General features: G+C 42.1%; 44 protein-coding genes, 11 tRNA genes, 2 riboswitches and 1 other annotated feature. Of the genes, 10 read left to right on the top strand and 45 right to left on the bottom strand.

The window, feature by feature from the left end; all coding sequences use genetic code 11:
• Positions 1 to 67 precede the first annotated feature (67 nt).
• The 12 genes from CUU66_RS20935 to CUU66_RS20990 form a co-directional block, all read right to left on the bottom strand.
• Positions 68 to 141 (bottom strand) — tRNA-Gly (locus CUU66_RS20935).
• 26 nt (positions 142 to 167) lie between these two features.
• A tRNA-Pro gene (locus CUU66_RS20940) sits at positions 168 to 244 on the bottom strand.
• Between the two features lie 9 nt (positions 245 to 253).
• Positions 254 to 330, bottom strand: a tRNA-Arg gene (locus CUU66_RS20945).
• A gap of 23 nt (positions 331 to 353) precedes the next feature.
• A tRNA-Leu gene (locus CUU66_RS20950) sits at positions 354 to 439 on the bottom strand.
• Positions 440 to 493: 54 nt separating this feature from the next.
• Positions 494 to 578, bottom strand: a tRNA-Leu gene (locus CUU66_RS20955).
• 30 nt (positions 579 to 608) lie between these two features.
• Positions 609 to 684 (bottom strand) — tRNA-Lys (locus CUU66_RS20960).
• A gap of 2 nt (positions 685 to 686) precedes the next feature.
• Positions 687 to 761, bottom strand: a tRNA-Gln gene (locus CUU66_RS20965).
• Between the two features lie 8 nt (positions 762 to 769).
• Positions 770 to 845: transfer RNA gene (locus CUU66_RS20970), tRNA-Asp, on the bottom strand.
• A 37-nt stretch (positions 846 to 882) separates the two neighbouring features.
• Positions 883 to 954: transfer RNA gene (locus tag CUU66_RS20975), tRNA-Glu, on the bottom strand.
• Positions 955 to 971: 17 nt separating this feature from the next.
• A tRNA-Ser gene (locus tag CUU66_RS20980) sits at positions 972 to 1,062 on the bottom strand.
• 9 nt (positions 1,063 to 1,071) lie between these two features.
• Positions 1,072 to 1,146 (bottom strand) — tRNA-Asn (locus CUU66_RS20985).
• A 186-nt stretch (positions 1,147 to 1,332) separates the two neighbouring features.
• Positions 1,333 to 1,806, bottom strand: coding sequence for a SprT family protein (locus CUU66_RS20990; RefSeq protein ID WP_101645344.1), 474 nt, complete (start codon positions 1,804 to 1,806; stop codon positions 1,333 to 1,335).
• Between the two features lie 96 nt (positions 1,807 to 1,902).
• On the opposite strand from CUU66_RS20990, the gene cmpA reads away from it, so the two are divergent.
• Positions 1,903 to 2,028 carry a cortex morphogenetic protein CmpA gene (cmpA, locus tag CUU66_RS20995; protein ID WP_101645345.1) on the top strand — a complete coding sequence of 42 codons (126 nt, stop codon included), beginning with the start codon at positions 1,903 to 1,905 and terminating at the stop codon, positions 2,026 to 2,028.
• A gap of 23 nt (positions 2,029 to 2,051) precedes the next feature.
• Here the strand turns inward: cmpA and CUU66_RS21000 are convergent, their stop codons facing one another.
• The 15 genes from CUU66_RS21000 to acpS form a co-directional block, all read right to left on the bottom strand.
• Positions 2,052 to 4,220 carry a Tex family protein gene (locus tag CUU66_RS21000; RefSeq protein ID WP_101645346.1) on the bottom strand — a complete coding sequence of 723 codons (2,169 nt, stop codon included), beginning with the start codon at positions 4,218 to 4,220 and terminating at the stop codon, positions 2,052 to 2,054.
• An 828-nt stretch (positions 4,221 to 5,048) separates the two neighbouring features.
• Positions 5,049 to 5,582: a peptide-methionine (S)-S-oxide reductase MsrA gene (msrA, locus tag CUU66_RS21005; RefSeq protein WP_101645347.1), complete on the bottom strand. Its 534-nt coding sequence runs from the start codon at positions 5,580 to 5,582 to the stop codon at positions 5,049 to 5,051.
• Positions 5,583 to 5,678: 96 nt separating this feature from the next.
• Positions 5,679 to 6,281 (bottom strand): PP2C family serine/threonine-protein phosphatase, encoded by a 603-nt coding sequence (locus CUU66_RS21010; RefSeq protein WP_101645348.1) that lies wholly within the window; start codon positions 6,279 to 6,281, stop codon positions 5,679 to 5,681.
• The gene (gene sigB / locus CUU66_RS21015) at positions 6,278 to 7,069 is read right to left on the bottom strand and encodes an RNA polymerase sigma factor SigB (protein WP_101645349.1); all 792 of its coding nucleotides are present in this window, start codon (positions 7,067 to 7,069) and stop codon (positions 6,278 to 6,280) included. Before sigB ends, CUU66_RS21010 begins: the two co-directional genes overlap by 4 nt.
• A complete protein-coding gene (gene rsbW, locus CUU66_RS21020) occupies positions 7,047 to 7,520 on the bottom strand; it encodes an anti-sigma B factor RsbW (RefSeq protein ID WP_101645350.1) in 474 nt (157 codons plus the stop codon). Before rsbW ends, sigB begins: the two co-directional genes overlap by 23 nt.
• Positions 7,517 to 7,849 (bottom strand): anti-sigma factor antagonist, encoded by a 333-nt coding sequence (locus tag CUU66_RS21025; RefSeq protein ID WP_101645351.1) that lies wholly within the window; start codon positions 7,847 to 7,849, stop codon positions 7,517 to 7,519. Before CUU66_RS21025 ends, rsbW begins: the two co-directional genes overlap by 4 nt.
• Positions 7,850 to 7,911: 62 nt before the next feature.
• Positions 7,912 to 8,922: a PP2C family protein-serine/threonine phosphatase gene (locus tag CUU66_RS21030; RefSeq protein ID WP_101645352.1), complete on the bottom strand. Its 1,011-nt coding sequence runs from the start codon at positions 8,920 to 8,922 to the stop codon at positions 7,912 to 7,914.
• Between the two features lie 11 nt (positions 8,923 to 8,933).
• Positions 8,934 to 9,335 carry an anti-sigma regulatory factor gene (locus CUU66_RS21035; protein WP_101645353.1) on the bottom strand — a complete coding sequence of 134 codons (402 nt, stop codon included), beginning with the start codon at positions 9,333 to 9,335 and terminating at the stop codon, positions 8,934 to 8,936.
• A gap of 4 nt (positions 9,336 to 9,339) precedes the next feature.
• Positions 9,340 to 9,696 (bottom strand): STAS domain-containing protein, encoded by a 357-nt coding sequence (locus CUU66_RS21040; RefSeq protein ID WP_101645354.1) that lies wholly within the window; start codon positions 9,694 to 9,696, stop codon positions 9,340 to 9,342.
• Positions 9,693 to 10,529, bottom strand: coding sequence for an RsbT co-antagonist protein RsbRA (locus CUU66_RS21045; protein WP_101645355.1), 837 nt, complete (start codon positions 10,527 to 10,529; stop codon positions 9,693 to 9,695). Before CUU66_RS21045 ends, CUU66_RS21040 begins: the two co-directional genes overlap by 4 nt.
• Positions 10,530 to 10,941: 412 nt before the next feature.
• A complete protein-coding gene (locus tag CUU66_RS21050; protein ID WP_101645387.1) occupies positions 10,942 to 11,292 on the bottom strand; it encodes a type II toxin-antitoxin system PemK/MazF family toxin in 351 nt (116 codons plus the stop codon).
• Positions 11,293 to 11,299: 7 nt separating this feature from the next.
• The gene (locus tag CUU66_RS21055) at positions 11,300 to 11,581 is read right to left on the bottom strand and encodes a CopG family ribbon-helix-helix protein (RefSeq protein ID WP_026692981.1); all 282 of its coding nucleotides are present in this window, start codon (positions 11,579 to 11,581) and stop codon (positions 11,300 to 11,302) included.
• Positions 11,582 to 11,762: 181 nt separating this feature from the next.
• A complete protein-coding gene (gene alr / locus CUU66_RS21060; protein ID WP_101645356.1) occupies positions 11,763 to 12,914 on the bottom strand; it encodes an alanine racemase in 1,152 nt (383 codons plus the stop codon).
• Positions 12,915 to 13,188: 274 nt separating this feature from the next.
• Entirely contained in the window at positions 13,189 to 14,196 is a 1,008-nt protein-coding gene (locus CUU66_RS21065) for a LolA family protein (protein WP_101645357.1), read from the bottom strand.
• A gap of 272 nt (positions 14,197 to 14,468) precedes the next feature.
• Positions 14,469 to 14,822 (bottom strand): holo-ACP synthase, encoded by a 354-nt coding sequence (acpS, locus tag CUU66_RS21070; RefSeq protein ID WP_101645358.1) that lies wholly within the window; start codon positions 14,820 to 14,822, stop codon positions 14,469 to 14,471.
• Between the two features lie 93 nt (positions 14,823 to 14,915).
• Between acpS and CUU66_RS21075 the strand changes: the two genes are divergently transcribed.
• Positions 14,916 to 15,506, top strand: a complete 591-nt coding sequence (locus tag CUU66_RS21075; RefSeq protein ID WP_101645359.1) for a rhomboid family intramembrane serine protease — start codon at positions 14,916 to 14,918, stop codon at positions 15,504 to 15,506.
• Between the two features lie 614 nt (positions 15,507 to 16,120).
• Here the strand turns inward: CUU66_RS21075 and CUU66_RS21085 are convergent.
• From CUU66_RS21085 to CUU66_RS21130, 10 genes are all read right to left on the bottom strand, one after another.
• A complete protein-coding gene (locus CUU66_RS21085; RefSeq protein WP_180955382.1) occupies positions 16,121 to 17,542 on the bottom strand; it encodes a PH domain-containing protein in 1,422 nt (473 codons plus the stop codon).
• Entirely contained in the window at positions 17,535 to 18,008 is a 474-nt protein-coding gene (locus CUU66_RS21090) for a PH domain-containing protein (RefSeq protein WP_101645362.1), read from the bottom strand. The genes CUU66_RS21085 and CUU66_RS21090 overlap by 8 nt, the downstream gene beginning before the upstream one ends.
• Before the next feature lie 213 nt (positions 18,009 to 18,221).
• On the bottom strand, positions 18,222 to 19,193 hold the full coding sequence (uvsE, locus tag CUU66_RS21095) for a UV DNA damage repair endonuclease UvsE (protein ID WP_101645363.1): 972 nt from the start codon (positions 19,191 to 19,193) through the stop codon (positions 18,222 to 18,224).
• Between the two features lie 154 nt (positions 19,194 to 19,347).
• On the bottom strand, positions 19,348 to 20,829 hold the full coding sequence (locus CUU66_RS21100; RefSeq protein ID WP_101645364.1) for a DEAD/DEAH box helicase: 1,482 nt from the start codon (positions 20,827 to 20,829) through the stop codon (positions 19,348 to 19,350).
• A gap of 590 nt (positions 20,830 to 21,419) precedes the next feature.
• A complete protein-coding gene (locus CUU66_RS21105; protein WP_101645365.1) occupies positions 21,420 to 22,127 on the bottom strand; it encodes an alpha/beta hydrolase in 708 nt (235 codons plus the stop codon).
• A 107-nt stretch (positions 22,128 to 22,234) separates the two neighbouring features.
• On the bottom strand, positions 22,235 to 22,894 hold the full coding sequence (locus tag CUU66_RS21110) for a YdeI/OmpD-associated family protein (protein WP_101645366.1): 660 nt from the start codon (positions 22,892 to 22,894) through the stop codon (positions 22,235 to 22,237).
• 27 nt (positions 22,895 to 22,921) lie between these two features.
• A complete protein-coding gene (locus tag CUU66_RS21115) occupies positions 22,922 to 24,301 on the bottom strand; it encodes a UDP-N-acetylmuramoyl-tripeptide--D-alanyl-D-alanine ligase (protein WP_101645367.1) in 1,380 nt (459 codons plus the stop codon).
• 117 nt (positions 24,302 to 24,418) lie between these two features.
• Positions 24,419 to 25,492 (bottom strand): D-alanine--D-alanine ligase, encoded by a 1,074-nt coding sequence (locus tag CUU66_RS21120; protein WP_101645368.1) that lies wholly within the window; start codon positions 25,490 to 25,492, stop codon positions 24,419 to 24,421.
• 269 nt (positions 25,493 to 25,761) lie between these two features.
• Positions 25,762 to 26,082 carry a DMT family transporter gene (locus tag CUU66_RS21125; RefSeq protein ID WP_101645369.1) on the bottom strand — a complete coding sequence of 107 codons (321 nt, stop codon included), beginning with the start codon at positions 26,080 to 26,082 and terminating at the stop codon, positions 25,762 to 25,764.
• On the bottom strand, positions 26,079 to 26,423 hold the full coding sequence (locus CUU66_RS21130) for a DMT family transporter (protein WP_101645370.1): 345 nt from the start codon (positions 26,421 to 26,423) through the stop codon (positions 26,079 to 26,081). Before CUU66_RS21130 ends, CUU66_RS21125 begins: the two co-directional genes overlap by 4 nt.
• Before the next feature lie 353 nt (positions 26,424 to 26,776).
• Between CUU66_RS21130 and CUU66_RS21135 the strand changes: the two genes are divergently transcribed.
• Entirely contained in the window at positions 26,777 to 27,688 is a 912-nt protein-coding gene (locus tag CUU66_RS21135) for a cation diffusion facilitator family transporter (protein WP_101645371.1), read from the top strand.
• Positions 27,689 to 28,727: 1,039 nt separating this feature from the next.
• Here CUU66_RS21135 and CUU66_RS21145 read toward each other — a convergent pair.
• Complete coding sequence (locus CUU66_RS21145; RefSeq protein ID WP_101645373.1) at positions 28,728 to 29,498, bottom strand: hypothetical protein; 771 nt, start codon at positions 29,496 to 29,498, stop codon at positions 28,728 to 28,730.
• 712 nt (positions 29,499 to 30,210) lie between these two features.
• On the opposite strand from CUU66_RS21145, the gene CUU66_RS21150 reads away from it, so the two are divergent.
• Positions 30,211 to 30,822, top strand: coding sequence for a histidine phosphatase family protein (locus CUU66_RS21150; RefSeq protein ID WP_180955383.1), 612 nt, complete (start codon positions 30,211 to 30,213; stop codon positions 30,820 to 30,822).
• A 973-nt stretch (positions 30,823 to 31,795) separates the two neighbouring features.
• On the opposite strand, the gene CUU66_RS21155 is transcribed toward CUU66_RS21150, so the two are convergent.
• Positions 31,796 to 32,881: a citrate synthase/methylcitrate synthase gene (locus tag CUU66_RS21155; RefSeq protein ID WP_101645375.1), complete on the bottom strand. Its 1,086-nt coding sequence runs from the start codon at positions 32,879 to 32,881 to the stop codon at positions 31,796 to 31,798.
• 107 nt (positions 32,882 to 32,988) lie between these two features.
• Between CUU66_RS21155 and CUU66_RS21160 the strand changes: the two genes are divergently transcribed.
• Positions 32,989 to 33,867: a LysR family transcriptional regulator gene (locus tag CUU66_RS21160; RefSeq protein WP_101645376.1), complete on the top strand. Its 879-nt coding sequence runs from the start codon at positions 32,989 to 32,991 to the stop codon at positions 33,865 to 33,867.
• Between the two features lie 29 nt (positions 33,868 to 33,896).
• Here CUU66_RS21160 and CUU66_RS21165 read toward each other — a convergent pair whose 3' ends face one another.
• The 4 genes from CUU66_RS21165 to CUU66_RS21180 all read right to left on the bottom strand — a co-directional run bounded on the left by CUU66_RS21165 (position 33,897) and on the right by CUU66_RS21180 (position 38,338).
• On the bottom strand, positions 33,897 to 34,778 hold the full coding sequence (locus tag CUU66_RS21165) for a sulfite exporter TauE/SafE family protein (RefSeq protein ID WP_101645388.1): 882 nt from the start codon (positions 34,776 to 34,778) through the stop codon (positions 33,897 to 33,899).
• 293 nt (positions 34,779 to 35,071) lie between these two features.
• Complete coding sequence (locus CUU66_RS21170; RefSeq protein WP_101645377.1) at positions 35,072 to 36,319, bottom strand: cation:dicarboxylate symporter family transporter; 1,248 nt, start codon at positions 36,317 to 36,319, stop codon at positions 35,072 to 35,074.
• A 97-nt stretch (positions 36,320 to 36,416) separates the two neighbouring features.
• Positions 36,417 to 36,565, bottom strand: a riboswitch (cyclic di-AMP (ydaO/yuaA leader).
• A 135-nt stretch (positions 36,566 to 36,700) separates the two neighbouring features.
• Positions 36,701 to 37,603: a diacylglycerol/lipid kinase family protein gene (locus tag CUU66_RS21175; protein ID WP_101645378.1), complete on the bottom strand. Its 903-nt coding sequence runs from the start codon at positions 37,601 to 37,603 to the stop codon at positions 36,701 to 36,703.
• A 150-nt stretch (positions 37,604 to 37,753) separates the two neighbouring features.
• Positions 37,754 to 38,338, bottom strand: coding sequence for a GNAT family N-acetyltransferase (locus tag CUU66_RS21180; protein ID WP_101645379.1), 585 nt, complete (start codon positions 38,336 to 38,338; stop codon positions 37,754 to 37,756).
• Positions 38,339 to 38,513: 175 nt separating this feature from the next.
• On the opposite strand from CUU66_RS21180, the gene CUU66_RS21185 reads away from it, so the two are divergent.
• The 5 genes from CUU66_RS21185 to CUU66_RS21205 all read left to right on the top strand — a co-directional run bounded on the left by CUU66_RS21185 (position 38,514) and on the right by CUU66_RS21205 (position 42,792).
• Positions 38,514 to 39,239, top strand: coding sequence for a ZIP family metal transporter (locus CUU66_RS21185; protein ID WP_101645380.1), 726 nt, complete (start codon positions 38,514 to 38,516; stop codon positions 39,237 to 39,239).
• A gap of 79 nt (positions 39,240 to 39,318) precedes the next feature.
• Positions 39,319 to 39,568: a binding site (T-box leader), on the top strand.
• A gap of 53 nt (positions 39,569 to 39,621) precedes the next feature.
• Positions 39,622 to 40,617 (top strand): tryptophan--tRNA ligase, encoded by a 996-nt coding sequence (locus tag CUU66_RS21190; protein WP_101645381.1) that lies wholly within the window; start codon positions 39,622 to 39,624, stop codon positions 40,615 to 40,617.
• 150 nt (positions 40,618 to 40,767) lie between these two features.
• Complete coding sequence (locus CUU66_RS21195; RefSeq protein WP_101645382.1) at positions 40,768 to 41,535, top strand: DeoR/GlpR family DNA-binding transcription regulator; 768 nt, start codon at positions 40,768 to 40,770, stop codon at positions 41,533 to 41,535.
• 114 nt (positions 41,536 to 41,649) lie between these two features.
• The gene (locus CUU66_RS21200; protein ID WP_257968093.1) at positions 41,650 to 41,952 is read left to right on the top strand and encodes a DUF3817 domain-containing protein; all 303 of its coding nucleotides are present in this window, start codon (positions 41,650 to 41,652) and stop codon (positions 41,950 to 41,952) included.
• A gap of 276 nt (positions 41,953 to 42,228) precedes the next feature.
• Positions 42,229 to 42,792: a hypothetical protein gene (locus CUU66_RS21205; protein ID WP_101645384.1), complete on the top strand. Its 564-nt coding sequence runs from the start codon at positions 42,229 to 42,231 to the stop codon at positions 42,790 to 42,792.
• Between the two features lie 1,115 nt (positions 42,793 to 43,907).
• Here CUU66_RS21205 and CUU66_RS21210 read toward each other — a convergent pair.
• Together CUU66_RS21210 and CUU66_RS21215 are read right to left on the bottom strand one after the other, a co-directional pair.
• Positions 43,908 to 44,954 carry a ribonucleotide-diphosphate reductase subunit beta gene (locus CUU66_RS21210; RefSeq protein WP_101645385.1) on the bottom strand — a complete coding sequence of 349 codons (1,047 nt, stop codon included), beginning with the start codon at positions 44,952 to 44,954 and terminating at the stop codon, positions 43,908 to 43,910.
• A gap of 15 nt (positions 44,955 to 44,969) precedes the next feature.
• Entirely contained in the window at positions 44,970 to 47,177 is a 2,208-nt protein-coding gene (locus CUU66_RS21215; protein ID WP_101645386.1) for a ribonucleoside-diphosphate reductase subunit alpha, read from the bottom strand.
• Between the two features lie 171 nt (positions 47,178 to 47,348).
• Positions 47,349 to 47,545: riboswitch (cobalamin riboswitch) on the bottom strand.
• Positions 47,546 to 47,802: the final 257 nt, after the last annotated feature.

Consider the following 47,802-nt stretch of genomic DNA (forward strand, 5'->3'; position numbering starts at 1 on the left):
TTTTGTTATTTTCTCAGAAAGAAAATATCTGGCGTCTTGTTTCGTTCAGTTTTCAAAGAACAAGTAATGGAGCGGGTGATGAGAATCGAACTCACGACATCAGCTTGGAAGGCTGAGGTTTTACCATTAAACTACACCCGCGAAATTAAGTTGTAAAGAATTACAGCTGGTCGGGAAGACAGGATTCGAACCTGCGACCCCTTGGTCCCAAACCAAGTGCTCTACCAAGCTGAGCTACTTCCCGTAATAAAAATGGCGCGCCCGAAAGGAGTCGAACCCATAACCTTCTGATCCGTAGTCAGACGCTCTATCCAATTGAGCTACGGGCGCGTATATCTAAGATGCAAAAACATTGGTGCGGCCGAGAGGACTTGAACCTCCACGGGGTTTCCCCCACTAGGCCCTCAACCTAGCGCGTCTGCCATTCCGCCACGACCGCGAAGCGACATATAATAATATATCAAATTCGACTTCTAATAACAATGGTAATTATTGGTGCGGGTGAAGGGAGTCGAACCCCCACGCCGTAAGGCGCCAGATCCTAAGTCTGGTGCGTCTGCCAATTCCGCCACACCCGCAATAAATATCTGTTTTTTCGAAATCGATAATGGTGAGCCATGAAGGATTCGAACCTTCGACCCTCTGATTAAAAGTCAGATGCTCTACCGGCTGAGCTAATGGCTCATTGGCTGGGCTAGCTGGATTCGAACCAACGCATGACGGAGTCAAAGTCCGTTGCCTTACCGCTTGGCTATAGCCCAATAATAAATGGCGGTCCCGACGGGAATCGAACCCGCGATCTCCTGCGTGACAGGCAGGCATGTTAACCGCTACACCACGGGACCAGATAATAGTTAGATTAAAGTATGAACTTTAAAATAATGACCCCTACGGGATTCGAACCCGTGTTACCGCCGTGAAAGGGCGGTGTCTTAACCGCTTGACCAAGGGGCCGTGCAATAGAATTTTTATGGCGGAGAAGGAGGGATTTGAACCCTCGCGCCGCTTACGCGACCTACACCCTTAGCAGGGGCGCCTCTTCAGCCTCTTGAGTACTTCCCCACAAAAAAATGGCTCCGCAGGTAGGACTCGAACCTACGACCGTTCGGTTAACAGCCGAATGCTCTACCACTGAGCTACTGCGGAATAATGAGATTGAATAATAGTGAAGTTATTCTCTCGAAGTAATTCAAGTTGCCGTGTTGTTATCGACTCTTATGAGTATAACGACTTGTTTCGATATAGTCAAGAGTTTTTTTTAAACTTTTTTCTTACTGCTCAATGTGCAAATGATTATATGCTGCAGAGAAATACTAATTTAACATGTTATTTTTAGATTGTCAACTGTTTGGTTAACGTTAAAGTACCTTTACATTTTCCGCAGACATACCGTTTTGTATCTACACGCCTTTTGCGGTTATAAATCTGGCCGCAGGACTGACAAGTATACTCGTATAACCGCGGAGGCCTTTTCTTAGCCGCAGTCTTCTGCGGAAGTGCTTGGCAGAATCGAGGGGCATCTACCAATTTCAATAGTTGTCTAAAATCCAGATCTCTATGTTTATATCCTCTTCCCTCAAGGTGAAGATGATAGTGGCAGAGTTCATGCTTTATGATTCCGTAGAGTTCTTTTTCACCATACTCATCAAAATATTTCTTATTGATTTCAATATTGTGTGAATGCAGCAGGTAGCGACCCCCTGTTGTTCGAAGCCTTGGATTGAAAGATGCCTTGTGTCTGAACGGCTTGCTAAACAAATCATTAGAGATCTGCTCCACAATTTTCTGAAGCTGTTGATTATCCATTCCCTATGTACATTCCTTTCTGATTATTTTGGGTAACGTGACAACCTGTCATAACATACATTAAGTAGTACCTTTTAAGGAGTGGAGGTTCTATAAATGCCCAAATGGTTTCAAAACCAAATGAGAAAAGCTTTTTACGAAAAAAACTGCTATCAGATTAAACTGCTGAATCAATGCTGGTTTTTTTATAGAAAAAGGGAGGCCGACCCGGAACAGCTATAATAGGGTCTGCCTCCAAACCTTAATTAACCTTTGGGTCCAAGCATCGATAACGCAATCCTTTGTTTATGAGCATCTACCGAATCGACCCAGACTGTTACGATATCACCTACCGAAACAACATCCAGGGGATGCTTAACAAAGTTCCTGCTTAGTTTAGATATATGGACGAGGCCATCCTGTTTGACCCCAATATCCACAAAGGCACCAAAATCAACTACATTTCTGATCGTTCCCTGAAGCTCCATCCCTGTATGCAAATCTTCCATTTTCAGTACATCCTGCTTTAATAAAGGCTTTGGAAGCTCATCACGAGGATCTCTACCGGGCTTTTTAAGCGCATCTATAATATCCCTTAGTGTAATTTCCCCAATATCTAATTGCTCAGCATATTCTTTTAGGTCCGTTTCCTCAAGCCGTTGTTTAAGCGGATCAGAGCCAATATCTTTTACAGAATATCCGAGAGTTGTTAACAGTCTTGTAACCGCTGAATAATTTTCTGGGTGAATGGGAGTACGGTCTAATGGCTGCGTCCCTTCTACGATTCGTAAAAACCCAATCGCCTGCTCATAGGTTTTAGCCCCCAGGCGAGGTATACTCTTTAACTCAGCACGCGACTTGAATTTTCCTTCTTCCTCCCTTTTCTTAACAATATTTTGGGCAACCGACTTGGAAAGCCCGGACACATATTGCAGGATAGCCGAAGAGGCGGTATTCACATTAACACCCACCTGGTTTACAGCTGTTTCTACTACAAAGGAGAGGGATTCAGCTAGCTTCTTTTGTGAAACATCATGCTGGTATTGACCTACCCCTACTGATTTAGGATCGATTTTTACAAGTTCAGCCAGAGGATCTTGAAGCCTCCTGGCAATTGAGACCGCACTTCTTTCTTCTACCTGGAAATCAGGAAATTCTTCTCTAGCTATATCAGAAGCTGAGTATACACTTGCGCCCGCTTCATTAACAATGATATAGAAAACTTCATTTTTAAGCTCCTTTAAAGTATCCACCACAAATTGCTCTGTTTCTCTTGAAGCTGTTCCATTTCCTACAGCGACTACTTCTACATCATACTGACTTAATATGTGCTTAAGCTTATCACGGGCCTCCACTTTTTTATTTACAGGCGGATGAGGATATACCACATCAATTTTTAGAACCTTTCCTGTTTCATCTATAACTGCTAACTTACAGCCTGTACGAAAGGCAGGGTCAACCCCAAGAACGGTTTTCCCTTTTAAAGGAGGCTGCAGCAGAAGATTACGGAGATTTTCTGAGAAAATATGAATTGCGCGGTCCTCCGCTTTTTCTGTGAGTTCCTTTCGTATCTCCCGTTCAATAGAAGGCTGGATGGACCGTTTGAATGCACTCTCTATTGATTCTTTTATATGAGGAGCACATCGAGAATTGCGGTTAGTCAATATTTTTGATTCTATATGCGATAATATCTTGTCTATCTGAGCACGGACAGACAGCCTTAGAACCTCTTCCTTCTCACCCCTGTTTAAAGCCAATACTCTATGCGGAGCAGCTCTTACAATGGGTTCTTCATAGCTGTAGTACATTTCATATACTTTTTTCTCATCTTGATCTTCGTCTTTTACAGTAGACTCTAGCGTTCCATTCCGGAACGTATAATCCCTAATCCATTTTCTTATACCTGCATTATCGGAAATATATTCTGCAATAATGTCTTTCGCACCGTTCAATGCTTCTTCGATTGTAAAAATTTCATGTACTTCAGATATAAACTCTTTTGCTTTTTCTTCCGGCTTGCCATCTAAAGGCTGAGACAATATCCACTGAGCGAGCGGTTCCAGCCCCTTCTCTTTTGCGACAGTAGCTTTTGTTCTTCTTTTTTGTTTAAACGGACGGTATAAATCTTCTACTTCCTGAAGCTTTACGGCCTGCAGAATTTGTTTTTCTAATTCTGGAGTTAATTTACCTTGCTCTTGAATAATTCTTATTACTTCTTCTTTCCTGTTTCCAATATTCTCAAGATAGGTCCACCTGTCTAAAATATTTCTAATTTGAACTTCATCCAAGGAACCTGTGATTTCTTTTCGGTAACGAGCTATAAAAGGAACGGTATTTCCATCCTGGATTAATTGAATAACCTGGCGGACTTGCTGCTTCTTAAACGCAAGCTCTTGAGAAACCTGTTCAATGATCATCATTAATTTATCTTCCATAGACTTATGTAAACCCTCCAAACCATAATTACTCTTCCATTAATACTACCAAAATGCAGCGGCAAGAGCTAACCTGTAAAATTAAACAAACGTTTGATTAAGCTCGAAAAGCGAAGAACGGTGCTTTTCAAGTAATTTTTACTGAAAGCTCTATGATTTCCTACACTAATTTAACACAAAAAATAGAATGAAAAGCAGCCACCTGAGAGGCATAAGAAAAGCGGCAGCGAAAGGCCGCCCTTGCCTTTTGATGGCGATTGGCTTATGACCGAAGGTGGCAGTTCGGAGCTGGACAATAAGAAAAACGGAAAGCGGTGCCTTCTACATCTCCTATTTTTAAAAAATAATGAAAATCATATCGATTTTTAAATAAAAATATTATGAAGGCAGAGATCCGATATAGAAGACTTGCTGATTGATGAGCGCTAGCGAAGACAGAAGCTTAGTCGCACTTATGCGTCAGCCAAGCATAAGACGAGCAGGCCGTGAGAAGCGCCTTTCCTTCTCATGGACTGATTGGCTTATGACTCGAGGATCTCAGCTTGGAGCTGGCCAAACAAAAAAGCGAAGAACGGTGCTTTTCAAGTAATTTTTACTGAAAGCTCTATGATTTCCTACACTAATTTAACACAAAAAATAGAATGAAAAGCAGACACCTGACAAACATAAGAAAAGCAGAAAGCGTTGCCGTCTAATTCTAACTATTAATAAAACCATTCATCAACGCTGCCTTTTATAAACTCCATATAACCTCAAATCTTATATTTCTAAATTAAAAAAACCGATACAAATGCATTGAACAAATGAAATCGGTTTTTATCATATATTTTATTTTCCCCAATTCTGCTGAATGAAAGAGTCTCTGCCTGATTCAATTCTTTCCTGTTTATACTTTTCTGGATTCTTTTTGTAAAAATCCTGATGATAATCTTCAGCAGGGTAGAAAACAGATGCTGGCAGGATTTGAGTAACAATCGGTTTCTTAAACCTGCCGCTCTCAGCCAACTCCTTAAGGGACTGCTGTGCTAATGCTTGCTGTTGTTCATTATGATAAAAGATCGCTGCCCGATATTGGGAGCCTCTGTCAAAAAATTGTCCCTCATCATCTGTCGGATCAATTTGAGGCCAGTATAGCTCAAGCAGTTTCTCATAGGGAAATACTTCTGGATCAAACGTTATCTGCACTGCCTCGTAATGTCCTGTAGTTCCTGTTTTTACTTCCTCATACGCAGGGTTTTCCTTGTCCCCTCCTGTATAACCGGATATGATCCCATAAATCCCCGGCATTTCATCAAACGGTTTTACCATGCACCAGAAACAACCTCCTGCAAAAGTGGCAGTCTCTTTTTTGCTCTCGATCATATTAATTCCGCCTTTCCACTATATTGCTACATTATAGCTGACACTTGGCATCTTGAAAAAGAATTTTAATTCAAAAAAGCTTACTTTAATAATAAATTAAAGTAAGCTTCCTAATAAAAAGGTGGTATCATCCGAATAAGCACTGTTCTCCTCCAGCAATAAATTGGCAGTCTGCTGAAGTGGCGCTTTAGAGCCCAGCACCCGTTTTGCACCTACCATCTGCAAACCATCGGAATGTAAAATAAATGTAGAATTAGGCTCATAATGAAAATACTGTGTATGATATTTTTGCATACGTCCTGATAAGTATCCAGTTACCGGAAGCGGATAAATCAACTTGCCGCCTGGCAGACAGCAGAAAAATCTAATATTTCCTACTGAACTATAAATGAACTCCCTGGTTTTAAAATTCACTTTTAAAATAGAGACAGCTGCGCCTCTCTTGTTAACCAGTACTTCATTACCCATTTTCATCAAGGTTTCAACATCCAAATTGTGATTACTCTTGACTACTTCTGTCACTGCAGATGATGATTCATACGCGTATTGGCCGCTTCCTAGACCATCAGCTAATACGCAGATAAAATAGTCATCAGTCACTGTATAATAGTAACTGTCACCGCAATATGGCATGTTATTTTTTGAGGATTGTGAGATCAGGAGCTCAAGGTGTTCTTTCTTAACATGAGTTTGAATCATTTTGCAAACTCCGAATTCGCCTCGGCGTTAATAGCTTCCTGAAGCTTCTTGATCGCTCTGCGCTGCAGACGGGATACATGCATTTGTGAAATACCCAGCTGCTCTCCCGCTTCTTTCTGACTTAAATTTTCAAGGTACGTATACTGAATGATTTTCTTTTCTCTGTCAGTAAGAACATGAAGAACGCGCTCCAGAACAAGACGCTGATTGACCTTCTCAAACCCTTCATCCACGCTTCCGAAGATATCTAGAAGAGTGACTGTTCCCCCATCTGAATCAGCCTCAATGGAATGATCAATCGATAAGGCTTGATAGCTTTTACCCATCTCCATTGCCTCTAATACTTCTTCCTCAGAAACCTCAAGATACCTTGCAATTTCTTCAATCTTAGGTGATCTGTGAAGCTCAGTAGTCAATTCTTCGACCGTTACCTTAATCTTTGGCCCCAGCTCTTTAATACGGCGGGGAACATGGACACTCCAGGTTTTATCACGGAGGAAGCGTTTGATCTCTCCGATGATAGTCGGAACGGCAAAGGCTTCGAAGCTCTTGCCAAACGTTTCATCATATCTGCGTATGGCCCCTAAGAGACCAATCATACCCACCTGGATAATATCTTCATGATAAGATTTACCTTTAGAGTATTTCCGTGCAATCGTCTCGACAAGGCCCTGGTAGTGAAGGACAAGGGAACTCTGAGCTTCATCATCCTGATGTAATTGATATGCTTTTATCCACTCATTTACTTTTTCTTTGGCCGCCTGGTTAGGTTGAGATTCTTTCTGCATCGCTCTCCACCTGCTCTCCTGCTAAAAACTTAGTCATGAACACCGTAACCCCTTCATGCTGATGTATTTTCACATCATCCATTAGAGATTCGATGAGGTATAGTCCTAAGCCTCCTTCTCTAAGGAGTTCTACGTTCTGATCAGCGGCATATGGGCCTAAGCCTTGTCTTACTTCATCAAAATTACAGCTGTGCCCGCTGTCAGCCACCATAACTTCCAGGCGGTCTTCATGCAGTCCGAAGCCGATTTTGACTTCTCCCTTTTCATTTTCCTTATAGGCATGCTGCACGGCATTTGTGCAAGCTTCGCTTGTAGCAATTTTAAGATCTTCTATGTCTTCATAGGCAAATCCCATCCTGCTGGCAATACCTGAAAGGGTTAAACGAATAACTCCAATAAATTCGGGTTTTGCTGGAAACTTCATTTCAATATATTCAAATGTTTCGCTCATTTTACTCCACCTTCAGCATTGCTATTTATATCAATAATGTCAGCCAGACCTGTAATATCAAATAAACGGCGAAGACGCTCAGATAACCCAACTAGACGGAACTCTCCATCATGCGAGCGAACACTCTTGAATAGACCTACGAACACACCCAGACCTGTACTGTCCATGTAGGAAACCTCTGACAGATCTACAACCATGTGCACATTTTGCTGCTCGGATAATGGGAACAGCGTTTCTCTAAGCTTTGGAGCAGTATAAGCATCTATTTCACCTTTCACCTTAACAGTTGCTTTTGAATCTATATCTTTAACATCAATCATAATATTCATTAAAGTGACCCACCTTCTTCTTATCTCGAATTGCAATTAATATTTACCCAATCCTATAACGCCTAAACATTTCTTTTAAGGATAATCAGTGTAAAATCATCCCTCAATTGGAAATGCTGCATTTTTTCTAATTGCTTATAAATATTATTTACCATTTCCTGCGCACTCAGATGCATATTCTTTTCGATGAATTCGATCAGTGTTTTCCGCTCAATAAAGCCTTCGCTTGTCCTGCATTCTGTTACTCCATCGGACATGAGCACAATCATGTCTCCCGGCGCAACGTACTTTTCATACTGTTCGTACTGTGTCTTTTTTTCAACGCCTAATAAAAGTCCTTTTGCCGTTAAATCGGTGAATTCTTTTTTATCCGCATCATAGTAAAAGCCAGGTTCATGGCCTGCTGAAGCATAAGAAAAGATGTGGGTCTCAGGGTCAAACAATCCGTAAAACATGGTAATGAACATGCTCGGATCCACGTTTCTTTCAACCACACGATTTAAACTTTCAAGAACACTTTTAGGGAAGTGACGGTGGTCAGGCAGACTGTCCATCGCATATTTAATCATGGACATACACAGTGCAGCAGGAATCCCTTTTCCAATTACATCTGCAATGGCCACACCCACACATTGGTTTTCGTCCTGGACAAAGTGATAGTAGTCACCGTTCATGTGCCTTGCGGGAACACTGATCGCCCCAATTTCCAGATCTTTCACCTTAGGAATATTAGTTCCAAGCAGGGTGTGCTGGACATTGGCTGCAATTTCAATTTCAGACTTCAGTTCCTGCTGCAAATGTTTAAGATTCTGGTGTTCCCTGTACGCTATGCCATAGCCCATCATGACCTCTAAAAGAAAGTCGAGAGAATGAAGGACTTCATCAGGCAGATCCTCGTACGTGTCCATCAATGTACTCTTATGGAAGCTTATAATTTCTTCCGGTGAAATTTTATGTTCGATAGTCTTCCGGCTGTATTTCTGGCCCTGGTACAAAGCTTGTTCAGTTTGTTCTTTCAGATAATTCGAGAGAGCTTCACGGTACTTCTCTTCCAGATTCTCTCTAGACTCCATACTGGTTCCCCCTAACGGAGCCATTTTGTAGCACGGATTTCAGTGCCCTTGCCTACATTAGTATCAAGGTCAAATTCATCCATAAGTCGTTTAACGCCGGGTAAGCCGGCTCCAAGGCCACCCGAAGTTGAGAAACCATCTTCCATTACTTTTCGGACATCTGGTATACCAGGCCCTTCATCGGAAGCTACAATCAGCAATCCTGATTTACCGTTTTCGAATAGCTTTTCAATACACACTCTGCCCTGGCCCGCATATAAATAAATATTACGTGCAAGTTCGCTTATTGCAGTTGTGATCCTGGCCTGGTCAACTGTACCAAAGCCAAGTTCCTTGGCAACATTTCTCCCGAGCTGGCGTGCCGCTACGATGTCCCATTCATTAATAATCTTTACGCAGGATTGGAATTCCATTCTTTCAGTCCCCCAATTCCTGTTGTAATTTCTCCAAACCTTTTTCTAGATCCAAGGCCGTCAGGACATCATCTAGCACAATACCGAGTTCTATCAAGGTGATTGCAACTGCAGGCTGTATACCGGTGATAACTACTTTGGCTCCCATCAGTTTGGACATGCTTACGACATCACCTAATACTTTTGCTATAAAGGAATCTATAAAGTCAATCGATGTAATATCTATAACTACACCGTTGGCGCTTGTTTCATGAATTTTGTGCAGCAGGTCCTCCTGGAACTGCAGGGCAGTGGCATCATCCAATTCCCACTGGATGGAAACTAATAAACAATCATAAAGCTTTAAAATGGGGATCCTCATTCTTCCATTTCCTCCATCTCAACAATTTTACGGGATGTAATTTCAAGGGCTGCTTCTATCCCTTTTTGCAGGGAATTTTTTGTAGTTATCTCATTTAGATTAATCCCCAGGTTAACAATGGTTTGGGCTATCTCAGGCCGTATGCCGCAGAGCATGCAGTGTGCGCCTACTAAACGTACAGCTTCTGCAGCCTGAATAATATGGTGCGCTACCATAGTATCCACAACAGGGACACCCGTTATATCTATTAATACAACTTCAGAACGATGTTTCACAACACCCTGAAGAAGATTCTCCATGATTTGCTTTGCTCGTTCTGTATCAATGGTTCCAACAAGAGGCATTACTGTGATCCTGTCTAGAACGGGAATTAGAGGGGCTGACAATTCCTGAAGGGCTATTTTTTGCAGGGAAACCGTTTTTTCCCAAGTTTGTGAATACATATTAACAACTTCATTGTTCATCGGAGTCATAAAGCTATCGAAATCATAGACGATATCCATCTGGTTATCACGATTTACGATCCCTTGATCCACCATGCCTTCAAAAGTGATCTTTGAAAATAACCGGAGTCCCTCGTTGACAAATGTCAAGGGCCATCCCAGTCTAACCACTTTTTCAGCAAAATCTGTCAGCCGGTTTAGGAATTCTTGTTCATTATCTTTTAGTCTTGTAATGATCATGTCAATGAATTCCGCACTCGTACGTGCAAACATTTCGTCCGAAACCACTTTAATTAAACGTTCGTCAGCCTTGTCCCGCATATTTTTGATCCAGGCACTCAGAATTTCATCTTTGTTTTCCCTTATATAGCTGTATATCAGTTCGTTCATGCTTCCCCTCCTATTTTAACATACCCCATTTATCGGAAACCTCTTTTAAAAGTCTTGTTAAGCAATTGTCATACAAGCTATAAATTTTTTATATGTCATTATATTATTTTCACATTGATTACAAAACGAGACTCTAATGTGCTGGATCACTTCAAAAAATGCTTGACAGTATTCCAGCCCTACTTTTTCACTATAAGGTCTCAGCCACAAATTCGTCAAATAATACAGCGGAATGCAGGACGGGTATTTTATTGGCAGGATACCCAGCAGAAAAAATAAATGACAGGCATCCTCCTATAGCGTGGTCTCTTCTTTACCCTTATATTTTACATAGTCTCTTCGGAAGAAAAGATCAGAATAAAACAAAAAACGCTTTTACAAAAGCGTTTTCCAGGGTTATACAATATTATATTCAAAACTCAATAAGCCCCAAGCTGATTTGGACAGCATCATCGACTTTTTTCATCATCTCTTCATCTAGATGCGTGATTTTGTCAGTTAAGCGCTGTTTATCAATGGTGCGTATCTGCTCCAATAGAATAACGGAATCTCTTTCAAAACCGTAGCGCTTCGCGTTTATTTCGACATGCGTGGGCAGCTTGGCTTTTTGGATTTGGGCAGTAATCGCTGCCACTATAACAGTGGGGCTGAAGCGGTTGCCTATATCATTCTGAATGACCAATACCGGGCGGGTCCCTCCTTGTTCAGAACCGACCACCGGTGAAAGATCTGCGAAGTATACGTCACCACGCTTAACTACAATCAAAGGCTTAACCTCCGCTTACTAAACGTTCCACACAATGGTCAGCCTCATATTCTGCAAGGAAAGCCTCCGAAGCAATTGATAAGTTTATGACTGCCATTTCGATATAGCCACGTTTCATAGATTCGCGAAATTCTCTTTTTTTACGTTCGCGAAGATACATTTCGGTCGCACGATAGATAAATTCGCTGCGATTGACATTTTCCTCTTTTACATAGCCATCTAACTCTGATAAAAGATTTTGAGGTAATCGTACCAATATCTCTCTTGTTGCGCTGGATTCAGACACAAACAACACCTCCACCATCACTACACACCTTATATCTTCATATCTTCCCTTTACAATATTACCATTAATACGGTTATATGCAAAGTGCAGTTATGAATTTCTTTATTCTATTATCTACATAAACACCAGCTTTTTATGCAAGTAACTTAGATTTTACTGTAAATTAATTGTTTTATAAAGGTTAATCTAACAAGGAATTATTGGTAATTATTTTTTTTCCATTTTTTATATAGACTCTTGGCACTCTTGCGGCAACAAGGCAGGTCACTTCATAATTAATGGTTTCCATCTTTTCAGCTATTTCATCCACCGAAATAGTCTGTTCCCCATTGCTTCCTATAAGAGTGACTTCTGTTCCAACATCCAAGTTATAAGGGAGTTTAATCATACACTGATCCATACAGACACGGCCTATGATCGGTGCCCGCAGGCCTTTCACCAGAACTTCCTGACCTTGCAGCTTTCTTAAGAATCCATCTGCATACCCAATGGGCAGCACTGCAATCCACTCGTCTTCTAAAGCCGTATATACAGCTCCATAACTGACGCTCTCTCCTTTGTGCAGTTTTTTCACCGAAACTATTTTGGTTTTAAGGGACATTGCCTCCTGCAGCTGATACGGCAGCAGCGGTTTAATTTCCGGCGATGGGGAAAGGCCATACATGGAGATCCCAAGCCTGGCTGCATTAAATAAACTGTCCGTAAATCTTAGCGAGGCAGCACTGTTGCTGCTGTGTATCAGTTTCGGCTTTGATTCAAGACATCCGACCATTTCCTCAAATTTCCGGAGCTGCTTTTCATAATATTGGGTTTCGACCTCATCTGCTGTTGCAAAGTGGGTAAAGATCCCTTCAAATTCAAATGCCGGATGACTGCACAGCACCTTTTCCGCTGCGGCAATCTCTTCCTTTGTCTTAAAGCCTAACCTGCCCATCCCGGTGTCACACTTAATATGAACCTTAATTGGAGCAGCTCCGGTCCCTTTAGCTTCTTCAAGCCACTCTAAAGTAAAAACAGTCAAAGATATATTATTCTCTGCAGCCAGGGAAGCATCCTCAGGCCGGCTCGCACCCAGAACCAGGATCGGACAATCCAGTCCTTTATTTCTCAGATGCAAGGCTTCGTCTAAAAAAGCTACAGCTAAATAATCAGCCCCTGCTTCTAATGCAGCCCTTGCTGTCTGCTCATAGCCATGCCCGTAAGCGTTCGCCTTCACAACAGCAAATAATCGAACATCTTCAGGCAGATGCTGTTTCATATTCGCAACATTATTATAAATAGAATCTAAATTAATTTCAGCCCAGGTATCCCGATAAAAATTGGTATTCTCCACTGAAGTTCCGCCCTTTAATCATTAATTTGTCTCTCTTATTATTGCTGTTAATTAAAGTCAGGTCAAACCACGCAGCCCCAAAATCAAAAAGAGCCTCGAATAAAGGATGAACGGCTAAAAACCCCACGTCCTTCGGGGGCGCCGTCCTGACCCACAGGACGTGGTGGAGACTCCCGGACCGCCCGCCGGCTCTATTCTCTAAAATGTCAGTTAACAAAGCCCTAAACAAAAGAAAAGCCCTGTCGGTGACAGGGAAACATTAACATTTCAGAGCTTATTTAACTGTAGCACTTTCTACCGAACGTGCCACCATCACCATCTCATCCGGTGACAAATCTTTGGATGCCAGCATATAATCCACACCATCAAACGTCCAGCTTAAAGAGTGATCTGACATGGCACCAATCGTAAAGCCTAAATCAACCGGTTCACCGTTCTTTCGTGTCGATGCCAGGGTAGTTTCCGCATAGCTTGCTTTTTCCTGAATCAGTGTATAGCTTTGCTCACCGCCATATGTCAAAACAAATCGTTTTCCGTTTGCTGTTGTTACTTCTTCTTCATCAATCAGTTCTACACCGTCGATCTTTGCCGTAGGCTGTTTGACGGTGAAAGCCTTATCCTTCGCTTCACCTGCTACCGGGAGCAGCTGGGCACTTGTCATATTTCTTTCCATATCGAATGCATTCTTATCGAAGGATGCCCCAAATTTCACCTTTGTAAATTCTACTGAAACCAGAGTGTTTTTATCTGGGTCCTGTACTTTTACACTGACCGGGGATAAATCACTTTTATTAAAAGTAATAACCTGATAAGGAAGCATTTTGTTGTTTTGATAACGGGTTTTCGTCTCGAAAACAAAATGCTTCTTAGTAGACTTAAACACGGCTGTCTTATCCTCCATGACATCCTTCACCAGCGACTCATAAAGATAAGCCTGACTGCTGTTCTTTGGCCATTCACTCTGGAATTTAAAGCTTTTATTTAAGGCAGGTGTCAGAACAAATACTCCCTCTTTATTTCTTAGGATCATCTGGCTTTGGTCTTTTTTAGGATTTTTCAAATTCACCCGGTAAAAGTCAGGGTTCTTGTGCCAGATTTCAACATTATAAACCTGTGGGTCCTCTCCCATTTGAAGTGTCATTTTGGCACTGGCTTTATACCCTTTCATTTCCGATACTTTTTCATTTAAAGCACTCACAACATCTTCCTGGGATTTAGCACCGCAGGCAGACAGGGCAACCATCATTAAAAGCCCAGCAACAACGAACAGCCACTTTTTCATCTCTTCAACCCCTTTTGGTATTTGAACGTAAAAGGGAGAGGAAAAGGCGATCAAGACATTGCGGGATTGCTCTAACAGCTGCTGCCTGTCTCCACCCGAAGGAGTCTCATCCGGATTGTACTAAGACGGAGACAGTTTATATTCACACTAAGAAGTCTTCATGAACAACCATTTTCCAGCAACACACTTTAACCAGGCCTTGTCTCTCCTAAAGCATTACCATGTATATGAGGAGAGATGAACCAATATGTCCAAAGATGCTGACAAGCAATCTAATTATCTTCGATGATGACCTGCGCGGCTGCATACTCACTGGTGTGGGTAATGCTCAAATGGACATTTCCGCCAATGGGCTTTGCAATAAACGGCTTGCCTTGCTCCGTTTTCAGTATTTCAATATCCAAAAAGGACAGCTGCGAACCAATGCCTGTTCCACATGCCTTTGCAAATGCTTCTTTTGCAGAAAACCTGCCGGCAAGAAACTCCATTTTTCTTTTTTCCCCAAGAGAATCATATATTTCTTTTTCACTGCGGGTCAAAATGCGGTCAGCAAACTTCGGCTGCCTGTCTGCCAGACTCTTGATCCGCTTAAGTTCAATTAAATCCAGACCTATACCCTTGATCATTTAATTCCTCCTTTATTAAATTTCACGTCATATATTTTATAAACGGAAGGTACAATTTAAAGCAGGTATTCAAACCGGAGAGGATGTTATAGTTTGTTTGCTCGGAATGAAAACTTTAAACAGTTTTATACGAATTATCCCGCCGTTACCCTTGTACTAGGCGTTAATTTCATTTTTTTCTTGTTAACTAATCTTTCCATTTTCCCCGCTTCCCTTATCTTTGGAAAAATGGCTGGGGTGAACCTCTATATAGCAAATGGCGAATATTGGCGGCTGCTAAGCCCGCTTTTTCTGCACGGATCCTTCAGTCACTTTGTTTTTAACTCCTTTTCGCTTGCCATCTTTGGTCCATACATCGAAAAGTCCTTGAAGCCTTTTTTCTTTCTCTGCTTTTATTTAACATGCGGACTGCTCGGAAATCTCACGACACTCATGTTTGAACCCCTCACCTTTACACATGTAGGGGCGAGCGGAGCTATTTTCGGCCTTCTCGGCTATTACGCCAGCCTGGTCTGCTTTAAAAAAGACTCGATCGGCAGCCAGCATTCAAGAACAATCCTTACCCTGATCATTGTAGGAGTCACCATGACATTTCTCCAGCCGAAAATCAATATTATGGGACACTTAGGCGGACTCATTACTGGATTTTTCTTGGCCTTTGGGATATTTAAGGTAAAAAAATAGTCTTGTTAGATTACCCTATTGGTACGTCAGTTTGATTGGAGCGTAAGGTGCGAAACTCCTGCGGGAGCAGCGGGTATGGTCCAGCTCCAAGGCTTTAGACCCTCGAGTCATAAGCCAATCAGTCCATGAGAAGAAAAACCGCTTCTCACCGCCTGCTCGTCTTATGCTTTTCAGGTCTCTGCCTTCCTTAAAATTTTGTGTTTTAAAAAGATGAGCCTATCATAAGAGTTCTTAAACCATGTTAATGGGGAAGGCACCGCTTTCCGCTTTTCTTTTTGTCCAGCTCCAAGGCTTTAGACCCTCGAGTCATAAGCCAATCAGTCCATGCCCGCGGAAAGCGAGCATGCCTTGCGCTCCAATCAGCCTCTTTTCGGCTGTTTTCTAAAGGATTGTTGTTTTTCGAGATGTTTTACCTTATCGAACCAGTTGATTGCAGTGGAAGGTGCGAGACTCCTGCGGGAGCAGCGGGACAGGTGAGACCCCACAGGCGATACGCCGAGGAGGCTCACCGCACGCCCAGCGGAAAGCGAGCACCTGGAACGGAAATCAACCTGCCATTAAAAAGCAACAAACTTTGCGAAAAGAGCCTTTCGAAAACAATAAAATACTCAAACTTAAGGAGCAAACCACTTTTTAATTGTCCAGGCATCGTTTTCATCAAGATCCATTACTTTTGCCCGGGCTGGTCCGGTTCCTGAAATTACAGTTGCTGTAATTGAGTTCAGCTCTCTCTTTTGCTGAAAGAAGCTGGAATCTATACGGAGCGCCTGGATTTTGCTTCGTCTTATAATGTATGTATGCCTGGATACCGCCCTAAATCTCAAGGACAGGCAGTCGTCTTTTATCTGCCAGGCCGCATCCCGATAACCGCGATATGCCCAAAAAGTGCTTATTATGATGAATACCAGGGAGGCTAAACCCCATGGACTAAACAAGTATATAAGCCCCGCTGACAAAGGGACAGAAAAACAAAGTTGTCTTAATGCGTACCGGTGCAATGATCGTGATGGCAGGCCATTGCGTAATTCTTCCACTGAATATCCAGGCAGGAAAGCGCGCAGCAATGCTGGTGCTTGATGTGCCTTTATTAAAGGCAGCAGCATGACCCGGGCATTACCCTTGCCAGCAGCGGCCCCTCCAGCATAATACAGATAAACGGTAACGTAACCAAATGGCTGACGGAGGAGATTTTCACTGATTTTAACAGCCTGTATTTTCTTCAGAGGAATGGTGAGCTGCCGTTTTTCAAAGAGTCCACTGGTAAGAATCAAATCTTCGTTTTTCTTTCGTACGGTAGAATGGGCAAATTTACATACAATATGAATGGTTGCTGCCGCATATGCCAGGATGAGAGCTGCAGCTAACAAAAGGATGATGTTAACAAGCCCTGCGGCCGCAAAGCTTTCAAGCCCCCTGAAAATTTGTTTATAAGGTACAACCTCCTGGAATTGGAGGAGGACAGCGGCAGCACCAGAAAATACGATTCCTACACGCCCTGAAGATCCTGCAAAGATAAATAGCTCCCTGAACCGTAAAGTATGGACAGGGTCTTCCCGGCTCTCCTCGTCTGAGGAACCAGTGGTTTCTTGCTCTGTCTTGGAGAGCAGACTCGCGATTTCCTCCGCTTCTTGCCTGGTAATAGCTTCAAGCATCACTTCCGGTTCTTTGGACTTGTTCCCTCCCGCTGTTTCAATCTTTAAACTGACTAGATTAAACAGGCGTTGAATGATACCCTGTGTTATGTCTAGAGAGTGGATGTTATTTAAACGTATATACCTCTTTTTTCTTATTAAAAAGCTATGCTCAATGAGGAATTCGCCATCCTGGACGGAGTAGGAAAAACTCCTCCAGCGGATGATCCCAATGATAAAACTCAAGCATAATGCACCCAAACCAAATAAAAGCTGAGAAGCAATTCCATCCGGCCTGTTCTCTCCAAAGACGAAAACGATCAAATAGGGGAGAACAATTCCTCTTAAGACCTTGAGAGTATGTGTAATCGATGCGACTGGATGTAAACGCCTTGATTTAAACATCATCATCCTCCACGACAGCCATCAGAGAAATGTATTTCCTTAACTGCTCAGCCTCCATATAATCTAAGGCCGGAATTTCATGGGTTGTAGCGGCTGTTGAGATTTCCACGGATGAAAGTCCATATTTTGCTAGAATGGGACCTTGCCTTGTATCCACATGCTGCACCCTCACCATGGGGACAAGTGTCCTCCTGATGACGAACAGCCCCTTTTGAATTTCTATCTCCTTTTCTCTAACTTCATACCTCCAGTGTTTGATCCTGAGAGAGGGTAGAACGAATACAGCAATGACTGTACCTGCAGCAGCTAGAATAAAAAGTACGACAGGAATCCACTTAGGAATATCAAAAAGTGCAGAAAGAACAACAGCACCTGCTGCAATTCCCCACTCGATCAGCGAAAACAAAAAACCGCTGACTCTCCAAACTTGAACAGCCTTTGTTGATATTTGATTTTTCGGTTCCAATTTTTATTCCTCAATTCTTCCTGTTCATCTACAGAAAGTATACTATATTTGTAAAAACCGAACACTTCTTACTTAAAGCTGATACATAAGAAGAGGCGTGTATCGCCATGTACCCTCCCAGCCGCATGCGTACAAAGCGAGTGCCTGCAGTTTTACCCCCAAAGACAATCGAATGTACAAAAAAACCTGCTAGTGTTAAGCAGGCTTTCTCTTTCAAAGGATTTCAAAACTCGCAGCATCAATAAATCGGATTTGCTTATATTGCTTTAAATCACGTACTAATGAAAACAGAGCTTCATCTTTTTGTTTTGCCTCGATCATGCAGTCTATTTGAGGAACACTTCCTTTAATCTTTTCAAGAAATTCTATAAACATTGAACTGTCCACTAGATCGGCATGAGCCCTGAATTCTTTTTCAGATCGCGGGCTTGAGATATGCATCTTGATTGGAAGCTCGGAAAAATCCCAAGTATCCACTATCCTCTCCCAGCTGTCTCCCCAATTCCTTTCATCCCTATTGTGCGCCAAGTGATGATGGTAATCAAAAACGAGCGGGATCCCCAGCTTTTCACATAGATATAAAGTATCTTTTAACGTAAAAGTTGTATCATCATTTTCCAGCATGATCATTTTCTGCAGTGATGCCGGCAGCAGTCCCCAATTATGGATAAACTGTTCTAATGCTTTTTCGATATCATTATAGCCCCCGCCAACATGTACCACACATCTATGTTCAGGATTAATACCCAACCCCTTCAGAAGACCATGGTGCATTCTTAATGTTTTAATCGACATATTGAGAATATCTTTATCAGTACCGTTCAGAATGACAAAATGATCAGGATGAAAATCCACCCGGAAATCCGGATGTTCGCTGAGAAATGTGTGGATTTGTTCCATTGCAGTTTTCAGGGGGCGGAGGTAGTTCCAGTGTGGAAGCTCCTCATGGTTCGCAAGCGGGATTATACGAGAACTAAAGCGAAAAAAACGTATATCATTTGCAAGATTATGCTTTAAGAGCCGGAGGCAGTTTTCTAAATTGGAAACAGCAATTCTCTCAAGTTTTCTAATTGCCGCTTCCCTGTCTGCTATTTTGGAAAACTGGGCAAATGTCATCGTTTTAGAAGGAGAAGCATTCTGTACGTGCATGCTCATAGCTACGTACCCTAGGCGAACTATCGTCATACATATTCCCTCCGCTGTTAGATATCTATAAGTATGTCCGTTAATGTACTAATGCAGTCTTATTTTTAGTAAAGCAATTTGTGAGACTCCGCATTTGGAGGATACCACATATAAAGCAAAAAGAGACCCCGATATGGGATCCCTTTCGATTATATTAATACTGTTTGTTTTCTCTCTTTTGACCTTGTCCGCCTCTGCCAGCAGGTTTTCTGCCGCGTTTTTGGCCCCAGTCTTTACGGTTGTTGGTAGTTGAACCTCTTCCGCTTCTTCCGCCGCCGCGGTTACCTTGGTATCCGCCGCGATCGCGTTTACTGAATGCCGGTGCTTCTTCAGTCAGCTTGATTGGAGTTTGGTCTGGTTCTTTAGCCATAATCTTGATAACAGCTGCAAGCAAGTCTGTAGCATCATGCTTACTTAACAAATCTTCAGCTGTTGCTACATATAGAGAAAAATCTTCGCCTTCTACTGCAGAAAGAATTTTATCCATAACCGCTTTTTGCTGACCTTCAATCGCTTCGCTTAGGGTTGGCGGCTTCATTTTGTCCATTTTTTTCTTAGTTGTATTTTCAATAGCATACAGCTGTGATCTTTCTCGGTATGTTACAAAAGAAACAGCTTCTCCAGTTTTACCAGCACGGCCTGTTCTTCCGATACGGTGAACATAGCTTTCTGGATCTTGAGGAATATCAAAGTTATACACGTGAGTAACACCTGAAATATCAAGTCCGCGGGCTGCAACATCAGTTGCAACTAGTACGTCTATGCTGCCTTCTTTAAATTTCTTCAATACAGACATACGCTTAGCTTGTGTTAAATCACCATGAATTCCTTCTGCCATGTAGCCTCTTACATTAAGTGCAGATGATAGTTCGTCAACGCGTCTTTTCGTACGGCCGAAAACAATCGCAAGTTCTGGTGTTTGAATATCAAGCAGGCGTGTTAAAGTATCGAACTTTTCGTTTTCTTTAAGTTCAATATAAGACTGCTTAATTTTTGAAACGGTCATTTCTTTTGCTTGCACTTTAACTACTTTAGGATCGTGCATGAATTTTTCAGCAATTTTACGGATTGGTCCCGGCATTGTAGCTGAGAACAATAAAGTTTGTCTGTTTTCTTCAGGAACCTCTGATAAGATGGATTCAATATCTTCTATGAATCCCATGTTCAGCATTTCATCAGCTTCGTCAAGAACAACCGTGTTTACATTTCCTAAACGAAGCGTCTTGCGTTTAATGTGGTCTAGAAGTCTTCCAGGAGTACCGACAATAATATGCGGCTTTTTCTTTAAAGCACGGATTTGACGGTCGATATCCTGTCCGCCATAAACAGCCATAACGCGGACACGCTTACCGAAGCCTAGTTTATAAAGCTCTTCAGAAACCTGGATTGCCAGTTCCCTTGTGGGAGCAATAACGATTCCTTGTACGTGCTCTTCATTAATCTCTATTTTTTCCATAAGAGGTATCCCAAATGCTGCAGTTTTACCTGTACCTGTTTGGGCTTGTCCGATAATATCGGATCCCTCGATAGCCAATGGGATTGTTTGTGCCTGAATTGGAGTTGCTTCTTCAAACCCCATTTTTTCGATTGATTTTATAGTGGACTTATCCAGTCCTAATTCGCTAAACAATGTCAATTTTTTCGTACTCCTTTAAATAATTAAGATTTTTTTAAGATCTTAAGAAAAAGCTTTCTTATTATCGCCCAAAAGAATGGCTGAATTACATATCCATATGTAATTTTTCACTTTTCAGGGGAAATACCATTTAACATAAAAACTCGGTAATTAAGCCATTCCTTTAGGCAGGAGCGGCTTTCGCATGTTTTTTCAATTATTACTAGTTACGGCAATGCCGAGTTTTTTTATACATGAAACAGGCCTAAAACGTTTTATAGTAAGCGGTACAGCCTTCTACTTATATTAAAAGCCGCTCGCAGCGGCGAATAAGACCTCATCGCTAGGCCAATTCTAAAGTACTTCACTCTTCCCGTTATGGGAGAACCGAAAAGAAAAATCTCTTTCAAAAGAATAAAAGGCAGTAAATCAAATTCATAAATGCATACATACATGAGGCATTTATAAAATCTGGATTTCTCGCCTTAAAGAATATGTTAACAGTATAACAAACCCTTTGCAACTAAGGAAATTTTTTGAACAGGACATCTTTTTTATTGGGAGCGCATACAAATGTTTCAATACTGCATCCCTTAACGTTCCACCATGATTTATGTTTCTTTTAAAAAATGATATATTTCTTCAAACAGCTTCTCATTTTGTTTACAATGGCAGATTAAATGTTTAGATTCATCGATAATCACCAGGCTCTTCTTACTCGAAGGAATTGACCGGTAAATATATTCCGCGCTTTTCGGAGGTACGATTCCATCCAGCCCCCCCTGAGCAATGAATGCAGGGATTTTAATTTCATTTAAGATACTCCGATGCGTTTTTACAAGCAGGTGGAATTGCCACACTGCAGAAATAGGTGTTTTGGTAATTTTCGTTTTATATCTTATAAAGAGTTCATTATTTTTCAATTGCCCGCGAAAAGCATCTCTGACCAGCTCAAGACTGTCTGCAGCTATTTGTCTCGGATTCACATATATGGCCGCAGCACTCAATAATATAAGCTTAGACACCTGATATTTCGCAGCCAAATAACAGGCTATGATTCCACCCATTGAAAATCCGATCACATATACTTCCTCACATTCATGCAGCAGAGAAAGAAGGGCTTCTTCGGCCGTCTGAATCCAATCTAAATGCTTAATTCCTCTTAACGTGGCCCCGTCACCATGTCCCGGAAGCAGCGGTACGGAAATCTTCCAGGAAGTGTTATTTTGAAGATAGGCGGACAGCGGTTCAACCTCGTATGGTGACCCAGTAAATCCATGTATTAGGAGACAGCCTGTTTTTTTACCACCAGCAATCATACTATCACCAGCCGGGTTCGATTTTATACATTATACCCTGACCTTGATCCATTTAATCAGAGCATCGTGTAAACCAAAAGAGACAGCCCATGGCCGTCTCTTCACAATTATTTTGCATATGGGTTTTTATAACCCGCTTTTAGTTTAACAAGTGTTTCTTTAAGACGTTTTTCTCTTGTTTCCTGTCTTTTCGCGGAAACAATCCAATCAATGTAAGCCTGCTGATAGGATGGTGCCAGATCAGCAAATTTCAACTTTGATTCTTTGTCAGCTTCCAGGAGTTCCAGCAATTCTTTTGGCGGCACGTTCCTCTCTGCCGGATTTTTCGGTTCCGGAGCACTGCTGCCTGCCGCTCTTTTTCTAGGGCTTGTCCCTTCCGCAGCATGCCTGAAGCGGACGGCAGACCAATCGTCATCGACAGCAATAGATGCAACCGCTTCGTACCCTTTTTTCTTAAGAAGATCCCACCCGTGGTCACGGGAAAGATTTTCGTATAATTTAGAGCTTTTCTTCGGATGGGATATCCATAACAGCCCTCCACCATCCAGGCTGTTCAGCCCCTCATCCATCCATTGCTCCAGTTCAGAAATATTCCTGGCAAATACCTGGACAAATGAGTACTTCCTGTCTCTTTCCGGACTTAAATGGACCATAGTCCCTGGATATATTTCAACTTCTTCATCCGTAACATAATTCTCCGGTGAATTTAACACAAGCAGGGACATTCCTTGTTTGATTTGAAGCTTTTTCGAAATATCCTTCAGCATAGGACCGATCCTTTCCACGATATATTTTTATTTACCTTGCAGGGATTGTACAACGTCCTCAAGCTGTACCCCTCTGGATGCCTTAAAAAGAATTAAATCATTTGCAGAAACGGTTTTTTTCAATTCCTCTATTAGTTCGGACTTATTTTCGAAAGCCAATACATTTTCTTCACGGAATTTCTGTCTGGCACCTTCGGCTATATATCTGCCCAGCGCCCCAAATGTGAATACCTTAGAAACCGAAGCTGGGTCTATTAATTCCCCGATTTTGTAATGAAAATCCTTCTCCTCTGGTCCAAGCTCAAGCATATCTCCCAGTACTAAGTATTTACGGTCAAATCCGGTAATTCCGGCGGTCAGTTCTATCGCCGCTTTCATGGAAGTAGGACTGGCATTATAGGCATCATTAATAATGGTTTCTCCTTTTGATCCTTTCGCCATTTCCATTCTCATAGCAGTAAGCTCAAGTTCTTTAAGGCCTTCCCGTATTTTCTGAACAGGGACTCCAAGCTTCATCGCAGCTGAAATGGCCGCTAAACTGTTGAGAACATTATGAGTCCCCAGAACAGGAATTGAAAAGACTGTATCCGGAATGGCATTCACTTCAAAACTGGTTTCGGTTTGTCCGGCTGATATATTCACCGGATACAAGTCATTTGTTTCCACTCTTCCAAAAGAAGTGCATGTAAAGCCTTTCGGTTCAGTAAGACGGCTTGACAACAACGGTTCATCTCCATGATAAATCAAAGTTCCGTTCTCTTTCAGACCTTCTAATATTTCCAGCTTTGCTTCTGCAATTCCCTCTCTGGACCCTAGATCTAAAAGATGTGATTCTCCGATATTCGTAATAATTGCGATATCAGGGCGAGCCAGTTCTGACAGAAACTTAATCTCCCCCCTGCTGCTCATGCCCATCTCAAGTACAGCAGCTTCTGTATCAGGCTCCATAGAAAGAATGGTTAAAGGCAGACCAAGGTGATTATTATAATTTCCTGATGTTTTATGAACCTTAAATACAGTACCTAGAACAGCAGCAGTCATATCTTTAGTAGTGGTTTTTCCATTGCTGCCGGTTATTCCAACCACCCTCATATCAAGCTCGTCGCGATAGCTTCTAGCAAGCGTTTGAAGAGCGATCAGTGTATCTTCTACTACGATAATCGGTAAATGGACCGGGGGATTCGGTACATCCTTTTGCCATAAAGCAGCTGCAGCCCCATCCTCTATAGCTTTTTCTACAAAGTCATGCCCATCCTGCCGCGCCCCTTTAAAGGGTACAAACAAATTACCTTGGCCAATTTTTCTAGAGTCGATCGTGACGCCCTCTATTTCAGTACTCGCAAAACCTTCCGCGCCATTTAACCCATTTACTATTCTATGAATGTCTAATAATCTCTTCTTAAACATGTAATCCTCCTGAAATCCTGTTTTTTTACAATAAACAGACATAAGAAAAAACAGGCAGAAGCCGGCCGCCTGAGGACTATTGCTTCTGCCTAAAGTATTACCTTAGCCTTCCTTCTATTAGAAAGTATATTTAATTTTCTGCTTTTCTTCATAACGTTCAACACCGTATTGAACTAATTTTTCAATCAGCTCTGGATATTCAACTCCTGTGTGCTTCCATAAAAGCGGGAACATACTGAACGGTGTAAACCCTGGCATAGTGTTTACCTCATTAATATAAATATCCCCCTCTTCTGTCAAAAAGAAGTCGGCACGTACCAGGCCTGAGCAATCCAGTGATTTAAAGGCAGTAATAGCCTGCTCCTTCAGTGAGTTGTACGTTTCTTCATCGAGTTCAGCTGGGATAACCATAGCGGTATCGCCATCCTCGTACTTGGCTTTGTAATCGTAGAATTCTGTTTTAGGAACAATCTCACCCGCTACCGAGCATTGAGGTTCGTCATTGCCTAAAACACCTAACTCGATTTCTCTTGCATTCACACCCTGCTCTACAATGATCTTTCTATCAAATTGGAAAGCTTCCACAAAAGCTGCTTCCAATTCTTCCCTTGACGTACATTTGCTGATTCCAACACTTGAACCAAGGTTAGCAGGTTTGACGAAGCATGGATATCCGATCTCCGATTCGACTTTTTCATATGAAGCTTCCCGGTCTTTTTCCCAGCCAGAACGGATAAACCACACATAGGCCACTTGCGGCAGTCCTGCCTGGGCGAAGATATTTTTCATGATTACCTTATCCATCCCAGCAGATGACGCAAGAACACCATTTCCTACGTATGGAAGGTTCATGAGTTCAAGCATCCCCTGAACGGTACCATCTTCTCCATTAGGACCATGTAATAAGGGAAAAATCACGTCAAATCCTTGATGATCCCCTGAATCCCTTAGAGTAAGAGCTGTATCCATAGAAACCTGTCCGGATTCTGGCTTATATTCTAATTCTTTGATTGTTTCAGCAGGTGCCGTCAGCTGCGGTCCGTTAATCCACGTTCCTTCTTCAGATATGTAGATCGGGTAGATATCAAATTTATTTAAATCCAGTGCCTTTAGAACAGCCATGGCTGTCTGCATGGATACTTTATGTTCAGCAGATTTACCCCCGTAAAGCAGGCCCAGTTTAGTTTTCATTCTAAATACCTCCAATTATGTTCAACAGATTCTATTGTAACATGTTCTCAATCAAACGAAAAAAGTTACCCGTTTTTCTTATTACCTTTATTTATAATTTAGTAACACCATTTTTTCTAATGATTTTTATTTCCTTTTTTTACATCATATGAAAAAGAAAGCCTGGGTCGTGCAAGAAATCGAAGGCCGTTTTTTGGTTTAACCCGAAACGTTTATTCCTATGCTTCCTTCTTGGAGCAGAGTCCGATATCGTCCAAAAAGGGGGATTTTTAGTGAGGAGCAACAAAACGCAGCCCAATGACCCCGATGATTATTAGGCATAGAAACAAAATTCTCCGCAGTGATTTAGACTCTTTAAAAAATAACATGCCTATAACCACACTCCCGGCAGCCCCTATTCCAGTCCATACGGCATATCCGGTGCCCAGCGGGATTGTTAAGAGAGCTATGGATAAAAAATAAAAGCTTAACAGGGCGGAGATTAGCGTTAATAAGCTATAAAATGAACTCTTGAACCCATTTGAAAGCTTCATGAACACCACAAAGCCGATTTCGCCTAATCCTGCTATAAACAAGTAAACCCAGTTCATGATTTATCACCCATTTCATCCGAGTCATCATCAGAAGTCATCTTAAGTCCAAATATCCCGCTTAACAAAATGATTAAAAAAACAATTTTAAGCAAACTGAGTGTCTCTCCTATAAACATGCCGATAATAACCGTCCCGGCAGCTCCAATTCCAGTGAAGACTGCATAGGCAGTTCCTATGGGAATCTGTGTAAGCGATTTTGAAAACAGATAAAAACTTATGATCATAAATAGTATCGTAACAATGCTTGGGACCATTTCAGTAAATCCATATGAGTATTTTAAGCCGAATGCCCAAACAATTTCAGAAATCCCGGCGATCAGCAAATAAATCCAGGCCATATAAAGTGCCCCCTTTTTTTCATTCAGGTTTAATCTCTATTTTCATAAACAAAACCGTTACGACGAAGACCTTACGTTATTTTTACAGGGATAGCCGAAAAACATTCTCTCTTTTTGGGGGACATCAGTCTGAAGATTATCAAATATTTACTGCTAAGTCATTATTTTAGGAAATTTAATCCGATTAATTGGTTTACTCCTACGAAAAAGAGATAAAAATAAAGAAACTATTTGGGCCAGTTATATATTCACAAATAAATTGCCCTAGTTCAAAATACTAAGAATACATAAACATTATTGCTCTAGACCCACCAAGTACCGGTTTGTTACTATCTATTATCGAGGTGAAAAATTTGGGAGCAAGAGAATCAATTGCAAAAAAAGTAGCTTGGATAAGTGTCTGGAGCAATATCATCCTGACGCTGGGTAAAATCATCGTAGGCTTGTATGCCCATTCCGATGCCGTATTTGCAGATGGAATACACTCAGCAGCAGACGTATTTGCATCAGTCATTGTTCTACTCGTCATAAAAATATCCAATAAACCTGCAGACGAGGACCATCCGTACGGTCACGGCAAAGCAGAAGTAATTGTATCAGGTGTAGTCGGAATTGTTCTTTTTTTAGTTGCCGTTTACGTTGCGTTTGAATCAATCATCGGCTTCTTCCACCCAATCGAAACACCGAATCTGATCGCTGTGTGGGTAGCTTTATTTTCATATATCTCTAAAGTGCTTTTATACCGTTACTCCATGCGGGTTTCCAAGCAGCATAACAGTAAGGCCATAGAAGCCATTGCCTTTGACCACAAAGCGGATATCGTAGCTTCCATAGCTGCAGCAGCAGGGGTGCTCCTTTCAATCATTGGAGGGAAATTCAACATCGGAATCCTGCTATACGGAGATAAAATCGCCAGCGTATTTGTAGCTTACTTAATATTTAAGATTGCTAAAGAAATGCTTCGGGAAGCTTTTCATATCCTGCTCGAAAGAAGTGTCGAACCAGCTCTTCTACAGGACTATACCGACCTGGTGTGGAACTATAAAGACGTCCGCCGAATTGACAAAATCCGGGCCCGGGAACACGGCCATTACATCCTGGTGGACTTGCGCATATCCATCGACCATGACAAAACAATCAAACAAGGCCACGACCTTACACGAGAAATCCGAAACACCCTGATCAACAAATACGACAATATCGCCGAAGTTCTCATTCACCTCAATCCCTACTATCCTGAGGATGATTTGAAAAGCGGAGAATGATCTTGAATGCAGTGAAGGAAGTGCCCCGAGCAGCATCAGACGAGGTGGCTGTGGGAAGCGGCTTTCTTCGCATAGTCGATATGGCTTATGACTCGGGGGCCTCGGTTTGGAGCTGGGCAAATAGAAATACGAGTACAATGCTATTCAATAGGATATAGTGGCTAAGCTTATAGTTTATCTGGCTGTCGAGAAAGTCTCGGCGGCCCTTTCTACTGTCTTGATCTATACCCAAACCGGTCCAGCCCAGCGCGTGATCGTCTAGGTTTTCTGCACCGAATAGGCGATTTTCTACATGGTCTATGGATAGAAGCGCTGACATTGGACAGTGGATTCCGCTCAGCAATCAGCATATTCCTCAAAAGAAAAGCATAAAGCCTGCTGGATAAGCATAAAGCGCCAAACATAAGCATAGGAAATAGACAGATCATCATAAAAATGGAAAATATAAGCATAAAGCCATGAAACTTAAGCATAAGCCTTCAAACTATAAGCATATCTCCAAGGAAGGTAAGCATAAACGCTAATGGTTGATTCCAAATCCTTTACATTGAATAAAAACCTCTTCCAAAAAGCCTGTTTTATAGAGCTGGGGAGTCAAGCTAGATAAAAAGTTACTAAAATTGTTGTTACATCCGCAAAAAAGACATGTTTTTGGTGAAAAATGGACCACAGGTGTTTCGCAGTGTCCATCTGCTTTCGGTAATAAATGTACGTTTACACAGAGCTCAGGCTGGCTGGACGTATAACCCTTCACCCTTTAAGAGCGGATTTCAGACTTAAGGGGGATTTTTTGATTTTAAGGGGGTTTTTCTAGAATTTAAGAGGGTTTTTTCAATTTTAAGATGATTTTTCTAAATTTAAGTGGAGTTTTTTGATTTTAAGGGGTTTTTCGGTTTTAAGGGTGTTTCCGTTTCTTATATGTTAGGGGGGTTCATTTTAGATTCAACTTACCATATCACTGACTCGCGGTTTCAAAAAACAAACATCTGCGGGAAACCTTCCACGAAAAAATCGCACGCCCTGATTCAGGCCTGCGATTTTATTTTTCCAGTGTCCATTCTCTTGTTTTTCGGTTGAACACAAAATGGGCAGCTGGTTGTTCTGAACGAACGATGTTGCTGTATTCATCCAGCATGTCATCCATATTTACGTAATCACCTAATATCCAGATGGGTATTTCAATTTTGGTTCTGGATAGACGCATATTTCTAAAGGATATGGCAGCTCCCTCGGTCAAAAGGGGGGTAAGTTCTTTCAGGCCTGCCGGCGGGATGACACCATATTCCGCTTTTCTTCTGAGGCCCCCGAGCCATGACTTTTCTCGTTTTAATAGGTCCAGTTTACCGGGAATCAAGTTTCCAAGCATTTCGAAAAAAGTGTCCATCGAGCGATAGTATACTTTATTGAACCAGCCGTCATCGTGGGCAAGATACACATAATGATTTTGGAGCTGACGGTAGAATGGAGGTTTTAGATGGCCTTTACAATGGCCAAGATATAATAATTCTGCAATTTCCTGTCCGTTCAATTCATTAAGAGCTGATTCTTCTGCAAAATCCGTCCAGCAAAAGTCTATGTATTCAGATACATTTTGCTTGAGCAAGTTGGGGAGGTCCTCCTGAAGTACATAATCCATCAGCGTATTCAGGTTGTATTCGCCATCCTCATATTTATGCTCAATTAACAATATATTGCGGAGACCCTGATTTAAGGATCCGGCAAATTCTCTAAAGTCCATGCCATATGAAATGACGAATCTTTCTGAAGCCTGCAGATGAAGGTACAGTATATCTCTCGTTTCTATTTTCATTAAATAAACCTCCGTTACCGAAAAAAGCCGCTCTTGGCGGTTAAGTGCCGCTTCATTCATGTCCTATTCATAATATACCCGCTCGTAGTAAAAATCTATGAGTTTGGAATTAATATTTGTGGTCCATCAAACAATTTATTCTACTATAATAACTTTTTATAGGTAGCATTTACTATTATAACGGAAATATATGTTAGAAAGGTTACAATGGATTTACAATTAATGTTTTTTCGAAATAAAAAAACTTATGCAAGCTGAGGATAAAATAAGAAATAGTAAACCCATCTCACAGCGTTATTTTTATATGGAAAAGGACCTGACCGCTAGCGCCTCAATTATTCTGCGGCAGTAAATAGTCGGCACAGTTAAGTTTCATTGCCCTAGGTTATTGATCGAGAAACCAGCACTAGGCTTCCTTATGTCTCAATACCATCCATCATCTTTCCTGCAGTTGGTGACTGGGTCAAACCCGACATCCTGTAAATTGTCGGTCATTCGAGTTTCTCCCAAAGCTTGATAAGTTTTGTGCCACGGTAATTACACATACTTACAGGACACCTCTTTTATAAATGACGCATAGGTTCCTGTGGTGCTGGGTTCATACCCCTTTTTACCTTTTCAACAGACCAAACATCATATTTTTTGTCATCTTCCTGGCTTTCCGCTATGTTATTTTTATATAGTAAAGAAAAGCAATGTAAGGAGAATTCGAGTGTTAACCATTTATTTAGTCAGACACGGCAAGACCGAATGGAACGTTCAAACCAGATGGCAGGGCTGGGGCAATGGTGAGTTAACGGCGGAAGGAATGCAGGGAGCCACCCTTCTTTCAAAACGACTTAAGGACGAACCTATCGACAAGGTATATGCCAGCTCAAGTAAACGGGCCTATCATACTGCTGAGATCATTATCGGAAGAAGATCTATCGAAATAGTCAAGGAGGATGTACTTCGGGAAATGCACTTCGGAGATTGGGAAGGGCGTACAAAAGATGAAGTGATTGCTCAATATGCAAACGAAGTAAAAGCGTTTTGGGAAACTCCGCATCTGTATACACGCGACCAGGGAGAGCTTTTCCCAGATGTGTATGAACGCGCTGCTGAGGCTTGGAAGATGATTCTCGAGAACCACTCTTCGGGAACTGTGTTAATCGTTTCGCATTCTATCTTTTTAAGGGTCCTGCTTTCATACCTAAAAGATCTCCCGCTTGAGCACCTATTTAAACAGGAGCCTTTATTAAACACCAGCTTAACTCAAATCCAGGTTGAAGATGGTAAGGTATCTATCATTTTCGAGGGAGATACTTCTCATTTAGTTGAATGAGTATGGTGAACGGCTGCCTTCATCTAAAAAAGAGCAGATCCACGCGAACGGTGAATCTGCTCTTTTTTATTTAGCTCTGTTAAATTCGCCTGTTGATTGCAGCTAGCAGGCACTCGCTTTCCTTCGGGGCGGTCCGGCAGCCTCCTCGGCGTTTACGCCTGTGGGGTCTCCCTTAATAGAAAAAGCGGAGGACGGTGACTTTCAAAGTACTTCTTTTAAGAGACTGTGATGAACAAACTCCTTTAAAAAACTATTTTATTAAAGTCAGACACCTGATAAAGAAGACTTGCTGATTGGCAAGCGACAGCGAAGACAGAAGCATAGTCGCCCTTACCACGCTCGAACCGCCACGTCCTGTGGCCCCGCCTGGCTCGCACATCCTGTGCGTCGTGCGTTAGCCAGACATAAGCCGAGCCGCAGCGAAAGGCGCTTTTTGCCTTTTGAGGGCGATTTGGCTTATGACCGAAGGTGTCAGTCCGGAGCTGGACAATAGCCGCTTTTCCCGCAGGAGTCTCTCACCTTACGCTCCAAACAACATAGTTTCAAAATCAACAATGAACTTTAACATAGCCTTTTATTTAATAAACTAAATTAACTGCGCCTTTCCATCAGCAATAACACTTTCCAATAACAAACTTTATTTTTTTGCACACGCGCCCGTCAGATTCAATCACCCATGCAGGTATTGAATGGAGGAAAAGCGATCAGCAGCTGCTTGCAGGAAGGGGTCGAATATAGACTCCATCGGATTTTTACACTTAATTTTTAAGCTTTAAACATGGTTGTTGATTTCCGCTGCAGGAACTCGCTTTCCGCGGGGCGGTCCGGGAGCCTCCTCGGCGTTGACGCCTGTGGGGTCTCCCTTGCCCCGCTTTTCCCGCAGGAGTCTCGCACCTTCCGCTCCAATCAACATCGTGCAAAATCAACAATAACCTTTAACATAGCCAATTTTTAAAAAGTAAAATCTGCACCTCTAAACAAAAATCCCTGTATAATTGGCTTCTGGTCTATATATAGTATTATCTTCAGATTGTTCCAGAACATGTGCAGCCCACCCCGCTGTCCGGCTGGCCGTAAAAGTAGGTGTGAACAGCTCAGCCTCCAGATCAATGGACCGCATAACAGCGGCTGCATAAAACTCGACATTTGTATAAAGCTTTCTCCCTGGTTTGTATTCCTTCAGGAGCTCAATCGCCTTCTTTTCTACGGCAGCCGCGAGGTCGAGCCACTTGTCTTCTTTTCCAATTGAATGAACAATTTCGCTGAGTGCGGCAGCCCGTGGATCCAGTGTTTTGTATACCCGGTGGCCGAATCCCATTATTTTCTCTTTCCGTTCCAGCTTGCCGCGGATCCAGCTTTCGGCACTCTCTTTATCTCCTATTTCATTCAGCATAGCGGTGACTTCACTTGGTGCCCCGCCATGGAGCGGTCCTTTCATTGTTCCAATGGCTCCAGTGACGGCAGATATTAAATCCGATTCCGAAGAGGAGACAACACGTGCTGAAAATGTAGAAGCATTCATTCCATGTTCCATTGTTAGAATCATGTATGCTTCAAGAGCCTTTATATGTGCCGGACTTGGCAGCGCGCCTGTAAGCATGTATAAATAATTTTCCACGTGAGCGAGGTCCGATCTAGGCTCTACAGGTACAGTTCCCTTTGTTCTATGATAGCGGTAGGCAATGATGGTCGGTATGATAGAAGTGATTCTAGCTGCCTGCTCTGCTGTGGGCTTCCACTTATATTCTTCCGTCCCCAGGGCCGATACTGCCGTGCGCAGCACATCCATAGTCCCCATATTATCAGGAAGAGATTCCAATATCTGTATTAAATATGCAGGGAGGCTTCTCTCTTGCTGCATATACTCCTTCAATATTTGAAGTTCATGTTGATCAGGCAATTTTTTATGCCACATCAGAAAGCATACCTCTTCAAAACTTCTGCTTACAGCCAAGTCCCGAGCTTCATATCCTCTGTATACAAGCCTTCCTTCATTTCCATCGATAAAGCTGATCTGTGTTTCAGCCGCAATAACTCCTTTTAATCCTTTGGCAGCCATACAATCCCACCTCTCCTCTTAGTTTCATTATATTTGATATAATTGATAACTAATAATACAGAATTGTCTTATTTTTGATTAAAAATAGTAATCAGAGGTGGCTTCATATGGACTTAAAATGGATTCAGACCTTTCTCACAGCGGCAAAAAATGAAAATTTCCGGCAGACCGCGGAAGAATTATTTTTATCCCAGCCGACAGTCAGTGTACATATAAAACTTTTAGAAAAAGACCTTGGGATGGTATTATTTGAGCGGTCAGGCAGACGGGTCATCCTTACAGAGGAAGGCAGAAGGTTCGTCCCGCATGCAGAAGCAATTCTCTGGGCCTGCCAAAACGGATTGGAAGACCTAAATCGATTTAAACAGGGATTATCAAAGAAGCTGACCCTGGCCATTTCTCCATTAATCGCAGCTTCCATCATGCCAGCCATCCTTAAAAAGTATATGTCTCTACACAAAAATATTGAAATCGAGGTACAGGTGCTCGAATCAAAGGATATCGCCGGAGCGATCCTTGCCGGAAATGCGGATCTCGGGCTGACCCGGCTGCAGATTAAGCATCCGGATCTGATGAGCAGAACGCTTTATGAGGATAAGATTATTTTGGTCGGCCCATATGACGGAGGAGAACCAGAAAATAGCCCGCCGCTCGATGCAGAGGAAATACTGGCTCAGGAGATACTCATTACACATAACCATCCTGAATATTGGAACGAACTCGTCCGAAGCCTGGAACAGCATATACACTTGAGAACAATGGTCGTCTCTGAGGTTCATGTAACAAAAAGGTTTATTGAAGAGGGGCTCGGAGTCTCGTTTTTGCCAATTTCCACTGTAAGAAGGGAGCTCTTTGAGGGAAGGCTTCTGGAAATTGATTTTAGTATATTTCAGCTGCCAGTTGCACGCACGTATGTGGTCATGAAATACGAGCACTCAATCCAGAAGCACTTTTTGGACTTTCTGTCTAAGTTCCGCCTTCCTTAGGAAACAGAGAAATAAAAAAAGAGACAGTTCTATACAGTCTCTTCTCTTTTCTTCTTTCTTCCAGAAAACATCCGGATTCCAATTCTTGAGAATATTATTATTACAAATAAACTAATCACACCTAGCCCCGCTTCATTATGTTCAAATAGTTTGAAGCCCACACTGAACATGGTGAAAATATAGAGCATTCCCAGCATTTTTTTAATCTCTTCACTTGAAAATAAGCGGATTGCTTTCACTCCTGCCTGCGCACCTGCCAGGCCCCCTAGTAAAAGAGTGACTGAGAGCTTTAAGTTAAATTCAGTTGTTAAGGCATAGCCTGCAAAACCGGCCGATACAATCATCAGAACTCCAACGACACTTGTACCCACAGCCTTTTTTGCTGATTCGCCAAATATGGTAATCAGGAGCGGAACGATAATGAATCCTCCGCCTACTCCCAGCGCAGAGGAAACAAAGCCTCCCAAAAAACCGATAACTATCAAAGCTAGTATCGGCCTGCGGACCACCACTGACTGATTGCTGCTTACGGACCGCACTCTGCCTTTTTTAAGCATGGTATATGCAAAATATAATAATAGCACTAGGTAAAATAACGGAATGACGGTATCATCAAAACCTTTTTTCTCTGTCCATAAAACAAGGGGCTGTGCGGCCTGGGTAGCTGCAATACCGCTTGCCCCGATGATCAGCGAGCGGCGGATGCGGGTATTTTTCAACCGAATGTGCCCGACCATTCCTGAGACAGAAGTCCCCGTTGTATAAAAAAGGCTTATGGTGATAGCCTCTACCGGAGAAACCCCCGTCAACAGCAGAATGGGGGTCAGAAACATCCCTCCCCCAATTCCAAACAACCCGGACATTACACCGATTATGGCCCCTAATACTAGATACATCCATACATGTTCCACATTACCTGCTCCCCCGGGGTACATTTTTAATTCTTCATGTCTACTGTAACATAGTGGTCTCTAGCTGAGAACAGTCACTGGCCTGCACATGAAATCATTCCCTGGGATTGAATGGGTTTTGCCGGCGCAGCACCAAAGCTTATGAAAGGCAGCGTTTTAAGCTAGTCTTAGCGTCGGGAAATAATTCTTTTTCTCGCTTTTAGTATCGGGGAAACCTTGTAATTGAGCCGGGAAATGGGGGACTGTCCCCATAAAAAAAAGCTTGCGCCGGGTGTTCCGGCACAAGCTTCCTGTTATGCTGCTTTTTGGTCTGCATTTTTGTCTATTTTGTAGCCTTCCCATCTTGCAATTACTATAGATGCAAGGGAGTTCCCTACAATGTTCACACATGTACGCATCATATCCAGGATACGGTCAATTCCGGCGATAAAGGCTAGTCCCTCAACTGGAAGGCCGACTGTTCCTAATGTGGCTAGGAGTACTACAAACGAAACTCCCGGCACTCCTGCAATTCCTTTCGAGGTAACCATCAGTACCAGAAGGAGTGTGATCTGACTTGCTATGCTCATATGAATCCCGTACATTTGCGCAATGAAGATTGCAGCAAGTGCCTGGTATAAAGTCGATCCATCCAGGTTAAAGGAATACCCAGTCGGAATAACAAACGAAGTAATGGACTTCGGTACGCCAAGCTTCTCCATTTTTTCAATGAGCCTTGGAAGTACAGATTCAGAACTTGATGTTGAAAATCCAAGAATTAATTCATCCTTAAGATATTTAATAAGCTTGAAAATGCTGAAGTTGCACATCTTAGCAACAATACCAAGAACTACGATTACAAAGAAGATCATCGTTCCATAAACCACTAAAACAAGTTTTCCTAGTGGAATCAATGAGCTTAATCCAAACTTGGAAACAGTAATCCCAATTAAGGCAAATACACCAAGAGGAGCAAGCTTCATAACCTGGTTCGTTACGTGGAACATCGCATCGGCAGTGCCCCTGAAGAAATTAAGTACAGGCTTCCCTTTTTCCCCGATTGCCGCGATTCCAAGCCCAAACATAACAGAGAAGAAGATAATGGCAAGCATGTCGCCATTGGCCAATGCTTGTATTGGATTTGTAGGAACGATATTCACGAAGGTTTCTACAAATGAATGATGGGCCGATGTTTCGGCTGTATCTACATACGAATTGATATCCGTTTTGGTAAGTGCACTTCTATCAACACCCGCTCCCGGCTGGAAGATATTAGCTGAAAGAAGGCCGATTACGATTGCCAGTGTTGTAATGATTTCAAAATAAAGAAGAGTTTTGCCGCCGATTTTACCTAGAGTTTTGGTATCGCCAACACCGGCAACCCCTACGATAATACTGGAAATAACAATCGGCACTACAATCATCTTAATCAATCGAAGGAATATATCCCCTATTGGTTTTAAGTAAGTCTCGACCTCTGGATTTCCAAAGAATATCGCGCCGACCGTAATACCTAAAACCAGCCCGATAAAAATCTGCCAGGCCAGGCTAATTTTTTTCATGCTCATCTCCCTTTCTATGCTGTTATATATCGCTTCGTACCAGTTAAAAGGAAAAAAAAATACACTGAGGGCCTCTCAGTGCAGTTATTGCTGCATGATGTTCCCTTCTAGCTGCATACGAGGTTAGCTGTCGGATTCGGACATGAGAACATTGCCCTTCCTTTTTTAAAAAAGGATTCACCCCTAGTAATGTAAAACATTACGATAATCGGTTCCCCCGCTCAATGGACTAAGCGTATATTATGATAATCAAAATATTATCTTAAAATACTGATAGTGTAAATGGTAATTTAATCCCAAATGTTCTCTGTTTTTTCATAACACCGTTTTCACCGAATTAATAAATTATTTAATTATTAAAAAAGTATTCTAGTAAAATACCTACACGGATAAAGGAACGGATAGCATTTTGAGGTGCTGTTTTAAGTTTACAATTTCAGCAGGAGTTTCAAGATAGACCTCCCCATCTGAATCTGCCTTCATCGTTTTTTCTGTTTCAACTTTTAGACTTCTGGCTTGCATGTAAATAAGCTCAGAATTTTCAATCTCTCCATCAGGCCAGGCCCGCTTGAGGCTTAAGATTTCTTTGAATAAGGCCAGGCTCGAGTTTTTCACTACGACAATATCAAATAACCCATCATTTGTCTGGATATTAGGGAATGGGAGCGCATTAGTTCCTATGTAATTACCATTGATTATTAAAATCATAACGGCGGAATCTTCCAGGATTTTGCCGTCATACGTTAATTTAAATGGAAAAGGGTCTATCTCATTGAACGTTTTAAGTGCACTTAGGAAATAACTCAATTTCCCAAACCTTTTCTTTTGGTCCGGATCAATATTAGAGGACGCTTCAGTAATGAGCCCTATCCCCCAAAAGTTGAGAAAATAGCTGTCATTTACTTTTCCTACATCTACTTCAATAATGTCACCCTCCATTAGTGCCTGTGATGCTTTTTTGATATCCTGGGGAATATTCATTGTACGGCTGAAATCATTGCATGTACCATTTGGAAGAATGCCAAGCACTGGTCTTCTATCAAGGGAGGCAATTCCGTTTACCGCCTCATGGACAGTCCCGTCACCGCCTAGAATAAACACCGCATCCATTTCCTCTCCGCGCTCCCTGCAAATTTCTTTAGCATGATCAGGCTTTTGGGTGGCTATTAAAAAAAGCTCCTCTACTTCCGAAGCAATTGCAGGAATGCATGAACCCAGCGTTTTATCTAAATCATTTTGACCAGCAGCCCCATTGTACAATAGCATGGCTTTTTTATACTTCATAGGGTTTCACCTTTTCTAATAGATTAATTAGTTAGTTCCCTTTTTCCCACTCTTTTTAAACTCCCAGGAATTATTTTTCACCAGAGCACTGGGCCGATAAAAAAAGGCTGTCGGGATGCCCGCCAACCGGTAACTCTTGCAGATCCTGATTTATTCAGCTGGATTTAGAAATGATTCCAGCAGAAGTTTTACTTGAGGCCATTCTTCTTTCAGGATGCTGAAAACGACTGAACTCCTAATATAGCCGTCATGCATAATGCGGTCATTGCGAAGGACTCCTTCTTTTACCGCACCAAGCCTTGATATCGCATTCTGGGATCTAATGTTTCTTGAATCCGTCTTGAACTGTACCCGATTCATACCCAGTCCTTCAAAAGCATGGGATAACAACAAGTATTTACATTCCGTGTTAAGTCTGGTTCTCCACACGGAAGGATTATACCACGTCCATCCTATTTCAAGGGACCTATTGGGCAGTGAAACATTTAAATACCGGGTGCTCCCTACAACATTGCCCGTCTCTGTATCGATAACCGTAAATGGCATTTCCTGGCCAATTTTTTGTTGATTAAGAGCTGTTAGGACAACACTCTCCATAGCAGCCCTATCTTTCATATCAGTGGACATATAACTCCAGATATCAGGTTTTTCAGCAGCTGCAAAAAGCTCGTCAATGTGTGACTGCTCAAGCGGAATCAATTTTGCTCTCTGCCCTTTTAGAATAATTTTTTCCATTTATGTCTTCACCTCAATTTTCTTTCTCCCTTTTGGAATTCGGTATAAACTCCGTTCTTCCTTCTTATAGAATACCGTAAATTACTCCTTAGCTGAAAAAAGTAAGATTGTATTTTCTAAAACAAGGGGAAAATATAAATAATAATGAGGTTATAACTATTGGGAGGCGGATCGTTTGCTGAATGCTGCATTGTGGGGCGGATTTGCTAGTCTGTCGCTATTCTTCGGCTCACTTATAGCGATATACTTCAATCTGCCAAAAAAAATCATAGGTTTCATCATGGCGTTTGGAACTGGAATATTAATTGGAACTTCCTGTTTTGACCTTCTAATGGAAGGTGTTGAACACAGCGGAATTAAAGCTACTTCTCTGATATTTATGGCCGGATCGGTTGTCTTTATAGCAGCAGAGCTTCTCATAGTCAGAAAAGGTGGCCGCCAGAGAAAGCGATCCAGTAAGAAAACGGAGAATCATTCCGGATTAGCCATTTTTCTAGGGACATTAATGGACGCTATTCCTGAATCCATTGTCATCGGAATCAGCACGATTGCAAGCGGTTCTGTTAACCTTGTATTTATTGCCGCAATCTTTATAAGCAACTTTCCGGAATCTCTATCAAGCAGCGCCGGCCTCCGGGCTGATGGATATTCCAAAGGTAAAGTCCTCTCTTTATGGGGCAGTGTTGTGATCGTTTCCGCGGTCAGTTCTGTCCTTGGCTATGTGTTTCTGAAAAACAGCTCTGAATCAGTAATCGCTTCCATCGGGGCATTTGGCGCAGGCGGTTTAGTCGCCATGGTGTGTTCCACAATGCTTCCGGAGGCTTTTGAAGAAGGAGGTCCGCTTGTCGGACTGATTGCTTCCTTTGGATTAATTGTTTCACTTTTCTTTTCGCACCTATAATTTGTGGTCTTTCCGCGGTCCCGGCGGTGAATTACTCTTCACATCCATAGGTATAATGAATATAATAGGTGTATCTATAGAAAAAGCGATGACAAAGAATAGTACATACTTTTAGCATTTAGGGACCCTTTTACAAAGATGGGCGTCTCATTAGAGAACTGATGGCTGGTGGAAATCAGTATGCTGGGTATGGAATGGGCTTTCGAGCTTCAAACCGAACCTTTGATGAAGTAGGCTTTGACGGTGACTCCGTTACAGTTGCAAAGCGAGCCTTTAGGGAGCATTCCTTGGGCTAATTAAGGTGGTACCACGGGTTTCTCGTCCTTTTTGGATGAGAGGCCCTTTTTTATTTTTATCAAAAGTCCATGCTGGAGGAATAATCATGACAAAACCTGTAGTGCTTACTGGAATAAAATCTACTGGCACCCCTCATTTAGGAAATTATATCGGAGCCATTAAACCTGCGCTTAGAATGGCAGCCTCCGCAGAAAACCAGGGAATCTATTTTATCGCTGATTATCATGCACTCAACTCTGTACAGGATCCTGTACTCTTTCGACAATACGCCTATGAAATTGCAGCAACATGGCTGGCACTCGGATTAAATCCCGAAGAGGTCATTTTTTATAGACAATCGGATGTTCCAGAACTTATGGAGCTTCACTGGATTCTTTCATGTGTGGCACCAAAAGGGCTGATGAACAGAGCTCATGCATACAAAGCTGCAGTAGACAGAAATAGCACGGAAGGATTGGACAAAGACCACGGAGTGAATATGGGGTTGTTTAGTTATCCCATTCTAATGGCTGCTGATATCTTGTTATTCCAATCAGATAAGGTTCCCGTCGGCAAAGACCAGATTCAGCATGTTGAATATGCCCGGGACTTAGCCGAGTACTTCAACCGTACTTTCGGAGATACCCTTAAGCTGCCCGAGTACGTCATCCAGGAAGAGACCGAGCTGCTGCCGGGGCTTGACGGGCGAAAAATGAGCAAAAGCTACGGCAACACCATTTCTTTATTCGAGGAACCAGCTAGATTAAGAAAACTGATTAATAAAATTAAAACAGATTCATCTGCTCCTTCCGAACCGAAGGATCCCCATGGTTCTACCCTATTTCAGCTTTATAAAGAATTTGCTTCTACAGAAGAAATCGATCTGCTCCGTGAAAAATATAAGAGCGGGATTGGCTGGGGAGACGTAAAAAAAGAAGTATTCCTAGTTATTGACCGGGAATTGGCAGAGGCCCGCCAAAAATATAGAGAGCTTCTTGATAACAAGGAACTCATCGATCAGATATTGGAATCCGGCGCGGCAAAGGCACGAATCCTGGCTAAAGCGGAATTAGTCAAAATTAAAAAATCAATCGGCTTGTAAAAACAAGGCTGCTTAGGCAGCTTTGTTTTTTTCATGCATAAACAAGAATGATTTTTTAAAAAACAGCAAAAACGAGATTGACGAAACAGCATAATGCAGCAATAATAGGAATATAGTTACTATTATCCAACTAAAAAGGGAGGGTTTTTTATGTTTTCTGAAGAAAGAAAAAAGCAGATTATGGAGCTATTAACCCAGAATGAACGCGTGCTTGCAAAGGAATTAGCGGACTTATTCCATGTATCAATCGACTCCATCAGACGTGATTTAACCTCTATGGAAGAAGAAGGGCTTTTAAAAAGAACACACGGCGGAGCCATCCCGTTACAGCAAACTAGAGTTATCCCTTCACCGCCTTCCATTCGGTATAGTGAAGCAAATGAATATGACCAGGCCATTGCAAATTATGCGGCGTCACAGATCAAAGACCAGGATACCGTTTTTATAGGCGGAGCTTCCCTACATTATGCCATGCTTCCATTCCTTCCGCGTGATATCCACTTCACTGTTGTAACAAACTCGGTAAAAATTGCGGATTCCCTCCGTGAAGAGGAGCATATCGATCTCTACCTGATTGGCGGCAAAGTCAAGAAATCAGGTAATATAACAGATGCATTATCTCACGAATTCATCCGGCACTTTAACCTGGATATCTGCTTCCTGACAGGAGGAGGCCTTACCGCAACAGGTTTAAGCACGGCAACTCCCGAGGTTGCACTGGGAGCCCGCCTGATCGCAGAACAATCAAGAACCGTGATCTGTCTTATGGGACACCGAAAATTTGGAACTGCCTCGTTTGCAAAAATTCTTCCGGTTTCCAGATTGAATTACATTATTACAGACGAAGAGACTTCAGAAGACAAGTTAAGAATCATAAAAGAACAAGGAACTCAAATTATTGTAGCGAAAAAAGAATAATCATGCAGAAAACAGCAGATGTGTGGCTTTATTTAATTTTTACAATAAATAGGATTAATCACGATAATTTCTTGATAAACTACTCTTATACATACTGATAAGGGGGAAATCGTTTTGCCACTAATAGGTCTGCTAAGAGCGTTTGCTATTCTGGAAGGTGTCTCCTATCTCGTACTTTTGCTCATTGCTATGCCATTAAAATATTGGGCCGACATGCCGATGGCGGTTACAGTAACCGGGGGAATGCATGGCTTCTTATTTATTGGATTCGTTATTCTCGTAGCAGCCGTAATGATGCTTAAAAAGTGGTCCTTTGCCTGGGCCATCTGGGCAACATTCTTATCATTCATTCCGTTCGGAACCTTCTGGCTCGATAAACAGCTTAAACATAATAAAAACGGAGTTCCTTTTTTATAGAGAGGCTCTTTTCGCAAAGTTTGTTGCTTTTTAATGGCAGGTTGATTTCCGTTCCAGGTGCTCGCTTTCCGCGGGGCGTGCGGTGAGCCTCCTCGGCGTATCGCCTGTGGGGTCTCACCTGTCCCGCTGCTCCCGCAGGAGTCTCGCACCTTCCACTGCAATCAACTGGTTCGATAAGGAAAAACATCTCGAAAAACAATAATCCTTTAGAAAACAGCCTATATAAAAGAGTTGGAATTTATGTGAGGGCTTCTGCTGTTAGTTAGGCAGGTAGCAGTGAATAACGCAGCATTAAAATGTATAAGTGAAATGGTATTTATGGAAAACATGCACCTGTTTGAAAGGCCTGACGTTATTCTGTACCATCCAGGTCACTTTCCAGAATTAAACGAGCAGCTAGTGAATTACTATAGAAAATACGGAGCTCATTTAATAATGATTCCAGAAGTCGTTAACTCATTCTTGAACTGCAGTGAATATGAATTCTATGCCCCGCTTTTAATAGCAGAGGGAATTAAAGGGGAAAAACTGATGCCAATTCGAACCATCAAAGGTTTAGGTGTTGATCGTGTTATTAAATCGGCTTTTGAATTTCTTAACGGCTCCCATCATAAAAACATTTTATTAGCCGGAAAATCCTTCTTCTGCAGACGATTCTACCTGCTGGCTTCAATTTATGCTAACGATGACAAAGTAATCGATATATTACCACTCCAAGACCATAGAGAGATCGTTCCCTATAAGTGGGAACAAAGCGAGAAAGGCAGGGCCAGAATTCTTAACGAGCTCGAACAATACCCGAAGATTATAAAAAAACAAATGGGTTTTGAGTGGAATTAGTGTGCTGTCAGCACTTTTTGCGGGTGACGACCTATACGACGCTGTGATTTTTAGCAGCGAATGCATGTTATGTGGCTAAACAACAGTTTTATGTGGCTTAATTTCGGATTTATGTGGCTATCTTAACTTTTTATGTGGCTAACTCCTACTTTTATGAGTTTTAGTTAAATTTCTTGGCCGCCTCAGATGAATAGTACTGCGTCCCATCATGAAAAAGAGAGGGAAGTAACCCTCTCAGGCTGTCGAGAGTGTTTCGGCAGCCATTTTACTATTTTGATTTAAGAGCATTGCCATTAAAAAGAGCATTCTTATCCAAAGATTAGCATATTCCTCTAAAATGAAGCATAAAGGCATCTGGATACGCATAAAGCATCATACATAAGCATTGGATAAAGAGAGATAAGCATAAACGTTCAAAACATAAGCATAAAACCTAAAAACGTAAGCATAAACCTTCTGAACTTAAGCATATTTTCCATAAAGTGAAGCATAAAACCATGCTGTATCAACCGATTCTAAACATTTTGTAAAAAAACCTCTTCCAAAACGCATGTTTCTAGAAGCTCGGAGCTAAAGGTATTAAAAAAGGGAACCAAAAGTATGGTTCAGCCCCCAAAATAGCGGTTTTGCTGTTAAAAAAGCCCACAGTTCTCGTTTTATAGTTTCGCGGAATCATGTAGTTACCGGGTAGCGGCATACACTATAAAACCGAATAATGAAATACCTTTAATCTTAAAGGCTCTTTTCTAAAAGATTGTTGTTTTTTAATAGTCCTGTGAACCTACCCTATTGTTATACAGGTTGATTGGAACGTAAGGCGCGAGACTCCTGCGGGAGCAGCGGGGCAGGTGAGACCCCACAGGCGAAGCTGAGGAGGCTCGGGCGCCCGCCCCGCGGAAAGCGAGCATCCTGTAGTGGAAATCAACCCCCTTGTTCTAACAACAAAGTTTGCGAAAAACAGCCATCTTAAAAGAGTGGTTACAACCAATTTATGAAACAGTTTTCCTGTCAACGTAGAATGTTCACCCCTAAGAGACCAGCGCAAATATTACCCAAGCTGACAGGGAAGTAACACGAACTTCTTCTATATATCAGACATGCAGGTCCCCATCCCCCTAAAGCTCATCAAACCCATTATCCATGTGGTTCACTTTTACATACTGCCTCGACTTCTGTTCAAAAAAATCTGATTTCCCGAGATCGGCATCTTCATATGCTTTAATCCAGCGAAGCGGATTGGTGCGATAGCCTTCAAAGGGCCTTTCGCAGCCCAGCTGGTTGGCTCGGACATTGGCGTAGAACTTGATGTAATCTTCTACATCAGTGATGGCTATCCCTTCTATACGGTTCCCGATTATGTACCGGGCCCACTCAATCTCAAGCTCCGCGGCTTTTTTAAAGGTGTCCACTACAAAATTCCGCAGCTCCTCTGTATCCTGTCCAGGATTTTCAGCCAGTATTTCTTTGAATATCTTAACGAATAAATCCACATGAAGCTGCTCATCCCGGTTGATATAATTAATCATAGTGCTGGTACCCACCATTTTCTGGTTTCTGGCCAGATGGTAAAAGAAAGCAAAGCCCGAGTAAAAAAATAAGCCTTCTAATACCACGTCGTACACGATAGATTTAAGAAGATTTTCAATTGAAGGTGTTTCGGCAAAGTCCCTGTATCCATTTGTAACAAAGTCATTTCTTTTTTCTAAAATGGGCTCAGTGCGCCAGAATTCAAATACTTGATCCTGTACCCCCTTGGGAACAAGACTCGATAGCACATAGGAGTATGAGTGATTATGGATGACCTCCTGCTGGGCAAGAATGATCATTAATGCAGACAGGCTTGAATCGGTTATATACTCTGAAACCTTACCCGCATAATCGGTTTGGATGCTGTCAAGCAAAGCCAGGAGTCCGATGATCTTCAAAAAAGCGTCTTTTTCTTCCTCCGTTAACTCAGGAAACTGCTTCATATCCTGTGACATATTAATCTCAAACGGTGTCCAAAAATTGGCGAGCATTTTTTTATATTTTGGATAAGCCCAGGGGAACCGGACATCGTCCCAGTTTAATATATTCGAGCTCTCTCCATTAATAATCCCTGTTGATCGATTCGGACCTTCTTTGTCCATAATAGCCCTTTTGATAAGATTCGATTCTTTCATTTGATTCACCCCTTCTTAACTTGAACAGGATTCACATTCTTCTATATCGGAAGAAGTGGATCTCACATAGTAAGTTGTTTTTAGATTTCGTTTCCAGGCTGTCAGATGCAGGTGCAGCAATTCTTTTGCTTTAATCGTATTAGGGATGTAAAAGTTAAACGAAATGGCTTGGTCAATATGCTTCTGGCGGACTTCATTCTGCTTAATGCTCCACTCTTGATCCAGAAGATACGCTGACTTATAGTACCAGGTCGTATTCTCGTTTAAATCCGGTGCAGTAACAGGGATTCTGTAATTCTTCTTTTCTTCCGAATAAAACTTGCGGAAAATAGGATCTATGCTCGGAGTGCTTCCCGCAATTAATGCTGTCGAGGCGTTTGGGGCAACAGCCATTATATAGCCATTTCTTAAGCCGCTTTCCTGAGCATCCTGCATAAGACTTCTCCACTTTTTGGTATGATAGCCCCGTTTTGAAAAATATTCTCCGCTCTCCCAATCCGACCCTCGAAAAACTGGGTATTCGCCTTTCTCCCGGGCAAGCTCCACACTTGCTTTTATTGCCTGATATGCGATTTCTTGATAAAGCTCGTCCGCGTAATGAACCGCCTCGTCACTCTCCCATTTGATCTTTTCCAGGGCAAGCAAATGATGCCACCCGAATGTTCCCAGGCCAATAGCACGGTATTTCTTATTGGTCACTTCTCCCTGCACAACAGGAATCGTATTGATATCAATCACATTATCTAGCATCCTCACTTGAATGGGAATCAGTCTTTCCAGCACGCCTGCAGGGACTGCTTTTGCTAGATTAATAGAGGATAGATTACAGACTACAAAATCGCCTGGCACTTTCTCAACAATAATTTTCCCATCTCTAAACCGCTCTTCCGTTTGAATAGTCGCACTTTGGTTTTGGGTGATTTCTGTACATAGATTTGTACAATAAACCAGTCCTTGGTGGCTGTTGGGATTCTTCCGATTTACCTCATCGCGGTAAAACATAAAAGGCGTTCCCGTTTCCAACTGGCTCCTCATAATCGATTTCATAATTTCAATGGCTGGAACAATGGTCTTCGATAGTTTTTCATTACTTACGCATTCTTCATATTTTTTTCTGAAGGAGCCTTCCCCTTTTTCCTCATCATAAAAATCCTCCAGAGAGAAGCCCATTATGTCCCGTACTTGATGGGGGTCTAATAGATGCCAGTCCCCGCGGGATTCCACCTGCTCCATAAACAAATCAGGAATGCAGATGCCCGTAAAGAGGTCATGGGTCCTGTACCGTTCATCACCGTTGTTAAGCTTTGCATCCAGAAACGAGAAAATATCTTTATGCCATACATCGAGATAGACGCTGATTGCTCCCTGCCTCTGTCCAAGCTGGTCCACACTTACGGCTGTATTATTCAGCTGCTTCATCCAAGGAATAACACCGGAGGAAGCCCCCTTAAACCCTTTAATATTGCTTCCCCTGCTTCTGATTTTGCCTAAATAAACCCCGATGCCGCCGCCGTTTTTGGAAAGGTTGGCTATATCGGTATTACTGTTATAAATGGACTGAAGGCTATCGTCCACTGTATCGATGAAGCAGCTTGACAGCTGACCCCAGTTCTTTCCGGCGTTTGATAAGGTTGGAGTCGCCACCGTCATATATAAATGGCTCATCGCCCAGTAAGCTTCCTTGATAAGGGCTGTGCGCTTGTTCTTGTTTTCCTTCTTCATTAAAGTCATGGCAATGACCATAAATCGTTCCTGAGGAAGCTCAAATAGATCGCCGGAATGGCTTCTTGCAAGATACCGGTCAGACAGCATTTTAATTCCTATGTAAGTAAAATAATGATCCCTGGAGGGTTCTATAAAAGTACCAAGTAAATCGATCTCTTCCCGGGAATAAAACCCTAATAAATCTCCGTCATATATCTTTCTTGAAGAGAGCTCCTCTATGAGTACATAAAAAGAGCCGTAGTCAGTGTGACTGCCTCTATTCTGTCTGGCCTCTGAGTACATTTTTGCCAGATGGATCCGTGCTGCTGCGAAAGTCCATTCTGGTGCAAGCTCCGACATTTCGGCCAGGCAGTCTAAAGCTAGTTCGTCCAGTATGGCAGAAAAGGATTTTCTTTCCCGTGCTTTTTTTAGCAGAGGATCAAAGGATAACGATGTAAACTTTTCTTGTAACTGTTCCAGCAAGGCAGCAGCGGTTCCATGTTCAACTGTATGATTCATTTGAATTCTCTCCCATCATTTTTACAGTACATATCCAAAAGAATAAAACCCGTAAAATACAAAAATCCGCTCAGGATATGAGCGGATCAAACGATAGCAGAATGAAAATTTCAGGTCATAAACAACCAGATTATACCACCGTTTCATCCTCTCAAATCCCCGAAGAATCGAAACTATCGTTCAGCCCTGGCAGGTCTCCTGACTCATGCTTCGCTCTACTCTAAGACCTTCCCATATAAGAACCGTTAAGCCTCTTATACAGTGGTGCTCTTATTTCGTCCACATTTACAGTTGCGGGGACAGTTCCGGAATTTAACCGGATTCCCTATTAAGTCCTATGAAAGGACACCAGCACTGAACATCTATATTTAGTTATGAAATCGTTTCAACAATACTATATGTTGTGCTTGATTCTAGCATATTAACATGTATTATTCAACTCATACTCTTAAGAAGAAACGGCATATCAGCCTTTTTTATTTAGGCTCTTTTCTAAAAGATTGTTGTTTTTTAATATGTTTTGTTACGTCACCCTATTGTTTCAGTCAGGTCGATTGGAACGTAAGGTGCGAGACTCCTGCGGGAGCAGCGGGACAGGTGAGACCCCACAGGCGAAGCCGAGGAG

Origin of the sequence: Peribacillus deserti (assembly GCF_002863585.1) — a bacterium.
Lineage (GTDB): Bacteria > Bacillota > Bacilli > Bacillales > DSM-1321 > Paraperibacillus > Paraperibacillus deserti_A.

Coding starts and splice junctions, on each gene's coding strand:
- CUU66_RS20990 (WP_101645344.1), bottom strand. CDS start 1,806: ATGGATAATCAACAGCTTCAGAAAATTGTGGAGCAGATCTCTAATGAT.
- cmpA (WP_101645345.1), top strand. CDS start 1,903: ATGCCCAAATGGTTTCAAAACCAAATGAGAAAAGCTTTTTACGAAAAA.
- CUU66_RS21000 (WP_101645346.1), bottom strand. CDS start 4,220: ATGGAAGATAAATTAATGATGATCATTGAACAGGTTTCTCAAGAGCTT.
- msrA (WP_101645347.1), bottom strand. CDS start 5,582: ATGATCGAGAGCAAAAAAGAGACTGCCACTTTTGCAGGAGGTTGTTTC.
- CUU66_RS21010 (WP_101645348.1), bottom strand. CDS start 6,281: ATGATTCAAACTCATGTTAAGAAAGAACACCTTGAGCTCCTGATCTCA.
- sigB (WP_101645349.1), bottom strand. CDS start 7,069: ATGCAGAAAGAATCTCAACCTAACCAGGCGGCCAAAGAAAAAGTAAAT.
- rsbW (WP_101645350.1), bottom strand. CDS start 7,520: ATGAGCGAAACATTTGAATATATTGAAATGAAGTTTCCAGCAAAACCC.
- CUU66_RS21025 (WP_101645351.1), bottom strand. CDS start 7,849: ATGAATATTATGATTGATGTTAAAGATATAGATTCAAAAGCAACTGTT.
- CUU66_RS21030 (WP_101645352.1), bottom strand. CDS start 8,922: ATGGAGTCTAGAGAGAATCTGGAAGAGAAGTACCGTGAAGCTCTCTCG.
- CUU66_RS21035 (WP_101645353.1), bottom strand. CDS start 9,335: ATGGAATTCCAATCCTGCGTAAAGATTATTAATGAATGGGACATCGTA.
- CUU66_RS21040 (WP_101645354.1), bottom strand. CDS start 9,696: ATGAGGATCCCCATTTTAAAGCTTTATGATTGTTTATTAGTTTCCATC.
- CUU66_RS21045 (WP_101645355.1), bottom strand. CDS start 10,529: ATGAACGAACTGATATACAGCTATATAAGGGAAAACAAAGATGAAATT.
- CUU66_RS21065 (WP_101645357.1), bottom strand. CDS start 14,196: ATGAAAAAGTGGCTGTTCGTTGTTGCTGGGCTTTTAATGATGGTTGCC.
- acpS (WP_101645358.1), bottom strand. CDS start 14,822: ATGATCAAGGGTATAGGTCTGGATTTAATTGAACTTAAGCGGATCAAG.
- CUU66_RS21085 (WP_180955382.1), bottom strand. CDS start 17,542: ATGTTTAAATCAAGGCGTTTACATCCAGTCGCATCGATTACACATACT.
- uvsE (WP_101645363.1), bottom strand. CDS start 19,193: ATGACGATAGTTCGCCTAGGGTACGTAGCTATGAGCATGCACGTACAG.
- CUU66_RS21105 (WP_101645365.1), bottom strand. CDS start 22,127: ATGATTGCTGGTGGTAAAAAAACAGGCTGTCTCCTAATACATGGATTT.
- CUU66_RS21110 (WP_101645366.1), bottom strand. CDS start 22,894: ATGCTGAAGGATATTTCGAAAAAGCTTCAAATCAAACAAGGAATGTCC.
- CUU66_RS21115 (WP_101645367.1), bottom strand. CDS start 24,301: ATGTTTAAGAAGAGATTATTAGACATTCATAGAATAGTAAATGGGTTA.
- CUU66_RS21120 (WP_101645368.1), bottom strand. CDS start 25,492: ATGAAAACTAAACTGGGCCTGCTTTACGGGGGTAAATCTGCTGAACAT.
- CUU66_RS21125 (WP_101645369.1), bottom strand. CDS start 26,082: ATGAACTGGGTTTACTTGTTTATAGCAGGATTAGGCGAAATCGGCTTT.
- CUU66_RS21130 (WP_101645370.1), bottom strand. CDS start 26,423: ATGGCCTGGATTTATTTGCTGATCGCCGGGATTTCTGAAATTGTTTGG.
- CUU66_RS21145 (WP_101645373.1), bottom strand. CDS start 29,498: ATGAAAATAGAAACGAGAGATATACTGTACCTTCATCTGCAGGCTTCA.
- CUU66_RS21155 (WP_101645375.1), bottom strand. CDS start 32,881: ATGGCTGCCAAAGGATTAAAAGGAGTTATTGCGGCTGAAACACAGATC.
- CUU66_RS21160 (WP_101645376.1), top strand. CDS start 32,989: ATGGACTTAAAATGGATTCAGACCTTTCTCACAGCGGCAAAAAATGAA.
- CUU66_RS21170 (WP_101645377.1), bottom strand. CDS start 36,319: ATGAAAAAAATTAGCCTGGCCTGGCAGATTTTTATCGGGCTGGTTTTA.
- CUU66_RS21175 (WP_101645378.1), bottom strand. CDS start 37,603: ATGAAGTATAAAAAAGCCATGCTATTGTACAATGGGGCTGCTGGTCAA.
- CUU66_RS21180 (WP_101645379.1), bottom strand. CDS start 38,338: ATGGAAAAAATTATTCTAAAAGGGCAGAGAGCAAAATTGATTCCGCTT.
- CUU66_RS21190 (WP_101645381.1), top strand. CDS start 39,622: ATGACAAAACCTGTAGTGCTTACTGGAATAAAATCTACTGGCACCCCT.
- CUU66_RS21195 (WP_101645382.1), top strand. CDS start 40,768: ATGTTTTCTGAAGAAAGAAAAAAGCAGATTATGGAGCTATTAACCCAG.
- CUU66_RS21210 (WP_101645385.1), bottom strand. CDS start 44,954: ATGAAAGAATCGAATCTTATCAAAAGGGCTATTATGGACAAAGAAGGT.
- CUU66_RS21215 (WP_101645386.1), bottom strand. CDS start 47,177: ATGAATCATACAGTTGAACATGGAACCGCTGCTGCCTTGCTGGAACAG.